This window comes from Sphaerotilus sp. FB-3 (genome assembly GCF_023706025.1).
Lineage (GTDB): Bacteria > Pseudomonadota > Gammaproteobacteria > Burkholderiales > Burkholderiaceae_C > Sphaerotilus > Sphaerotilus sulfidivorans.
In genome coordinates this window covers 111,003-165,247 of the sequence record NZ_BQWE01000011.1, presented here as the reverse complement: position 1 = coordinate 165,247, position 54,245 = coordinate 111,003, and the positions used below count along the sequence as shown (strand labels likewise).

The 54,245-nt window shown below is 71.6% G+C and carries 57 protein-coding genes (2 of these 57 cut by a window edge); 20 read left to right on the top strand and 37 right to left on the bottom strand.

Annotation, left to right across the window (positions count from 1 at the left end; translation table 11 throughout):
• The 3 genes from hprK to hpf form a co-directional block, all read right to left on the bottom strand.
• Window positions 1-420 carry the beginning of an HPr(Ser) kinase/phosphatase gene (gene hprK / locus NFT33_RS05835; protein WP_220784625.1) on the bottom strand. The gene continues 540 nt to the left of window position 1, outside the view, so only the first 420 of its 960 coding nucleotides appear in the window; it begins with the start codon at window positions 418-420; the stop codon falls past the left edge of the window.
• Between the two features lies 1 nt (window position 421).
• Window positions 422-892 carry a PTS sugar transporter subunit IIA gene (locus tag NFT33_RS05830; protein WP_037477254.1) on the bottom strand — a complete coding sequence of 157 codons (471 nt, stop codon included), beginning with the start codon at window positions 890-892 and terminating at the stop codon, window positions 422-424.
• Between the two features lie 303 nt (window positions 893-1,195).
• Window positions 1,196-1,543 carry a ribosome hibernation-promoting factor, HPF/YfiA family gene (hpf, locus tag NFT33_RS05825; RefSeq protein ID WP_149504807.1) on the bottom strand — a complete coding sequence of 116 codons (348 nt, stop codon included), beginning with the start codon at window positions 1,541-1,543 and terminating at the stop codon, window positions 1,196-1,198.
• 331 nt (window positions 1,544-1,874) lie between these two features.
• Here hpf and corA point away from each other — a divergent pair, with 331 nt between their 5' ends.
• Together corA and NFT33_RS05815 are read left to right on the top strand one after the other, a co-directional pair.
• Window positions 1,875-2,837, top strand: coding sequence for a magnesium/cobalt transporter CorA (gene corA / locus NFT33_RS05820; protein WP_149504808.1), 963 nt, complete (start codon window positions 1,875-1,877; stop codon window positions 2,835-2,837).
• 133 nt (window positions 2,838-2,970) lie between these two features.
• Window positions 2,971-3,504 carry a hypothetical protein gene (locus tag NFT33_RS05815; protein ID WP_251673839.1) on the top strand — a complete coding sequence of 178 codons (534 nt, stop codon included), beginning with the start codon at window positions 2,971-2,973 and terminating at the stop codon, window positions 3,502-3,504.
• 10 nt (window positions 3,505-3,514) lie between these two features.
• Here NFT33_RS05815 and NFT33_RS05810 read toward each other — a convergent pair whose 3' ends face one another.
• The 8 genes from NFT33_RS05810 to NFT33_RS05775 form a co-directional block, all read right to left on the bottom strand.
• Window positions 3,515-4,306 carry an SDR family NAD(P)-dependent oxidoreductase gene (locus tag NFT33_RS05810; RefSeq protein ID WP_251673837.1) on the bottom strand — a complete coding sequence of 264 codons (792 nt, stop codon included), beginning with the start codon at window positions 4,304-4,306 and terminating at the stop codon, window positions 3,515-3,517.
• A complete protein-coding gene (locus NFT33_RS05805; RefSeq protein ID WP_251673835.1) occupies window positions 4,303-4,860 on the bottom strand; it encodes a DUF3833 domain-containing protein in 558 nt (185 codons plus the stop codon). The genes NFT33_RS05810 and NFT33_RS05805 overlap by 4 nt, the downstream gene beginning before the upstream one ends.
• A complete protein-coding gene (locus NFT33_RS05800; protein ID WP_251673834.1) occupies window positions 4,857-6,134 on the bottom strand; it encodes an MFS transporter in 1,278 nt (425 codons plus the stop codon). Before NFT33_RS05800 ends, NFT33_RS05805 begins: the two co-directional genes overlap by 4 nt.
• Entirely contained in the window at window positions 6,131-6,691 is a 561-nt protein-coding gene (locus NFT33_RS05795; RefSeq protein ID WP_220784630.1) for a chalcone isomerase family protein, read from the bottom strand. The genes NFT33_RS05800 and NFT33_RS05795 overlap by 4 nt, the downstream gene beginning before the upstream one ends.
• Window positions 6,688-7,956 (bottom strand): SAM-dependent methyltransferase, encoded by a 1,269-nt coding sequence (locus NFT33_RS05790; RefSeq protein WP_251673832.1) that lies wholly within the window; start codon window positions 7,954-7,956, stop codon window positions 6,688-6,690. Before NFT33_RS05790 ends, NFT33_RS05795 begins: the two co-directional genes overlap by 4 nt.
• Before the next feature lie 22 nt (window positions 7,957-7,978).
• The gene (locus NFT33_RS05785; protein ID WP_251673830.1) at window positions 7,979-8,731 is read right to left on the bottom strand and encodes a DUF1365 domain-containing protein; all 753 of its coding nucleotides are present in this window, start codon (window positions 8,729-8,731) and stop codon (window positions 7,979-7,981) included.
• On the bottom strand, window positions 8,728-10,074 hold the full coding sequence (locus tag NFT33_RS05780; protein WP_251673827.1) for an NAD(P)/FAD-dependent oxidoreductase: 1,347 nt from the start codon (window positions 10,072-10,074) through the stop codon (window positions 8,728-8,730). Before NFT33_RS05780 ends, NFT33_RS05785 begins: the two co-directional genes overlap by 4 nt.
• A gap of 362 nt (window positions 10,075-10,436) precedes the next feature.
• Window positions 10,437-11,024, bottom strand: coding sequence for a glutathione peroxidase (locus tag NFT33_RS05775; protein WP_251673825.1), 588 nt, complete (start codon window positions 11,022-11,024; stop codon window positions 10,437-10,439).
• A gap of 152 nt (window positions 11,025-11,176) precedes the next feature.
• Here NFT33_RS05775 and NFT33_RS05770 point away from each other — a divergent pair, with 152 nt between their 5' ends.
• From NFT33_RS05770 to NFT33_RS05755, 4 genes are all read left to right on the top strand, one after another.
• Window positions 11,177-12,148 carry a MerR family transcriptional regulator gene (locus tag NFT33_RS05770; protein ID WP_251673822.1) on the top strand — a complete coding sequence of 324 codons (972 nt, stop codon included), beginning with the start codon at window positions 11,177-11,179 and terminating at the stop codon, window positions 12,146-12,148.
• A gap of 82 nt (window positions 12,149-12,230) precedes the next feature.
• The gene (locus tag NFT33_RS05765) at window positions 12,231-12,797 is read left to right on the top strand and encodes a cytochrome b (protein WP_220784638.1); all 567 of its coding nucleotides are present in this window, start codon (window positions 12,231-12,233) and stop codon (window positions 12,795-12,797) included.
• A gap of 56 nt (window positions 12,798-12,853) precedes the next feature.
• On the top strand, window positions 12,854-13,435 hold the full coding sequence (locus NFT33_RS05760) for a YceI family protein (protein WP_149504818.1): 582 nt from the start codon (window positions 12,854-12,856) through the stop codon (window positions 13,433-13,435).
• Window positions 13,436-13,490: 55 nt separating this feature from the next.
• A complete protein-coding gene (locus NFT33_RS05755; protein ID WP_220784639.1) occupies window positions 13,491-14,066 on the top strand; it encodes a YceI family protein in 576 nt (191 codons plus the stop codon).
• A 42-nt stretch (window positions 14,067-14,108) separates the two neighbouring features.
• Here NFT33_RS05755 and NFT33_RS05750 read toward each other — a convergent pair whose 3' ends face one another.
• Together NFT33_RS05750 and NFT33_RS05745 are read right to left on the bottom strand one after the other, a co-directional pair.
• Window positions 14,109-14,348, bottom strand: a complete 240-nt coding sequence (locus NFT33_RS05750) for a hypothetical protein (protein ID WP_220784641.1) — start codon at window positions 14,346-14,348, stop codon at window positions 14,109-14,111.
• Between the two features lie 153 nt (window positions 14,349-14,501).
• Window positions 14,502-14,666 (bottom strand): hypothetical protein, encoded by a 165-nt coding sequence (locus NFT33_RS05745; protein ID WP_156027794.1) that lies wholly within the window; start codon window positions 14,664-14,666, stop codon window positions 14,502-14,504.
• Between the two features lie 119 nt (window positions 14,667-14,785).
• Between NFT33_RS05745 and NFT33_RS05740 the strand changes: the two genes are divergently transcribed.
• Entirely contained in the window at window positions 14,786-15,844 is a 1,059-nt protein-coding gene (locus tag NFT33_RS05740; protein WP_251673820.1) for an alkene reductase, read from the top strand.
• Here the strand turns inward: NFT33_RS05740 and NFT33_RS05735 are convergent.
• The 10 genes from NFT33_RS05735 to NFT33_RS05690 form a co-directional block, all read right to left on the bottom strand.
• Complete coding sequence (locus tag NFT33_RS05735; protein WP_180692974.1) at window positions 15,826-15,993, bottom strand: hypothetical protein; 168 nt, start codon at window positions 15,991-15,993, stop codon at window positions 15,826-15,828. The two genes, NFT33_RS05740 and NFT33_RS05735, sit on opposite strands and share 19 nt — an antisense overlap.
• A 110-nt stretch (window positions 15,994-16,103) precedes the next feature.
• Window positions 16,104-16,739 (bottom strand): PqiC family protein, encoded by a 636-nt coding sequence (locus NFT33_RS05730; RefSeq protein WP_149504822.1) that lies wholly within the window; start codon window positions 16,737-16,739, stop codon window positions 16,104-16,106.
• The gene (locus NFT33_RS05725; RefSeq protein WP_220784644.1) at window positions 16,736-17,779 is read right to left on the bottom strand and encodes an MlaD family protein; all 1,044 of its coding nucleotides are present in this window, start codon (window positions 17,777-17,779) and stop codon (window positions 16,736-16,738) included. The genes NFT33_RS05730 and NFT33_RS05725 overlap by 4 nt, the downstream gene beginning before the upstream one ends.
• Window positions 17,779-18,564, bottom strand: coding sequence for an ABC transporter ATP-binding protein (locus tag NFT33_RS05720; protein ID WP_251673818.1), 786 nt, complete (start codon window positions 18,562-18,564; stop codon window positions 17,779-17,781). Before NFT33_RS05720 ends, NFT33_RS05725 begins: the two co-directional genes overlap by 1 nt.
• Window positions 18,564-19,640 (bottom strand): MlaE family ABC transporter permease, encoded by a 1,077-nt coding sequence (locus NFT33_RS05715; RefSeq protein ID WP_251673816.1) that lies wholly within the window; start codon window positions 19,638-19,640, stop codon window positions 18,564-18,566. Before NFT33_RS05715 ends, NFT33_RS05720 begins: the two co-directional genes overlap by 1 nt.
• A 61-nt stretch (window positions 19,641-19,701) precedes the next feature.
• The gene (locus NFT33_RS05710) at window positions 19,702-19,941 is read right to left on the bottom strand and encodes a hypothetical protein (RefSeq protein ID WP_149504825.1); all 240 of its coding nucleotides are present in this window, start codon (window positions 19,939-19,941) and stop codon (window positions 19,702-19,704) included.
• Window positions 19,942-19,975: 34 nt separating this feature from the next.
• On the bottom strand, window positions 19,976-20,407 hold the full coding sequence (locus NFT33_RS05705; RefSeq protein WP_251673814.1) for a hypothetical protein: 432 nt from the start codon (window positions 20,405-20,407) through the stop codon (window positions 19,976-19,978).
• Window positions 20,408-20,542: 135 nt separating this feature from the next.
• A complete protein-coding gene (locus NFT33_RS05700) occupies window positions 20,543-22,549 on the bottom strand; it encodes an AsmA family protein (protein WP_251673812.1) in 2,007 nt (668 codons plus the stop codon).
• An 83-nt stretch (window positions 22,550-22,632) separates the two neighbouring features.
• The gene (locus NFT33_RS05695) at window positions 22,633-22,944 is read right to left on the bottom strand and encodes a BON domain-containing protein (RefSeq protein WP_251673810.1); all 312 of its coding nucleotides are present in this window, start codon (window positions 22,942-22,944) and stop codon (window positions 22,633-22,635) included.
• Between the two features lie 70 nt (window positions 22,945-23,014).
• On the bottom strand, window positions 23,015-24,058 hold the full coding sequence (locus NFT33_RS05690) for a YihY/virulence factor BrkB family protein (protein WP_309296120.1): 1,044 nt from the start codon (window positions 24,056-24,058) through the stop codon (window positions 23,015-23,017).
• A gap of 83 nt (window positions 24,059-24,141) precedes the next feature.
• Between NFT33_RS05690 and NFT33_RS05685 the strand changes: the two genes are divergently transcribed.
• Window positions 24,142-25,311, top strand: a complete 1,170-nt coding sequence (locus tag NFT33_RS05685) for a zinc-binding metallopeptidase family protein (protein WP_251673808.1) — start codon at window positions 24,142-24,144, stop codon at window positions 25,309-25,311.
• Here NFT33_RS05685 and NFT33_RS05680 read toward each other — a convergent pair.
• Window positions 25,286-25,477, bottom strand: a complete 192-nt coding sequence (locus tag NFT33_RS05680; RefSeq protein ID WP_149504831.1) for a hypothetical protein — start codon at window positions 25,475-25,477, stop codon at window positions 25,286-25,288. The genes NFT33_RS05685 and NFT33_RS05680 overlap by 26 nt on opposite strands.
• Window positions 25,478-25,615: 138 nt before the next feature.
• Here NFT33_RS05680 and NFT33_RS05675 point away from each other — a divergent pair, with 138 nt between their 5' ends.
• Window positions 25,616-27,367 (top strand): ABC transporter ATP-binding protein/permease, encoded by a 1,752-nt coding sequence (locus NFT33_RS05675; protein ID WP_251673806.1) that lies wholly within the window; start codon window positions 25,616-25,618, stop codon window positions 27,365-27,367.
• On the opposite strand, the gene lipA is transcribed toward NFT33_RS05675, so the two are convergent.
• The 10 genes from lipA to NFT33_RS05625 form a co-directional block, all read right to left on the bottom strand.
• Window positions 27,368-28,360 carry a lipoyl synthase gene (lipA, locus tag NFT33_RS05670; protein ID WP_251673804.1) on the bottom strand — a complete coding sequence of 331 codons (993 nt, stop codon included), beginning with the start codon at window positions 28,358-28,360 and terminating at the stop codon, window positions 27,368-27,370.
• Between the two features lie 85 nt (window positions 28,361-28,445).
• Entirely contained in the window at window positions 28,446-29,102 is a 657-nt protein-coding gene (gene lipB, locus NFT33_RS05665) for a lipoyl(octanoyl) transferase LipB (protein ID WP_376744132.1), read from the bottom strand.
• Between the two features lie 103 nt (window positions 29,103-29,205).
• Window positions 29,206-29,748, bottom strand: a complete 543-nt coding sequence (locus NFT33_RS05660) for a hypothetical protein (RefSeq protein ID WP_220784658.1) — start codon at window positions 29,746-29,748, stop codon at window positions 29,206-29,208.
• A gap of 160 nt (window positions 29,749-29,908) precedes the next feature.
• On the bottom strand, window positions 29,909-31,129 hold the full coding sequence (locus tag NFT33_RS05655; RefSeq protein ID WP_251673800.1) for a hypothetical protein: 1,221 nt from the start codon (window positions 31,127-31,129) through the stop codon (window positions 29,909-29,911).
• Window positions 31,130-31,251: 122 nt separating this feature from the next.
• Complete coding sequence (locus NFT33_RS05650; RefSeq protein ID WP_251673798.1) at window positions 31,252-31,893, bottom strand: protein-methionine-sulfoxide reductase heme-binding subunit MsrQ; 642 nt, start codon at window positions 31,891-31,893, stop codon at window positions 31,252-31,254.
• A complete protein-coding gene (gene msrP, locus NFT33_RS05645) occupies window positions 31,893-32,915 on the bottom strand; it encodes a protein-methionine-sulfoxide reductase catalytic subunit MsrP (protein WP_251673796.1) in 1,023 nt (340 codons plus the stop codon). Before msrP ends, NFT33_RS05650 begins: the two co-directional genes overlap by 1 nt.
• Before the next feature lie 65 nt (window positions 32,916-32,980).
• A complete protein-coding gene (locus tag NFT33_RS05640; RefSeq protein WP_251673794.1) occupies window positions 32,981-33,382 on the bottom strand; it encodes a hypothetical protein in 402 nt (133 codons plus the stop codon).
• A 67-nt stretch (window positions 33,383-33,449) separates the two neighbouring features.
• Complete coding sequence (gene ccsB, locus NFT33_RS05635; RefSeq protein ID WP_251673791.1) at window positions 33,450-34,817, bottom strand: c-type cytochrome biogenesis protein CcsB; 1,368 nt, start codon at window positions 34,815-34,817, stop codon at window positions 33,450-33,452.
• 25 nt (window positions 34,818-34,842) lie between these two features.
• Window positions 34,843-36,966: a cytochrome c biogenesis protein ResB gene (locus tag NFT33_RS05630; RefSeq protein WP_251673789.1), complete on the bottom strand. Its 2,124-nt coding sequence runs from the start codon at window positions 36,964-36,966 to the stop codon at window positions 34,843-34,845.
• 126 nt (window positions 36,967-37,092) lie between these two features.
• Entirely contained in the window at window positions 37,093-37,674 is a 582-nt protein-coding gene (locus NFT33_RS05625; RefSeq protein WP_376744128.1) for a c-type cytochrome, read from the bottom strand.
• Window positions 37,675-37,791: 117 nt separating this feature from the next.
• Between NFT33_RS05625 and yihA the strand changes: the two genes are divergently transcribed.
• Both yihA and NFT33_RS05615 read left to right on the top strand, forming a co-directional pair.
• Window positions 37,792-38,541, top strand: a complete 750-nt coding sequence (yihA, locus tag NFT33_RS05620; protein ID WP_251673785.1) for a ribosome biogenesis GTP-binding protein YihA/YsxC — start codon at window positions 37,792-37,794, stop codon at window positions 38,539-38,541.
• Window positions 38,516-39,583 (top strand): LacI family DNA-binding transcriptional regulator, encoded by a 1,068-nt coding sequence (locus NFT33_RS05615; RefSeq protein WP_309296118.1) that lies wholly within the window; start codon window positions 38,516-38,518, stop codon window positions 39,581-39,583. Before yihA ends, NFT33_RS05615 begins: the two co-directional genes overlap by 26 nt.
• A 16-nt stretch (window positions 39,584-39,599) precedes the next feature.
• Here NFT33_RS05615 and NFT33_RS19215 read toward each other — a convergent pair whose 3' ends face one another.
• Window positions 39,600-41,948, bottom strand: a complete 2,349-nt coding sequence (locus NFT33_RS19215) for a patatin-like phospholipase family protein (RefSeq protein ID WP_309296117.1) — start codon at window positions 41,946-41,948, stop codon at window positions 39,600-39,602.
• Between the two features lie 82 nt (window positions 41,949-42,030).
• Entirely contained in the window at window positions 42,031-42,465 is a 435-nt protein-coding gene (locus tag NFT33_RS05595) for a TraR/DksA family transcriptional regulator (protein WP_251673782.1), read from the bottom strand.
• Between the two features lie 178 nt (window positions 42,466-42,643).
• Between NFT33_RS05595 and NFT33_RS05590 the strand changes: the two genes are divergently transcribed.
• Window positions 42,644-43,891, top strand: a complete 1,248-nt coding sequence (locus NFT33_RS05590; protein WP_251673780.1) for an NAD(P)/FAD-dependent oxidoreductase — start codon at window positions 42,644-42,646, stop codon at window positions 43,889-43,891.
• A 101-nt stretch (window positions 43,892-43,992) separates the two neighbouring features.
• Window positions 43,993-46,305 (top strand): putative bifunctional diguanylate cyclase/phosphodiesterase, encoded by a 2,313-nt coding sequence (locus tag NFT33_RS05585; protein WP_251673778.1) that lies wholly within the window; start codon window positions 43,993-43,995, stop codon window positions 46,303-46,305.
• On the opposite strand, the gene NFT33_RS05580 is transcribed toward NFT33_RS05585, so the two are convergent.
• On the bottom strand, window positions 46,277-47,467 hold the full coding sequence (locus NFT33_RS05580) for a zinc-binding metallopeptidase family protein (protein ID WP_251673776.1): 1,191 nt from the start codon (window positions 47,465-47,467) through the stop codon (window positions 46,277-46,279). The genes NFT33_RS05585 and NFT33_RS05580 overlap by 29 nt on opposite strands.
• 69 nt (window positions 47,468-47,536) lie before the next feature.
• Between NFT33_RS05580 and NFT33_RS05575 the strand changes: the two genes are divergently transcribed.
• The 7 genes from NFT33_RS05575 to rbsK form a co-directional block, all read left to right on the top strand.
• Entirely contained in the window at window positions 47,537-48,292 is a 756-nt protein-coding gene (locus NFT33_RS05575) for a class II glutamine amidotransferase (RefSeq protein ID WP_251673774.1), read from the top strand.
• A complete protein-coding gene (locus NFT33_RS05570; protein WP_251673771.1) occupies window positions 48,289-49,227 on the top strand; it encodes an ABC transporter permease in 939 nt (312 codons plus the stop codon). The genes NFT33_RS05575 and NFT33_RS05570 overlap by 4 nt, the downstream gene beginning before the upstream one ends.
• Before the next feature lie 14 nt (window positions 49,228-49,241).
• Entirely contained in the window at window positions 49,242-50,270 is a 1,029-nt protein-coding gene (locus NFT33_RS05565; protein ID WP_251673769.1) for an ABC transporter permease, read from the top strand.
• Window positions 50,271-50,274: 4 nt separating this feature from the next.
• Window positions 50,275-52,062: an ABC transporter ATP-binding protein gene (locus NFT33_RS05560; RefSeq protein WP_251673767.1), complete on the top strand. Its 1,788-nt coding sequence runs from the start codon at window positions 50,275-50,277 to the stop codon at window positions 52,060-52,062.
• Window positions 52,063-52,458: 396 nt separating this feature from the next.
• Window positions 52,459-52,602, top strand: a complete 144-nt coding sequence (locus tag NFT33_RS05555; RefSeq protein WP_220784685.1) for a hypothetical protein — start codon at window positions 52,459-52,461, stop codon at window positions 52,600-52,602.
• 293 nt (window positions 52,603-52,895) lie between these two features.
• On the top strand, window positions 52,896-53,843 hold the full coding sequence (locus tag NFT33_RS05550; RefSeq protein WP_309296116.1) for a carbohydrate kinase family protein: 948 nt from the start codon (window positions 52,896-52,898) through the stop codon (window positions 53,841-53,843).
• 67 nt (window positions 53,844-53,910) lie between these two features.
• Window positions 53,911-54,245, top strand: partial view of a ribokinase gene (rbsK, locus tag NFT33_RS05545; RefSeq protein ID WP_251673765.1) — the 5' end (the start) only. 628 nt of this gene lie beyond the right edge of the window; the window shows 335 of its 963 coding nt (coding positions 1-335); it begins with the start codon at window positions 53,911-53,913; the stop codon falls past the right edge of the window.

Sequence of the window (54,245 nt, the reverse complement as noted above, 5' to 3'; positions counted from 1 at the left end):
GGCGAAGTGCTGGCCGAGAAAGCCGCGCAGCACGTCGATGACATGGCCAGCCGAATCCTGGGTGCAGAACAGCGGAATGTCGGCGCGCTCGCACATCGCCACCAGGCGGTCGGGCGGGGTGCAGCCATCGGCCACCACCAGCACCGGCGGCTCGAGCGCCACGATGCGCGAGATGCGCCGCTCCTGCGTCTCGCTGTCGGACTCCTGCAGATAGCCGACCTCGCGACGGCCGACGATCTGCACCCGGTAGGGATGGATGTAGTTCAGATAGCCGACCAGGTCGGCCGCGGACTGGGCGTCGCGGACGGCGACCTCGTCGAAACGGCGCTCAGGATGCGCATGACCGGCGATCCACTCCCACTTCAGCGAGGAGCGATGCGCATCGAACAGCGCCTCGGCGCTGATGACGGTCGGTTTCAACTCAGGCCACCGAGCGCATCGGCTCCCAGCGGGAAATCAGCTCATGCAGCCGCGCCGGATCCTCTTCGGTCTTCAGGCGCTCGCGCAGGTCCCGGTCGGACAGCAGTTCGGCAATCTCGGACAGGATCTCGAGATGGCGCTGTGTCGCAGCCTCGGGCACCAGAAGGAAGATCAGCAGGCTGACCGGCTCGTCGTCAGGCGCCTCGAAGCCGATCGGCTGCGCCAGACGGATCACGGCCGCCAGCGGATTCTTCAGCCCCTTGATGCGGCCGTGAGGGATCGCGACGCCATGGCCAAGCCCGGTGGAGCCGAGCCGTTCGCGCGCGAACAGGTTGTCGGAGACGGTGGCCCTGGCAATGGCCTGCTGGTTCTCGAAGAGCAGGCCCGCCTGCTCGAACGCGCGCTTCTTGCTGGAAGCGTCCACGTTGACCAGCACATTGCCGGCGGGAAGGATCGCGGCGAGACGGTTCATCGGGATCGGGCGCCGACTCGGGCTGGAGGCCGTCGCAAACGCGCAGTCAGGTGTGTTCGGGGGACCGATTATAGGAAGTGCCGCACAGCTTGCGCGCACCCCGACGGGGCAGATGCAGGACCAAGGGCGTCATGTTGTATCGCGGACGCAGTCAGAGGGCAGTCAGAAGGCCGCAAGGATCGGCCAAATGAGCAGATTTCGCTTTTCAGGTCGATCGCAGAAGTGGCGACGGCCCCTTCGAGGGGCCGTCTTCCGTGCGACCCGGCAGGGGTCGCGATACCTGCCGCGGCAGGTGAACAGGCCTCAGACGGCCTCGGTGAAAGCAGTGCTTCGCTTCGGCGATACGTGGTGGTGGTTCTGAAGTTTGTCCTTGTGGCGGACGACCTGTCGGTCGAGCTTGTCCATCAATTGGTCGATCGCGGCATACAGATCCTCGTGCGAACTCTCAACAAAGATGTCGCGGCCCTTCACATGCAGCGTGACCTCGGCACGCTGACGACGCTCCTTCTCCTTGTTCTTCTCCACGGTGAGCAGCACGTTGACGTCCACCACCTGATCGAAGTGTCGGGTCACGCGGTCGAGCTTGGTGAGCACATACTCGCGCAGAGCCGGGGTGACTTCCAGATGATGACCGCTGATCGTCAGATTCATGTGGCCTCCTTTCGAGAGGTAGGGGTGGGAAGATGCTGTCGTTGTCGGGAAAACGGCCTGGAGAGAGCGCTGCACATGGCGGCGGGTTTCTCGCAGGCGGAAGGAATCCGTAGGTCTTTGCCTCTTGCTCTTGATGTCTGGCTTGGATTCAGTGTGACCCTTTCATGAAAGGCTGACAAGCCCGGGTCATCACACCCTGCAGGCACTGTGTGGAATTGCGCTGGTACCGCGAGAACGGGATTAATCTCCGGGTTTGCGCTCATTCAGGCCCGCATCCTGCGACGGTGCAATAATCGGTTCGCCCTGAACTCCCCTGCGCGCGCCGTTCCCGATGCTCAACGTCTTCACGCTGGCCAGCGGCCGTCTGTTCCAGGAAGAGGTCGACCAGCCGGACGCGCTGGCCCATGTGTCGCCGGTCTGGGTCGATCTGGAAGCCCCCACGCCCATCGAGAAAGGCTGGATCCTGGGGCGCTTCGGCCTGACGATTCCCGACGACATCGTCGACGACGACCTCGAGGAGTCCGCCCGCTTCTACGAGGAGGACAACGGCGAACTGCACATCCGCTCCGACTTCCTGATCGATGACGGCGAGACGCCGCGCAACGTGCGCGTGGCCTTCATCCTGAAGGACGGCGTGCTGTTCTCGGTCCATGCGGAGGATCTGCCGGTGTTCCGGCTGCTGCGACTGCGCGCACGGCGCATCCCGGCGATGATCGAGGACGCCAAGGATGTGCTGCTCAAGCTCTACGACGCCGACGCGGAATACTCGGCCGATGCGCTGGAGGGCATCTACGACGCGCTGGAAAAGGTCAGCGCGCGGGTGCTCAAGCAGGAGGTGGACGACCATGCCGCCGCCGAGGCGCTGTCGGCCATCGCGCACCAGGAGGATCTGAACGGCCGCATCCGCCGCAACGTGATGGACACCCGCCGCGCCGTCAGCTTCATGATGCGCAGCCGGCTCCTCAACGCGGAGCAGTTCGAGGAGGCACGCCAGATCATGCGCGACATCGACTCGCTCGACAGCCACACCGCGTTTCTCTTCGACAAGATCAACTTCCTGATGGATGCCACCGTCGGCTTCATCAACATCAACCAGAACAAGATCATCAAGATCTTCTCGGTGGCCTCGGTGGCGATGCTGCCGCCGACGCTGATCGCCAGCGTCTACGGCATGAACTTCCAGCACATGCCCGAGCTGAGCTCGCGCTGGGGCTATCCGCTGGCGCTCGGCCTGATGGCGCTGTCGATCGCCGCACCGCTGGTGTATTTCCGCCGCAAGGGCTGGATGCGCTGAGCGCGCCGCCGCCCTCGACGCTTCGCGCACTATGCACGCCAGAGCCCATCCTGCCCCCGCTAGACTGACCCCGCCGGACTCGGACCGAGGCCGGCGCCAGACCATCGAAAGCCCGGGCGAGCCCTCGTCACGGTTGCGGGGAAAGAAAGGCTGGCTGGCAGGGCTGCTGATCGGCATCACCCTGCCAGCCCTTGCCCAGTTCGACACGGCGCCGCCTTCGCGCACGCCCCGCCCTGCGCTGGCGACGATGGCCACCACCGAGGCGGCCTACCGGATCGACGGCGCCCGCCACATCTACCTGAATCACCCCGAGCGGATCCACGACGGCCTGCTGCCGCCCTTCCTGCATGCGATCGCCGGCGTGCGCACCACGATCGACACCCACGGGCGGGTCAGCCGCATCGAGATCACCCGCGAGCCCGCGGTCGCCCGCGAGGTCCTGCCGTGGATCGAGCGTCTGATCCGCGCCGCCGAGCCCTATCCCCGCCCCCCGGCCGGACTGGACACGGTGCGCTGGGACGAGATCTGGCTGATCGACCGCAGCGGCCGCTTCCAGCTGCACACCCTGTCGGAGGGCCAGCAGCAGGCGCCGGACAGCCCGGACGACGACACCGACGACGAGGACGAAAAAGGGGCTGCTGGCGCGCCCTCGGGCCCTGGCCGCTGACCGACCCGCCTCAAAGCCCGGTCGTGCGGCGCAGCAGCGCGAAGGCAGCCCGATCGCTGATCAGGCCGAGCCCGCCCAGCAGCTTCATCACCCGGCTGAAGCGCTTCGGGAAATGGATCTCGAACTCGCCGCGCGCCCAGCCGCGCAGGATCTGGCGCGCCGCCTCCTCCGGCGAGATGAGCGCCGGCATCGGGTGGGTGTTGCCCGCGGTCAGCGGCGTGGCCACGAAGCCGGGGCAGACCACCGACACGCCCAGCCCGCGCGGCCGCAGGTCCTGCCACAGGCTCTGCGCCAGGCTGGTCAGCGCCGCCTTGGTCGGCCCGTAGGCCAGCGCCATCGGCAGGCCGCGGTAGCCGGCCACGCTCGACACCAGGCTGACATGGCCGGTGCGCTGCACCAGCAGCACCGGCAGCACCGCGTCGAGCAGCCGCCAGGCGCCGCCGACATTGATGTCCTGATGGCGCAGCGCTTCCTCCAGATCGAGCCGGTCGGCGCGCATCGGCGTGTAGTGGCCGGCGCAGTACATCGCCAGATCGAGCCGGCCCAGATGCGCCTGCACTTGCGGCACGGCGCCCGCCAGCGCGCCCGGCGCACAGGCATCGAGCGGCAGCGCCAGCGCACCGGCGTGGCGCGCGGCGAAGTCCTGCAGCGGCCCGGCCTTGCGCGCCGACACCACCACGCGCGCGCCCGCCACCGCCAGCGCCTCGGCGGTCGCCAGGCCGATGCCCGACGAGGCGCCGACGATCCAGACGCCCTGCCCGTGCCAGTCGCGCAGGCGCGGATTGAGACCGGCGCTGCTCATGGCTTGTGGAAGGCCAGCGTGACCTCGCCCAGACGGATGCCGAACTTGCTCATCGTCGCCTTGTTCAGCATCACCTTGCGCTCGGCGTCCATCAGAAACATCCAGTCGTCGAACTGCACCTCCCAGACCCGGCCGTCGACCGGCAGCGCCAGCGTGTACTGCCAGCGCAGCGCGTTGCCGGCGGCCTGGCCGCGCGCCTCGCCGACCACATCGTCGGCGCGGCCGGTGTAGCGGCCGCCGCCGTGATCGGTCAGGCGCCAGACGCGGCGCTCGGTCTTGCCGTCGCTGTAGAAGAAATCTTCCTCCAGCACGCCTTCCGGGCCGTTCCAGCGCCCGACCAGCTTGACGGTGAAGCGGCGCACGACCTGGCCGGAGCGGTCGGTGAAGACGCCATGCGCGGTCATCGGGCCGTCGAAATACTCGCGCAGCAGCAGGCGCGGCTGCTCGGCGGCGTACTGCTCGACCGCGGGCGAGGCGCAGCCGGCCAGCATCAGCAGCGCGCCGAGCAGGCCGGCGCCGGCGGCGCGGCGCAGCGGAAGGGACTGGGGTGTCATCGCGGATCTCCTTGCAGGGATGTCGGAGCCAGCGCGCCGGCCAGCCGCCACAGCAGCGCCAGCGCCATCAGCTTGAAGACGCAGGGCAGCAGCGCGTAGGTCAGGCCGAGCATTTCCAGGCCCTGCGGATCGCGCGAGCCCGGCTGGTAGCCGGCCCACTGCAGCAGCGGCAGCGCCAGGCCGGCGGCCAGCGCCAGATTGAGCTTCGAGGCGGCCGTCCACCAGCCGAAGAAGCGCCCTTCCGCCCGGCCGCCCAGGCCGCTGCGCCGCACCACCGCCGCCAGCAGCGCACCCGGCAGCGCCAGATCGGCGCCGAGCGCCAGGCCGCTGGCCACGCAGACCAGCAGGAAGCCGCGCCCGTCGCCCTCGCCCAGCAGCACCGCGCCGCAGAAGGTCAGCACCGCCAGCACCATGCCGGCGCCCCAGGCGCGCACCAGGCCCAGGCGGCCGACCGAGCGCACCCACAGCGGCAGCGACAGCGCACCGGCCAGGAAATAGCTCGCCAGGAAGGCGCCCTCCCACTGCGGCAGCTGCAGCCGGTCGCGGATGAAGAACAGCACCAGCGTCGCCGGCACCGCGCTGGCGATGCCGTTGAGCATGAACACCGCCAGCAGCCGCCGGAAGGCCGGCAGCTGCCACGGTCCGGGCGAGGCCGCCTCGGTGTCCGGCAGATCGGGCTCGGGCACCGGTCGATCCGCCCGGGCCAGCGCCAGCACGCCCAGCGCCAGCATCACGATGAAGACCGTCAGGCTGACCGGCAGCCCGGCCAGCGAGGGCAGCACGCTGGCCAGCACCACGCCGACCAGCGCCGCGCCCTCGCGCCAGGCCACCCGGCGCGCCTGGGTGACGTCGTCGCCGCCCAGGCGCGCACCCCAGGCCTGGTGCAGCACGCTGGCCACGCTCCAGGCCAGACAGGTCGCCAGCAGCAGCGCCGCGCACCAGGCCAGCAGCGCCGGCAGCTCGCCGCGCAGCGCCGGCAGCGGGAAGAACAGCCCGGTCAGCCCGAGCATCAGCACCGCCGCCGCCAGCGCCAGCCAGCGCAGCGTACGCGAGAACGGCCCCGACAGCAGCCGGTCCACCCGCTGGCCGATCCACGGATCGAGCAGCGCGTCGAGCGATCGCACCGCCAGCAGCACCCCGCCCAGCGCCGCCAGCGGCACGCCGAACTGCTCGGCGTAATGGTTGGGCAGCACCACATAGAGCGGCAATGCGACGAAGGCCAGCGGCAGCCCGAGCGCGCCATAGCGCAGGCCGGCGCCGATCGCGGCGCTCATCCGCCTGTCCCCAGCAGCGCGGCGCGCAGCGCCGGCTCGGCCCCGCGCGGCGACAGCCAGATGCCGAAGAAGAGCCGTGCGAACTCGGCCTCGGCCACCTCGCCGGTCGGGCGGCCCTGATGCAGGAAGCGTGCGCCCCGGCCCGCCCGGTTCACGCCCACCAGGCGCTCGCCGGACTGCACATCGGGAAACGCGGCGCGCATCGCCGCGCGCCAGGCCTCGGCGCGGGCCTCGTCGAAGCGGTCGAGGCGACGCATCTCCTCGATCGAGCGGTCGGCGATGCCCTCGCCCGACAGGCGCCGGGCGTAGATCAGCTCGAGCGCGAAGTCGCGGCCGGCGTAGTCGTCGGCGCTCAGCGGCGCGGCCGCGCCAGGCCGCCACAGCCGGGCGTCATAGATCGACAGCCCGAGCCAGCGAAAGCGCATCGTGCCCTGCAGCCGCGGCTCGGGCAGCGCGGCACGCACCTCCGCCGGCGGTTCGGTCGCCCGGGCGACCGGCGCCAGCAGCCCCAGCGCGGCCGCCGGCGCGGCCCGCAGCCAGACTCGGCGCGTCGTCATGGCCGCCTCAGGGTGTACTGCACGACATTCGTGTTGCCGGTGTCGAAGGCCGCTTCGCAGTAGGCGAGATAGAAGTCCCAGGTGCGCATGAACGGCAGGTCGAAGCCCAGCGGGCGGATCTGCTCGGCCTGCGCATGGAAATCGGCGCGCCAGCGCCGCAGCGTCTCGGCGTAATCCGGCCCGAAGGCCAGCGTGCGCTCCACCTCCAGCCCGGCGCGCCCGGCGGCCAGGCGGAACTCATGGTCGCTCGGCAGCAGGCCGCCGGGAAAGATGTACTGCTGGATGAAGTCGGTCGAGCGCACATAGCGGTCGAACAGGTCGTCGCGGATGGTGATGGTCTGGATGCAGGCGCGCCCGCCCGGCTTCAGGCTGCGCGCCACCGTCTCGAAGTAGGACGGCCAGTAGGCGCGCCCGACCGCCTCGAACATCTCGATCGACACCAGCGCGTCGAAGGGCGCGTCGGCGATGTCGCGGTAGTCCTGCAGCCGCAGCTCGGCCTGCCCGCCCAGGCCCTGGCGCGCCAGGCGCTCCTGGGCCCAGGCGAGCTGCTCGGTCGACAGCGTCACGCCGGTCAGGTGCGCGCCGCGCCGCGCCGCCGCCTCGGCCACCGCACCCCAGCCGCAGCCGATCTCCAGCACCCGGCTGCCCGGCTGCACGCCGGCCTCGGCCAGCGCGCGAGCCACCTTGGCGTCCTGCGCCTCGGACAGCGCACGGCCGTGATCGCCGTCGAACCAGGCACTCGAGTAGTTCATCGTGGCATCGAGCCACAGACGGTAGAACGCGTTGCCGAGGTCGTAGTGCGCGTGGATGTTGCGGCGGCTGCCCTCGCGGCTGTTGCGGTTGCGCCAGTGCTGCAGCCGGTGCAGCAGCGAGCCCCACCAGCCGCCGAAGATCAGCCGCTCGATCGCCTCGCGGTTGAGCAGCAGCAGGCGCAGCAGCGCCGGCAGGTCGTCGGTGTCCCAGTCGCCGGCGATGAAGGCCTCGGCAAAGCCGATGTCGCCGGACTTCAGCGCGGCCGTGAACACCTTCTGGTCGTGCACCACCAGCGTGGCGCGCGGCTCCAGGCCCGAGCCCAGGCGCAGGTGCGAGCCGTCAGGCCAGCGCAGATCGAGCGTGCCGTGCTCGATGCGCTTGAGCAGGCCCAGCACGGTGCGGGTGGCGGCGCTGGCACCCCGGGGCAGCAGCATCTCGGTCGGGGTCGACGAGGACACGGACGGGCGCAGCGGCAGGCCGGGCAGCGCGGCGGAACGGACGGGCTGGTTCATCGAAGGTCTCGCTCGGTAGGTCTCATCGGCTCACCAGTGCCGCAGGCGGCACCGGCTTGTGGAAGAAGGGAACACGGCGCCACCACAGCTGCAGCGCCTGCCAGTGGATGCGCGCCATCACGCCCAGCGTCAGCAGCGGGTGGGCGGTCCAGGCGCGGTGCAGCGCCTCGGGCGTCAGCGGCTCCAGGTGGCCGCTGACGCTGGTGCTGATCAGCTCGCGGCCGTCGGCGTCGTCATGGTCGATGCGCACCACGGTGCGCTCGGGCGTGCGCAGGAAGCGGAAGCGGTAGGCGCCCTCGACGCGGCAGAACGGCGACACATGGAAGACCTTGTCGGCGCGCAGCTCGCGGCCCCAGGCCGGGCGGTCGAGCAGATAGCAGTGGCGCTCGCCGAAAGTGTTGTTGACCTCGGCGACGATGGCGCGCAGCGAGCCGTCGGCACGGTGCGCGTACCAGAAGCTCACCGGCTTGAAGGCGTAGCCCAGCACGCGCGGATAGGTGTGCAGCCAGATCTCGCCGTCGGCGTCCGCGATGCCCTCGGCCGCCAGCAGACGCTCGAACCAGGCCAGCGCGTCGTCGCCGCCGTCGCCGTGGTCGCGGTCATGGAAGCTGACCCGCGCGGCGCGGTTGCGCGCCAGCACCGGATCGGGCTGCTGGCGCAGCGTGCGCATCGGCAGCAGCAGGAACCAGGTGTCGTAGCGGAAGGCGCGGGCCACCGGCCGGCGCCGCGCATGGCGCACCGGGCCGCGGCCGATCAGCGCGCGCGGCGGGTTCATGCCGCCTCCGCCGCCGACACCGGCCGGACCAGCTTCAGATGCGGGCCGGCGTCGGCCGCGCGCTCGCGCAGCGCCGCGACCACCGCCAGGCCCGACTTCAACCCGTCCTCATGGAAGCCGTAGCCGGTCCAGGCACCGCAGAACCAGGTGTGGCGCCGGCCCTGGATCGCGGGCAGCCGGCGCTGCGCCTCGATCGCCGCCAGGTCGAAGACCGGATGGCTGTAGTCGTACTCGCCCAGGATGTGCTCGCGCCGGATCTGGCGCACCGGATTGAGCGAGACGATCACCGGCTGGGTCCACGGCATCGGCTGAAGCCGGTTGAGCAGATAGTGCAGGCACACGCCCGAGCGCTCGCGGCCCGCGTCGCCGGCGTGCTCGTAGTTCCAGGCGGCCCAGGCCTTGCGGCGCTGCGGCAGCTGGCCCTCGTCGGTGTGCAGCACCGCGCGGTTCGGGTGGTAGCGGATCGCGCCCAGCACCGCACGCTCGTCCGCGCTGGCATCGCTGCCCAGCAGCCGCAGCGACTGGTCGGAGTGGCAGGCCAGCACCACCTCGTCGTAGCGCGCCTCGCCGTCGGCGGCGGTGACGATCACGCCGCCCTCGGGCAGGCGCCTCACCGCATGCACCGGCGTCGACAGCCGCACGTCGGGCAGCCGCGCGGCGATGCGGTTCACGTAGTGGCGCGCCCCGCCCAGCACCGTGTGCCACTGCGGCCGGTCGCTGACCTGCAGCAGCCCGTGGTTGTGGCAGAAGCGGATCATCGTCGCGATCGGGAACTGCAGCATCTGCTCGGTCGGGCAGGACCAGATGCAGCCGATCATCGGCAGGAAGTACCAGCGCCGGAAGGTGTCGGAAAAGCGCTCCGCATCGAGAAAGTCGCCGATCGACTGCGCCAGCTGCGCCTCGCTGCCGCTGCGCGCCAGCGCGGTGGTGCGGCGGTTGAAGCGCAGCAGCTCGCGCAGCATGCCCAGAAAGCGCGGGCTCAACAGGTTGGCGCGCTGCGCGAACACCGTGTCGAGGTTGCAGCCGCTCCACTCCAGCCGCCCCTGTTCGGCCTGGACCGAGAAGGACATGTCCGACGGCGCGGTGTCGACGCGCAGCTCGGCGAAGAGCTTCAGCAGCTCCGGATAGGTGCGGTGGTTGAAGACCAGGAAGCCGGTGTCGACGCCCTGCGTGTGCGCCCGCCCGTCCGGGCCGGGTAGCGTCACGTCGACGGTGTGGGTGTGGCCGCCGAGGTAGTCGCCCGCCTCGTAGAGCGTGACCCGGCAGTCCGAACCCGGCGCCGACAGATGCCAGGCGCTCGACAGGCCGGCGATGCCCGAGCCGATGATCGCGATGCGTCGCATGGCTCAGGCCCTCCCGGCGGCAAAAGAGAGACCGAGAAGCTCGGCGCGGCCGGAAAGAAGAGACGCCGTGCAGCGCCCGAAGGGGAAGAAGGGAGGGAGGGAGGAGGAGATGAACCGCCTCCGGGGGTCTGCCGGAACGCGGGGTCCGGACAGGCTGCACGGCGTGAAAATCGTTGCCCGATCGGCGGGAGCGGCGTATTCGGTGTCCATGAGGACCGGATACGCAGGCCGAGGCCGATCGGATGCACTGGCTGTGAGCCGGCCCGCGCGCGGAAGTTCCCGGACGGCAGCGGCCGCGAGGGTCGAGATGTGAGCAGACATGTCCGGGCTCCGGTGGGCAGAAGGTGTGGGAAGAACGCCGCTCAGCGACGAGCCAGCTCGGCGCGGATGTCGCGCAGCAGCGCGCCGTCCTCCGGCGTGGTGAAACTGGTGTAGGCCTTGACGGTGCGCCCGTCGCGGCCGATCAGGTACTTGTGGAAGTTCCACTTCGGCGTGCTGCCCGAGAGCCGCGCCAGGTCGGCGTAGAAGGGATGCGCCTTGGCCCCCGTGACCGGCGTCTTCATGAACATCGGGAAGCGCACCGCGAACTGGTCCTCGCAGAAGGCGGCGATCTCCGCGTTCGAGCCCGGCTCCTGGCCGGCGAAGTCGTTCGACGGAAAGCCCAGCACCACCAGGCCATCGCCCTGGTGCTTGCGGTAGAGCGCCTCCAGCCCGCGGTACTGCGAGGTGAAGCCGCACTGGCTGGCGGTGTTGACCACCAGCACCACCCGGCCGGCGTACTGGCACAGCGACTGCGGCTTCTCGTCCTGCAGCCGCGGCACCGTGCGGTCGAGCAAGGCGGGACAGGCCGCAGCGCCGGAGGGCGTGGCCGTGGCAGGCGTGGCGGCCTGCGCCGGGGCCATGCCGATGAACAGTGCGCACAGCGCCGCAAGAAGAGTTGCCTTGAACATGATTTGTCTTGGGCAAACAGTGGATGTGGTTCTAATATTAGGCATGACAGACAAAAACCACAATGTTTGTCCAGGACAATTTATCGACGAAAGCGCGACATCGCCGGCCCGGCGTCACGGCCGGCGATGTGCGGCACACTCGGAGCCCCCTGATGAATGACCGGGCACCCACCGCACTGACCATGTTCACGATCGCCGCCGTCGAACGCGACACCCGCCTCGGCAAGGACACGCTGCGTGTCTGGGAGCGCCGCTATGGCTTTCCTCGCCCGCTGCGTGACGACAACGGCGAGCGCCTCTACCCGCCCGAGCAGGTCGAGCAGCTGCGCCACATCCGCCGCCTGCTCGATGCCGGCTGGCGCCCGGGGCGCATCGTCGGGCTGTCGATGGAGGAACTGCAGCGGGTGGGCCAGCTCTCGGGCAACGAGACGGTCGCGCCGGCCGAACCGGCCCTGAAGGCCGAGCCGAAGGCGCTGTACGAGCTGCTGCGCGCGCATGACGTGGCCGGCCTGCGCCGCGCGCTGATGCAGACGCTGCTGCGCCGCGGCCTGGCGCACTTCATCAGCGAGGTTGCGCAGCCGCTGCTGGTCGAGATCGGCGAGGCCTGGTCGCGCGGCCAGCTCGAGGTCTTCGAGGAGCATCTGTGCAGCGAGGCGATCGAGACGGTGCTGCGCACCGCGATCGCCACCGCGCCGGAAATGCGCTCCGACGGCACGCCGCGGGTGCTGCTGACCACCTTCCCCGGCGAGCTGCACGGCCTGGGCCTGCTGATGGCCGAGGCGCTGTTCACCCTCGAGGGCGCGAGCTGCATGAACCTGGGCTGCCAGACGCCGATGCCCGACATCGTCGCGGCCGCCCGCGCGCATCGGGCCGACATCGTCGCGCTCGGCTTCTCGATGGTCAGTCCGGCCGGCGCCTCGCTCGACCATCTGGCCGAGCTGCGCGCCCGGCTGCCGCAGCCGGTCGAGCTGTGGGCGGGCACGCCGCAGGCGGCGATGCTGCGTCGTGGCGTCGAAGGCGTGTTGATGCTGCCGACGCTGGGCGAGATCCATCAGGGCATCGGTCGCTGGCACGCGCGGGCCGGCAAGACCCGGCAGAGCGACGATCGTCATTCAAACGATTGATACGCACGCATCAAGACCCGTGAATCCGTCTGAACGGAGGGCCCTCTAAGCTGTGCACCAGCTGACCCGAGATCCCTCCGCCATGAGTTCCACCGCTTCCCCCTCGCGCTACGGCGCCACCGCGATCGCGCTGCACTGGCTGCTGGCCGTGGGCATCGGCGGCGCCTTTGGCGTCGGGGTCTACATGACCGGCCTGCCCTTCTCGCCGGCACGGCTCAAGCTCTACAACTGGCACAAGTGGGCCGGCGTGACGATCCTGGCGCTGTCGGCCGCGCGGCTGCTGTGGCGGCTGGCGAACCGCCCGCCCGCGCTGCCGGCCTCGATCGACCAGGCCATGCCGGGCTGGCAGCGCGCCGCCTTCCACGGCACGCACCACCTGATGTATCTGCTGTTCTTCGCCGTGCCGCTGACCGGCTGGGCCTACAGCTCGGCGGCGGGCTTCCCGATCGTCTGGTTCGGCGTGCTGCCGCTGCCCGACTTCATGCCGGTCGACAAGGCGCTGGCCGAATCGATCAAGCCGCTGCACGAGCTGAGCGCCTTCGGCCTGGCCGGCCTGGTGGTGCTGCATGTCGCCGCCGCGCTCAAGCACCAGTTCATCGACCGCGACCGCCTGCTCGGCCGCATGGGCCTGGGTCCGGCGCCGCGCTGAGCCGCGCCGATCGCCCCCCGCCGTCGCCCGTCCCACCTGATTTCCGGAGTTCTTCCATGACCGTCATCCTGCGCACCGCGGCCCTGGCCGCCGCCTCCTTCGCCGCCCTGGTCGTCGCACCGACGCCTGCGCTGGCCCAGCAGAAGCTCGACGCCGCCAAGAGCGAGATGCTCTTCGTCAGCAAGCAGATGGGCGTGCCGGTCGAGGGGCGCTTCCGCAAGTTCGACGCCCAGATCGCCTTCGACCCGAAGAAGCCGGAAGCCGGCAAGGTCGCCTTCACCATCGACATGGGCAGCGCCACCTTCGGCTCGCCGGAGGTGGATGTCGAGCTGCCCAAGGCCACCTGGTTCAACGTGCCGAAGTTCCCGCAGGCCACCTTCCAGTCCAGCGCGATCAAGGCGGTCGGCGCCGGCAGGTTCGAGGTGGCCGGCAAGCTGTCCATCAAGGGCAGCAGCCGCGACGTGGTCGTGCCGGTCGCGCTGACCCAGGCCGGCGGCAGCACCACCGCCACCGGCGCCTTCGCGATCAAGCGCCTCGAATTCAAGATCGGCGAAGGCGACTGGGCCGACACCTCGATGGTCGCCAACGACGTGCAGGTCAAGTTCAAGCTGAACCTGAGCGGCGTGCCGGCGCTCTGAACCCCTTTCCTTCCCTCTCTCACCCAACCCTGACCCCCTCCACGGAGACCCTGCCATGAAGAAGACCCTGCTCGCGCTGACCGCCGCCTCGGCCCTGTTCGCCACTGCCGCCCAGGCCCAGTCGGCCACCTACGCGATCGAGCCGACGCACACCTTCGTGACCTTCGAGATCGACCACTTCGGCACCTCGACCAACCGCGGCCGCTTCGACAAGAAGGAAGGCACGGTCCAGTTCGACCGCGCCGGCAAGACCGGCAAGGTCGACATCACCATCGACGTCGACTCGGTCAACACCGGCACCGGCCCGTTCAACAGCCACCTGAAGAGCGCCGAGATCCTGAACGTCGCGGCCTACCCGACCGCCCGCTTCGTCGGCGACAAGTTCGTGTTCGAAGGCGACAAGGTCAAGGAAGTGACCGGCCAGTTCACGCTGATGGGCAAGACCCACCCGGTCACGCTGAAGGCGACCAAGTTCAACTGCTACCAGAACCCGATGCTCAAGCGCGAGGTCTGCGGCGGCGACTTCGAGACCAGCATCAAGCGCAGCCAGTGGGGCGCCAGCTACGGCCTGAACTACGGTTTCGCCGACGACATGCGCCTGGTGATCCAGGTCGAGGCGGTCAAGCAGTAAGCGAGACGCGGCACACGGCCCGGCCCGGCGAACTGCGCCGGGTCAGCTGGCAGTCCGCCGCAGCAGCACCCGCAGCGCCACGCCGGCCCGGTGCCAGGGCGCACGCGGCTGGCGGTGGGTCAGACCCACCGTCGACAGCAGCCCGGCCAGCACCGCGACCAGCCCGCCGGCCAGCACGGCCAGCAGGATCGCGGGCATCGCCAGGCAGAAGAGCACCAGCTGGGCGCACGCAACCAGCACGCGCTCGAACAGGCTGCGGGGAGAGGAGCGATGAACGTTCATGGTGCGGGGCCTCCTGCGGTCTGCAGACATGACAAGCCGCTTCCACGCACTTGCCACGCTTCACGAAACCGACACGGATATTCATTTCAGTGAATTACATCACGAACTGAAGGCTTGTGTCGGCCATGGTCTGGCCCCGGTTTTTTCAGCGCGTCAGCGCTTGCGGTCCATGCGCAGCGCGAAGGCCAGACCACGCGAGTGGCTGTCGATGCGGCCGTAGTCGAAGGTTTCCTGCTTGCGGCCCTTGTCGGTCTGGCGCTCCTGCACCGGCAGACGGCGCGGGGCTTGATGTTCGATGGTGCGAAGGAAATGCTTCATGGCGGTGGGACGGTGCTTGTGATCGCTGTCGGAGCCCCCACAACGGCTGAAGGCTGACGCGCGATGACGCGCGCACCGCCCGCCTTCAGCTTTCCTAAACAAATCAGCAACACGGCATCATGACCCGACCCCTTCTCGCCCCGCTGCAGCTCGGTGATCTGCATCTGCCCAACCGCATCGTGATGGCGCCGCTGACGCGGGCCCGTGCGGTCGGCGCCGACCGGGTGCCCAATGCGCTGATGGCGCGCCACTATGCGCAGCGCGCCGGCTTCGGCCTGATCCTGAGCGAGGCCACCGCGGTCACGCCGCAGGGCGTGGGCTATGCCGACACGCCGGGGCTGTGGAGCGAGGCGCAGGTCGAGGGCTGGCGCGGCGTGACCGAGGCGGTGCATGCCGCCGGCGGGCGCATCGTCGCGCAGCTCTGGCATGTCGGCCGCATCTCCGACCCGGTCTTTCTCGAGGGCGGGCTTCCGGTCGCGCCCAGCGCGGTCGCGCCGGCCGGCGAGGTCAGCCTGGTGCGCCCGAAGCGCCCCTACGTGACGCCGCGTGCGCTGGCCCTGGACGAGCTGCCCGGCATCGTCGCCGCCTACCGCCAGGGCGCCGAGAACGCCCGGCGCGCCGGCTTCGACGGCGTGGAGATCCACGCGGCCAACGGCTACCTGATCGACCAGTTCCTGCAGGACCGCAGCAATCAGCGCACCGACGCCTACGGCGGCCCGATCGAGAACCGCATGCGGCTGCTGCTGGAGATCGTCGACGCGGCGATCGAGGTCTGGGGCGCGGGGCGGGTCGGCGTGCATCTGGCGCCGCGCGGCGACGCGCACGACATGGGCGACTCCGATCCGCAGGCGCTGTTCACGCAGGTGGCGCGCGAGCTCGGCCGGCGCGGCGTGGCCTTCCTGTGCCTGCGCGAGCATCTGGGCGCCGGCCGGCTGCTGCCGGTGATCCGCGAGGCCTTCGGCGGCGCGGTCATCGCCAATGAAGGCCTCGATCCGGACAGCGCCGAGGCCCTGCTCGGGCGCGGCGAGGCCGAGGCGGTCGCCTTCGGCCGGCTGGCGATCGCCAACCCCGATCTGGTCGAGCGCATCCGCCAGGGCGCCGCACTCAACCGGCCCGATCCGTCCACCTTCTACGGCGGCGGCGAGACGGGCTACACCGACTATCCGGCGCTGGGCTGAGCGGCCAGCGTCTGCAGCATCGTGCCCACCTGCCCGACGGCACTGCCGTCCGGGTAGGCCCCCTGATGGTCGATCGCGGCGGTGGCGATCACCAGCAGCAGGCTCAGCAGGCAGATGAGCGGATAGATCCAGCGGGCAAGAGCGTCCATGGCGGACTCCAGGTACAGGGGCAAGAACAGGGCATGGGCCTCACTGTGCCGTGGCGCCCGCTGGCCGGCTGCCATCCGGTAGCGCAGGTGCGTGCAGGACAATTCCTACGTCAAGGTCCGCGGAGGGCCGAGGCCGCAACCGCCTGGGCCAGCCGCTGCAGCGCGCGGCGATGGGCGGCGACCAGCGCCTCGGCCGATGTCTCGCCGGCCAGCGGTTCGGCCAGTTCGAGCTGGCCGGAGCGGGCCGTCTGCCGTCCGGCCGGATCGGACACCACCCAGATCGCGGCCAGCCGCACTCGGCCGGCGGCCAGATCGGCCTCGAGCCGCTCGATGTCGATGCGCAGGCGCAGCGCGGCGCTCAGCCCGGCCGGCAGCGCGGCGCCCCAGACCTGGACCGGCTGGCCGGCCTCGGTCGCCGCACGCGCCAGGTCGCGGCGCAGCAGGCGCGGCACCGCCTCGGCCAGCGGTTCGGCCCAGCGCACCTCCGGCAGCGCCTGCAGCGAGCCCGCCCCCTGACCGGCCAGCACCAGCTCGCGGTCGAGATAGGCCGGCAGCTGGACGCGCTGCAGATGCCAGACCGGTGCGGCCGACAGGTCGGTCGCGCCCCCTGGCTCGGGCCGGGGCTCGGCCTCCAGTCGCAGCAGGCGCGGCACCCGGGTCGGCGCGGCGGCGCAGCCGGCCAGCGTCAGCACAAGGGGCAGGCTCAGGCCCAGGCCGGAGAGCATCCGGCGGCGCGAAGTCGTCATGGCAGCTCCTGGGGTCGACCGGTCAGCAGCGAGCGAGGCTGCTGCTCCAGCGTGTCGGACAGCGCGCGCAGCGAGCGAGCGGCACGCGAGAGGTCATCCAGCGTCTGCTCGAGCTTCTGCTGCAGCGCGCTGTCGGGGCCGGCGGCCTCGGCCGTCTCGCGCAAGGCTGCGGCGGTGCGGGCCAGTTCGTCGGCGCTGCGGCCCAGGCTGCGCATCAGCGGCGCATCGGGCTGCAGCAGCGCCTCGGCGCCCGAGGCCGCCGCGCCGACCCGCGCCGCAGCCGCCGACACATCGTCCATCGAGCGCCGGGTGTCGCCCAGCGCCCGGTCAGCGGCATCGAGCAGCGGGCCGCTGCGCCGGTCCAGCCGCTCGGCCAGCCGGTTCAGGCTGGCAGCGGTCTGCTCGACCTGGGCCAGCGTCGACTCGATGCGCGGCGAGCCCACCGTCTGGCGCACCGAGCGCGCGATCGAGGCCAGATCGTCGACCATGCGGCGCAGGTCCATGCCGTCGACCTGGTTCTTGATGTCCTGGATCGCGGTGGTCACCGTCGGGATCTCGATCATGCCGCTGCGAGCGCCCAGCCGCGAGGCCTGCCGGTCGGCGCGGAAATCCAGGTCGACATAGAGCTGGCCGGTCAGCAGGCTCTGCATCTGCAGCTGCGCGCGCAGGCCGCGCTCGACCAGCGTCTCCAGCCGCAGTCCGTCGCGGGGCGTGCCGCCGGCGCCGACCTGGTCGATCAGCTCCGGGTCGAGCTCGGCCACCACCGGGATGGAGAATCGGTCCTGGCCGGCGTCGTAGCTCAGGCCGATCGAGGTCACGCTGCCCAGACGCACGCCGCGGAAGACCACCGGCGCGCCCACCTGCAGCCCGAAGATCGAGCCGCTGAAATGCATCACCACGCTGTCCTTGCGCGCGAAGAGCCGGCCGTCGGCGCTGGCCAGCACCGCCGCGACGATCAGCACCAGCGCGCCGAGCACGAAGGCGCCGATCAGCACCGGACGTGAGGCGCGGGAGGGTCGGGAAGGCGGGCCGTCGTTCATCAGGAATCGCTCCGGTCGCGGCGCAGGAAGGCCCGGACCTCGTCGGGGCCGTGCTCGCGCAGCTGGTGGGGGTTGTCGAGCGCGGTCATCGTGCGTTGGCGCGCGTCGAGGAAGAGCGCCCGGTCGGCGACCGCAAACAGGCTGTCGAGCTCGTGCGTCACCATCACCACGGTCATGCCGAGCGCCGCGCGCAGCTGCAGGATCAGCGCATCGAGCCGGGCCGAGGCCAGCGGGTCCAGCCCGGCCGAGGGCTCGTCGAGAAAGAGCAGCGGCGCGTCGGCGCACAGCGCGCGCGCGATGGCGGCGCGCTTGCGCATGCCGCCGCTGAGCTCGGCGGGCAGACGCTCGAAGCTGCCGTCCAGCCCGACCAGCGCGAGCCGGAAGCGCGCCTGCAGCGCCAGCGCCTCGTCGTCGACGCGCTGGCGCAGCCGGCCGTCGTCGTCGCGCAGGCTCTCGCGCTGCGCGAACATCAGGTTCTCGCCGACGCTCATCGAGCTCCACAGCGCACCGGCCTGGAACATCACGCCCAGGCGGCGGCGCAGGCGCCGGCGCACCCGCTCGTCGGCATCGTTCAGGTCCGCGCCCTCGAGCAGGATGCGCCCGGCCGCCGGCGCCTGCAGCCCGATCATGTGGCGCAGCAGCGTGCTCTTGCCACAGCCGCTGCCGCCCATGATCGCCAGGATCTCGCCGCGGCGCACCGCGAAGTCCAGACCCTGCTGGATGACGCGCTCGCCGTGCGCCATCGTCAGGCCCTCGACCCGCATGATGTCGGCATCCGTCGCCATCACCACCCCAGCCTCTGGAAGACGATGGTCGTCACCGACGCGGCCACGACGATCCAGACGATGGCCTGCACCACCGAGGCGGTCACCGCCCGGCCGACGCCCTCGGCGCTGCGCTGCGCGTTCAGGCCCTGGCGGCAGCCCGCCAGCCCGACCAGGCCGGCGTAGAGCGTGCCCTTGAACAGGCCGATGCCCAGATGCGCGGGCGTCAGCGCCTCGCCGGCGCGCTGCAGGTACTGGAAGGAATCGACGCCCTGCACCCCGACCGCAACCACCCAGCCGCCGACCATGCCCAGCAGCGCCGCGTAGAGCGTCAGCAGCGGCGCCACCAGCAGCAGCGCCAGCAGCCGCGGCAGCACCAGGTGCTCGACCGGATCGAGGCCGAGCGTGCGCAGCGCGTCGATCTCCTCGCTGGCGTTCATGCTGGCGAGCTCGGCGGCGAAGGCCGCGCCGACCCGCCCGGCCAGCAGGATGGCCATCATCAGCGCGGCGATCTCGCGCACGCTGCCGATGGTCACCAGATCGGCGATGAAGACCTGCGCGCCGAAGCGGCGCAGCTGCTCGGCACCCATGTACGCCAGGATCATGCCGACCAGCACGCTGACCAGCGAGACGATCGGCAGGCTGCGCGGGCCGGTCTGCTCGACCTGCCAGACCAGGTCGCGCCAGCGCAGGCCGCTGCCGCCGCGCGGCACGCGCGCCAGCGCCAGCAGCGTCTGGCCGAAGAAGCCGAGGCTGACCGCGAACTGGCCGTGGCCGTCGAGCACGCGCCGGCCGAGGCGCTCCAGCCCTCGCCACCACACGGCCGGCTTCGGCGCGGGAGCGGCCGCGGGCGCGGGCGCGGCCGTCGCGCCCGCCTGCGCGATGACCGCGCGCAGGCCCTCGGGCAGCGAATCGTCGAGCTGCACCTCCATGCCGGACGAGGCCGAGCGCAGCAGCCCCCAGAGGCGCGCGGCCAGGCGCGCGTCCCAGCCCTGCAGCGCCTCGGCGCGCAGCCTCAGGCCGGCCGCGGCCGACCGCGGCGGCCAGTCCGGCAGCGCCGCGGCGCGCCAGTCGCCCGACAGCGTCCAGACGGTCATGCCGCCGGGTTCGCCGGCGGCATGGACATGGGGCGCGGACCCCGGCGAAGGAGACGGGGCCTCATCCACTCGAGCGGGATCCGGTGGTCTTCATGATGCGCGGATCATACCCGGCGCCGCTGCGGCGCAGCAACGCACCCGCCTCGCTGGCCTGCAGAGCAGGCGCCGCCAGCTCCGGCGGCGGGTCGCCGTCGAAGAACCAGTGCATCAGGCGCGCCAGATCGGCATCACTGGCCATCACGGCGCCGTGCCGCAGCGGGACCGGCGGCAGGCTCGTCGAGGCCATCAGCACATCGCACATCACAGGCTCCGGCGGACGGGTGGGCGCAGGGGCGTCAGACCGCGTCGCGGCGGCGGCGGCTCGACATGGCGCCGATCAGTCCGACCAGCGCGGCACCGGCCGCCGCGGCCATCAGCACCGACTTGCCCGGCTCGCTGCGGATGTAGCCGACCGCCTGGTCGCGCTTCACGCAGGCCTGCTCGCGCACCTTGGCGCCGGTGTCGCGGCATGCGGCCACGCCGCGCGTGTGCATCGACTCGATCCTGTCGGCCGCGCGGTGCAGCGCCGAGCCGCTTTCGGTGCGTGCGGTCTCGACCTTGTCAGCCAGCGTGTCCAGCGCCGAGGCAGCGCCGTCGCGGGTCTTCTCGATCAGCGTCGAGGCGCTGTCGGCGGCCTTCTGGCCGGCGGCGTCGATGCGGTCGGCCACATCGTGCAGCTTGGCCGAGGCGGTGGTGTCGGGGGTCAGGGGAAGCTTGTCGTTGAACATCTGGATCTCCTTGAGTGAGGGGGGCTGAACTGCGATGGAGTCACTTTAGGAGCCGCCCGGGCCGCTGCCCATGAGCCGTCGCCGCGTCGGCGTGTGGGCCGGATCCGGCATCGCTGTAGGACGATGCCGGCGGGATCAGCGGCCGGCGCCGCGGCGGTCGCTGGCCGTGCCCAGCCGCGAGGCCAGGTCGCGGCAGCCGGCATCGCTGCCGCCGTCGCCCGGGTCGAGCAGCGGCAGCAACGCCGCCGCCGGCGTCACCAGCGCCAGCAGCGCCGAGGGCAGCAGCCGCTGCACCAGGCCGCGGGTGTCCAGCGAGACCTTCGGCCGGGCCAGCGTGCCGCGCACATCGATGGGCGTGCGCAGCGACAGCGGACTGAAGTCGTGCGGCCGCACCCGCGCGCGCAGCATCAGCTGCTCGGTGGCCAGCGACAGCGCACCGTCCACCACCACCAGCGAGTCCGGCGTGTCCACCAGCATCACGCGCGGCGTCGCGGTGCCGTCGCGCACCTGCAGGTCGGCCACCGCGCAGCGCAGCGGCAGCCCCCGGTCGCCGACCAGCAGCAGGCCCAGCGCCTGCGCGACGTCGATGCCGGCGGCCTCCAGCGCCAGCTGCGACATGCGCCCCTGCGTGATGCCCAGGCGAAGCCGCCCGTCGGCGCTGGCCAGCAGCTCGGCCGTCGAGCGGCCCTGCCCCTGCATGAGCAGATCGCCCGACAGGCGCCCGCTGATCCAGGGCCCGGCGCCGGAGGCGCGGGTCTGGCGCAGCCAGTCCTCCAGCGGCACGCCAGTGGCGCGCAGCGCGGTGGTCCACCGCGCCTGCGCGCCGCGCGCGTCCAGGCCGATCGAGCCGGTGATCTGGCCGCCCGAGCCCACGCGCGCGGCCAGCTCGTCGATCGACAGCACCGCCTGCTGCAGCCGCAGCCGCGCCTGCAGCGGCGCGATCGGCCGCGCAAAGGCCTCGCCCAGCTCGAGCCGGTCGAGCGAGACGGTCAGCGCCGCGTCCATGCGGTCCAGCGAAGGCAGATCGAAGCGGCGGTCCGGCAGGATGCGGCCGTCGGCGGCCGCGGCCTGGCGCTCGACCGCCTGCGCCGGCACGCCGATGGCCGGGCCGAGATCGGCCAGCCACAGCGCGCGCCCGCGCAGCGTGCCGCCGAGCTGCGGGCGTGCAGCAGCGGTGTCGAGCACGAAGTCGCCGCTCAGCTCGGAGCGGCCGATGCGGGCCTGCGCCAGCTGCAGCCGCCACGGCGAGGCCTCGGCCGGCTCGCGCAGGAGGCGGCCCTGCGCCCGGAACGACGCGGTGGTCGGCAGCGTCAGGCCGAGCGGTTCGCCCACCCGCGCCAGCGACGGCCCCGACAGCGTGAAGCCGGTGTCGAGCCCGCGCAGGCCCAGCAGGTCGCGCACGCGGCCTTGCGCGCGCAGCAGCGTCGCGCCCGCCTCGAGCGACAGCGCGAAGCCGACCGGCGCCGCCGCACCGGCCGCGATCCAGGGCAGCGGCGAGCCGGTCTCGAGCGCCAGCGACAGCGGCTGCTGGCGCCAGCGCCCGCCCGAGCGCAGCTTCACGCCGCGCTCGTCGAGCGAGAACACCGCGTCGGCCTGCAGCGCCAGCGGCCGGTCGTCGATCGCCAACCGGCCCTCGCGCAGCCACAGCGTGCCGATCTGCACCGCCGGCCGCGGCCGTGCCGGCGCGTCGGCGGCGCGCTCGAGCAGCCAGTTCGCGCGGCCGTCGGCCTCGCGCTGCAGCCGCGCGGCGATGTGGCCGATGCCGACCTGCTCGATGCGCAGCGGCTCGCCGCGGCGCCAGGCCAGCAGGTCGCGCCAGCGCAGCCGCAGGTCCAGATCGCGGGCATGCAGCGTCCAGCCCGCCGGCAGGCCTGCCGGCGCCGACGGCCGCGCGGCGGCCGCACCGGCCGGATCGGCCACCGCCAGGTCGGCCGCCTGCAGTCGCAGCGGGCCGATCAGCGACAGCCGCCAGCCGGGCGCGCTGCCGGACGGTGCCTCGGGTGGGCGCCAGCGCAGCTCGCGGCCGAGCTGGCCCGACAGCCAGCCCTCGCTCCAGCCCGCCAGCCAGGGCCAGCCGCGCCATTCGCCCCAGGCCAGCGCGGCCGCAGCCGCCACCAGCAGCGCGGCGCCCCCGGCCGCCATCCGACGCACAAGCAAAAACCGCCGCGAAGGCGCGGCGGTCGGCGTGCGGACGGCGGGATCGGCGGCGATCCCGTCGTTCATCATCACATCCGGACGACGATCTCGTTGCGGACTTCCTTCACCCCGTTGACCGAGCGGGCCAGCGATTCGGCCGCGCCCTTTTCGGTCGCGTTCTTGGCGAAGCCCGAGAGCATCACCGTGCCGTTGAGCGTCTCGACGCTGATGGCCGTGGCATCGACACTCTTGGCCTCCACGAAGCGGGCCTTCACCGCGGTGGTGATCGCGGTGTCGTCGACATACTGGCCGACGGTGGACTGGCCGCGGCTGACGGCGCAGCCCGGCAGGACGACGAGGGCGGACACGGCGGCAAGGGCAGCGACGGTGGCACGGAACATGGTGTATCTCCTTGGAAGTGGTAGCGATCGGGATCGATCCGCTGGTCATCGGGTTCGATTCCCGATGACTTCATTCTGGGAGGCCGTGCAGGGCCTTTCGATCGGAGAAGCCCGCCGCCCGCTGTAGGACGCCGCCGATGGGCCCGGCCGGACGCCGCGAGCCGCGTGCATGCGCCCAGACCCAGGTGAACTCCGCGCCCAGCAGGAAGATCTGCGCCGACCAGTAGACCCAGACCAGCACCACCACCAGCGAGCCCGCCGCGCCGAAGCCGCTGCTCACGCCGCTGCGGCCGATGTACAGGCCGATCAGCGTGCGCCCGGCGCTGAACAGCAGCGCGGTGACCGCCGCCCCGACCCAGACATCGCGCCAGGCGATCCGCACCCGCGGCATGATCTTGTAGATCATCGCGAAGCCCAGCGTCGCCAGGCCGAAGCCGGCCAGCGCGTTGACCCCCTGCAGCAGCAGCGACCAGGCCGGCAGCCGGGTGTTCCACCAGTTCGTCCACGCCGCCAGCGCCGCGCTGGTCACCAGCGAGACCATCAGCAGGAAGCCGATCGCCATCACCATGCCGAAGGACAGCACCCGCGCGCGCACCCAGGCCAGCAGGCCGGCGGCGGGCGGCTGCGGCGCCTGCCAGATGCGGTCGAGCGCGCCCTGGAGCTGCGCGAAGACGGTGGTGGCGCCGATGAAGAGCGTGCCCAGGCCGGTCAGCATCGCCAGGCCGCCGGTCTCGGGCAGGCGCAGGCTCGCCAGCAGCGCCTGCACGGTGGCGGCGCCCTCCTCGCCCATCAGGCCGCGCAGCTGCCCCAGGATCTCGCCGCGCGCCGCCTCCTCGCCGAAGGCCAGCCCGGCCACCGCGATGGCGATCAGCAGCGTCGGCGCGATCGAGAACAGCGTGTAGTAGGCCAGCGCCGCGCCCTGGGTCGGCGCGTCGTCGTCGATCCAGGACGACAGCGTGCGGCGCAGCATCGCCGACCAGGCCGGCGAAAACGCAGTGGCGGCGGGAGCGGGAGCGGGAGCTTGGGGAGGGAGGGGCGCATTCATCCGCCCTTTGTCGCCGCCGGCCGAGCCTGCGGCCAGCAGCCGGCGGCGCAGCCGGTCGTAGGACGGCACCGACGCGCGCTCACGCCCTCGGACGACGGCCGCGCGCCCGGGCCAAGACCACACTGGCGACGCGCCTCCTCTTTCGACCCGTCATGAACACCTATCACTGCAGCCACTGCGGCCAGACCGTCTTCTTCGAGAACACCCGCTGCGAGGGCTGCGGCCATGCACTGGCCTTCGATCCGGCCACGATGAGCCTGCTGGCCTGGCAGCCCGGACCGGACGGCACGCTGCAGCCCTCGACCGCCGCGCTGGCGCCCGAGGCCGCGCAGGCGCTGCAGCAGCGTGCGGCCGGCGGCCGGCTGCGGCCGTGCGCCCACCACGCGCTGCCGCACGGGGCGGACGCCGCGCCGGCCCCGCAGGGCGTCTGCAACTGGCTGAGCGACGCGGACGACGCCGACGGCGAGCCGCTGTGCCTGAGCTGCCGCTGCACCGAGGTGCTGCCGGCGCTGGACCGGCCGGGCAATCTCGAGGCCTGGAGCCGGCTCGAGACCGCCAAGCGCCGGCTGCTGCACGGCCTGCTGGCGGCCGGCCTGCCGATCCCGCGTCGCCCGGTCGATCCGCAGGGCCTGGCCTTCCGCTTCCTGGAGGAGCTGCCCGACGCGCCCGAACCGGTGCTCACCGGCCATGACCACGGCCTGATCACCGTCAGCATCGCCGAGGCCGACGACGCCACCCGCGAGGCCCGGCGCGCCGCGATGCACGAGCCCTACCGCACGCTGCTGGGCCACTTCCGCCACGAGATCGGCCATTTCTACTGGGACCAGCTGATCGCGAAGGACGAGCGGCGCCTGGCGGCCTTCCGCGCGCTGTTCGGCGACGAGCGCGCCGACTACGGCCAGGCGCTGGAGCGCCACTACCGCGAGGGCGCGCCGGCCGACTGGCCGCAGCGCCACATCAGCGCCTACGCGACCATGCACCCGTGGGAGGACTGGGCCGAGACCTGGGCGCACTGGATGCACATCTCGGACTCGCTCGACACCGCCAGCCACTGGGGCGTGCGGCTGCAGGGCGATCCGGTCGCCGGCCCGGCGGTCGAGCCCGACACCGCGCTGGCCGCGCTGCCTGGCACGCGCGACTTCCGCCGGGTGCTGGTCGACGAGTGGCTGCCGCTGTCGCGCTTCCTCAACAGCATGGGCCGCAGCCTCGGCCAGGGCGACGCCTGGCCCTTCGTGGTCGCCGATCCGGTGCTGGACCGGCTCGCCTTCGTGCACCAGACGGTGCGCGAGGCCGCGCTCAGCCGCAGCACGCCTGCAGGCTGATGCCATGCAGCCGCTCGTTCCACCGGCAGTGCACGATCGTGCCCGCACCGGCCGGCACCGGGCTGCGCCCCTGGCGGCGCAGTCGCGAGGAGCAGCCGGCCCGGCAGGCGATCAGCGCCCCCGGGCGCACACGGTGGACGGACAGGCAGCGGACAGAAAGATCCATGATGAACACTCCAGGGCAAATGATGATCAGCCCCAAAACCACACGGGACCACTGACTTCAGGATAGGCATCGCGCCTGTGCCGGCCTGTGAGTCCGGACCGCGACGGCCTGTCGGTCCTGTCCTGCACCCGCTTCCCGATGAACCGAGCCGAACCCATCGACCATCCTCCCGTCGACCGCCGCCTGTGGTGGCGCTTCGTCGCGATGGCCCGTCCGTACTGGAGCGGCGCCGAGCGCACGCGCGCCATCGGCCTGCTGGCGCTGCTGATCGTGCTGCTGCTGGGCCAGACCAGCTTCAACGTGCTGTTCAACCAGCAGAGCGGCGAGTTCACCTCGGCGCTGGCCGCCGGCGACGCCGAGCGCTTCTGGCGCGCGATCCGCCATTTCAGCCTGCTGCTGGTGGTGGCCGTGCCGCTGTGGGCCTGCTACTACTTCGTGCGCGACACGCTGGGGCTGCACTGGCGGCGCTGGCTCACCGCGCACCTGCTCGGGCGCTACCTCGGCCACCGCGCCTTCTACCGGCTGACACAGCAGTCCGGCGCGGCGATCGACAACCCCGACCAGCGCATCGCCGAGGACGTCAACAGCTTCACCGGCCAGTCGCTGTACTTCCTGATGGTGCTGCTCGGCGCGCTCATCGAGCTGGTGGCCTTCACCGGCGTGCTGTGGTCGATCTCGCGCCTGCTCGTCGCCTTCCTGATCGTCTACGCGGTGGCCGGCACCTGGATCACGATCGCGGTGTTCGGGCGGCCGCTGATCGGGCTGAACTTCCGCCAGCTTCGCCGCGAGGCCGACTTCCGCTTCGGCCTGGTGCGGCTGCGCGAGCATGCCGAGCCGATCGCCTTCCACGAGGGCGAGCGCGAGGAGCTCGGCCGGCTGCGCGGCCTGTTCGCCAGCCTGTACGGCAATGCACGCCAGGTGCTGCGCTGGCAGTTCGGCCTGAACCTGTTCCAGTACGGCCACAGCTTCCTGACGATGGCGCTGCCCAGCATCATCATCGCCGACCAGGTGCTGTCGGGCGAGATGGAGGTCGGCCGCGCGATCCAGGCCGCCGGCGCCTTCTCGGCCATCCTGGGCGCGCTGACGCTGATCGTGCAGCACTTCGAGAGCCTGAGCCGCTTCGGCGCCGGGGTGAACCGGCTGCACGAGTTCAGCCGCGCGCTCGACCGGCTCGAGGCCGGCGGCGGCCGCAGCGACAGCCGCATCGAGACGCTGCCCGGGCGCGACTTCGCGCTCGAGCATGTCGCGGTGATGACGCCGCAGCGCGAGCACCTGCTGATCCGCGACCTGTCGCTGACGATCAGCGACGGCCACGGCCTGCTGATCGAGGGCCCGAGCGGCTGCGGCAAGAGCTCGCTGCTGCGTGCGATCGCCGGGCTGTGGACCACCGGCTCGGGCCGCATCGTGCGGCCCGACGGCGACGAGGTGATGTTCCTGCCGCAGCACCCCTACCTGGGCACCGGCACGCTGCGCGACGAGCTGCTCTACCCGCATCCGGAGCGGTCGCTGCCCGACGAGGCGCTGCGCGCGCTGCTGCGCGAGGTCAACCTGCCCGACCTGGCCGACCGCGTCGGCGGGCTCGACGCGGTGCGCGACTGGGCCAAGGTGCTGTCGACCGGCGAGCAGCAGCGCCTGGCCTTCGCGCGGGCCCTGCGCTCGCGGGCTCGCTTCGTCATCCTGGACGAGGCCTCCAGCGCGCTGGACGCGGCCAACGAGGCGCTGCTGTACGCGCGGCTGGTGGCCGCCGGCAGCACGCCGGTCAGCATCAGCCACCGGCCGGCGCTGCTGGCCTATCACCAGCAGGTGCTGCGGCTGCATGGCGACGGCGGCTGGTCGCTGCACCCGGCGCGCAGCCACCGCTTCGGCGAGGGCGGCGCCGATGCGGCCTGATCAGGCTGCCGGCGTGACGCCCGCGTGCGCCGCCTGCTGGTCGGCGTGGTAGCTCGAGCGCACCATGGCGCCCACCGCCGCGTGCGTGAAGCCCATCTTGTAGGCCTCGGCCTCGAACATCTTGAAGGTGTCCGGGTGCACATAGCGGCGCACCGGCAGGTGGTGGCCGCTCGGCGCCAGGTACTGGCCGATGGTCAGCATGTCGATGTCGTGCGCGCGCATGTCGCGCATGACCTCGAGAATCTCCTCGTCCGTCTCGCCCAGGCCGACCATCAGGCCGCTCTTGGTCGGCACGTTCGGCACCTCTTCCTTGAAGCGCTTGAGCAGCGTCAGGCTGAACTGGTAGTCGGCGCCCGGGCGCGCTTCCTTGTACAGGCGCGGCACGGTCTCCATGTTGTGGTTCATGACGTCGGGCGGCGCGTCCTTCAGGATCGCCAGCGCCTTGTCCAGGCGGCCGCGGAAGTCGGGCACCAGCACCTCGATCTGCGTCTGCGGCGAGGCCTCGCGGGTGGCGCGGATGCACTCGGCATAGTGGCCGGCGCCGCCGTCGCGCAGGTCGTCGCGGTCGACCGAGGTGATGACGACGTACTTCAGCTTGAGTGCCGCGATCGTCTTGGCCAGGTTGGCCGGCTCGTCCACGTCCAGCGGATCCGGGCGGCCGTGGCCGACGTCGCAGAACGGGCAGCGCCGGGTGCACTTGTCACCCATGATCATGAAGGTCGCGGTGCCCTTGCCGAAGCATTCGCCGATGTTCGGGCAGCTCGCCTCCTCGCAGACGGTGTGCAGCTTGTGCTCGCGCAGGATCTGCTTGATCTCGTAGAAGCGCGTGGTCGGGCTGCCGGCCTTGACGCGGATCCAGTCGGGCTTCTTCAGCGTCTCGGCCGGCACGATCTTGATCGGGATGCGCGCGGTCTTGGCCTCGGCCTTCTGCTTGGCGGTCGGGTCGTAGTTCGCGCCGGTCTGCGCGGTGTGGGTGACGTTGTCGGTCGGCATGGTGCGTCCAGGATCCCGGTGGGGATGGAGAGGCGGCGGAGAGCGGGTGGGCGGAAGGCGTCGTAGCCGGCGGGCGGCGTCGCCCTCAGCGGCTCAGCAGACGGGCGAGGTAGCGGGCCAGCAGGTCGGCGGCCGTCGCCCAGTCGGTCGAGACGCCGAGTGTAGCCAAGTCGACCGTGCGCAGCCCCGGATAGCCGCAGGGATTGATGCGCTCGAAGGGTTCCAGATCCATCGCCACGTTCAGCGCCACGCCGTGATAGGTGCAGTGGTTGCTGACCTTGATGCCGAGCGCCGAGATCTTGCCCAGGCCGCGGAACGGATCGCGCGGATCGGCCGGGCCGGTGAGCGCGCCGTGCGCGAACGGATCGTCCAGCCGCACGTAGATGCCGGGCGCGCCGGCGACGCGGTGGCCGGTCACGCCGAACTCGCCCAGCGTGCGGATTGCCGCCTCCTCGACGCGGTAGACGTATTCCTTGACGAAGATGCCCAGCCGGCGCAGGTCGATCAGCGGGTAGGCCACCACCTGGCCGGGGCCGTGAAAGGTCACCTGGCCGCCGCGGTTGGTCGCCACCACCGGGATGCTGCCGGCGCCCAGCACATGCTCGGGCCGCCCGGCCACGCCCTGCGTGAAGACCGGCGGATGCTCGCACAGCCAGAGTTCGTCGGGCGTGTCGGGGGTGCGTGCCTCGGTGAAGGCACGCATCGCATCGAAGGTGGGCCCGTGCTCGACCCGACCGAGCATGCGCAGCAGCGGGCCGGACAGGTCAGCGTGGGCAGGGATCGTGGCGGCAGTCATGCGACATTGTCACACCGCCCTGCCCCGCCACGGCCAGCCCGGCCGGACTTCAGGCGGCCAGCGCGATGTCGACCCCGCCCAGCGCGCTGCCGAGCCGGTGGAAGGCACGCGCGCGCAGCGACTGCGCGTCCACCGCATCGCCGATGCGCTCGAGCACATCGGCGGTGCGCAGCAGCAGGGTGCAGCGCAGGCCCAGATCCTCGCTGCGCTCGACGCGGCGCGCCAGGTCGAAGGCGGTGTCGCGCACCTGCTCGATGGCCAGCCGCGCGGCGGCCGGACGATCGCGCTCGACCCACATCCGCAGCAGCCGATCCATCGCCTCGAGCAGTTCGGCCGTCGCCCGGATGCCCTCGGCATGGCTGCCGGTGGCGCTGACCGAGCGCTGCGTGCGCGCCAGCAGCCACTGCGCGTGCTCGAGCGTCTCGTCGTCCGGCCCGGCCTCGGCCATCGCCTGGTCGGCCGCCGCCAGCAGCAGCCGCGCCATCTCGAGATGGTCGCGCCGCTGGCGGGCCTGCTCCAGCCGCTGGATCCAGCCGTCCTGACGCGCTTCCTGTTCCAGCCGGCCGCTCGCCTTCTCGTGATGCATGTTCATCGACATCGCTTCTTTCCCCCGCTTGCCGGCAACGCTGAAACCGGTCGCTCGACAGGCCTCGATCCTAGGCAGGCCGGCGCGCGATGACTCCCCCTCGCCTCAGGGTGGGCCGGAAAAGCGGCAGGATCGCCGTGCAATCAGCACGATCGATGCACGACGCTCAGAGCGTCGGATAGGACAGCGTCGCCAGTGTCAGCGCGATGCCGGTCCACAGGATCGCGGCCTGCAGCAGCGACTCGCGCAGTGCCGGACGGCGTGCGCCCCAGCGCAGCAGCCGCATCAGCAGCAGGGGCCAGAAGAAGAAGTCCACATCCTTCAGATAGAGCGAGCCCTGGCCGGCGCAGGCCAGCGCCGCCGCACAGATCAGGATCTGCGCGCTGGCCAGCCGGTCGCTGCGCAGCGCGTTCCAGCTCCAGGCCAGCACCAGGGCGATCAGCGCCGGACTGGCCAGATGCACCGCCAGCAGCGCACCCTCGATGCGGTCCAGCCGCGAGAACACGAAGCCCCCGCCGACCAGCGCGGGCGACAGCGCATACAGCACCACCACCCCCGGCCACAGCAGCAGGAAGCGATGCAGCAGCACGGCGGGCCGGACCCGCCGGTTGATGCGGTCGCCCGCCTGCAGGCCCAGCACCAGCAGCGCCAGCGCGATCAGGAAGGCACGGGCATGCGGCAGCGGCAGCGCATCCGACAGACCCCGCGCCGGCATCTCGCGCCAGGTCAGATGGATCGTCAGCAAGGCCAGCAGCGCCACGCCCGCCTTGGGCAGCAGCGCCAGCCAGCGACGACGGCGCCAGTCATCCAGACAGGAAGCGGCCACCGCCGCTGCGCCGGACGGCTCGACCGTGACCGTCAGCGGCAGCAGCACGACCGGCGCATGCCGCGACAGGCCACGGGTCAGGCGCGGCACTGCCAGGCCCAGCACCAGCAGCAGCATGGCCAGCGCCTCGGGATGCCCCCACAGCGCCGGCCCGAACTGGAAGGGCGAAGCGAAGAAGGCGCTCGCCAGCAGTGCCGCCTTCTGCCAGTCCGTGCCCAGGCGCAGGGCGATCTGCAGCAGCAGCAGCGTCGAGGTCAGATGCATCACCAGCCCGGCCGCACGCATGCCCTCGAGCGACAGGCCCAGCGCACTGACCAGCGCATAGAAGGCCGGGCCGTGGCGGCTGTGCATCTCGGTCAGGAAACTGCGCCAGGGCAGCGTCTGGTACTGGTGCAGCACCACGCTGTGCAGGCTCTCGAAGGTGTGCTGCGCGCCCCGGCTCGGGTTGTAGGACACCGCCAGCGCCATCCAGCCCAGCACGATGAAGGCCAGCACCAGGAGCGCGATCAGATCCCAGGGCGGCTGGGTCTCGATGTCCGTCTCTGTCGTGTTGGCATTCACGATCCCCTCCCAGACAATTTGTTACATCAATCCTAAGGATGCCTGAAAATTGTGTCAACAAATTTGCCAACTTTGTCACAACCGGAGCGGATCGGGTGTGATCTGGAAGGCACTCCGGCGCGTCAATCCAGGGAACGCGGGGCCGGACGACGCCACCATCTCAGTCCGAGAAGCAACAGCAGTGCCAGCACCTCGGGAGCGATCTCGGCCAGCCGACCCTTCGAGGCCCGCATCCAGGCCAGATGCAGCAGACCGAGCGGCGCGATCAGATAGACCAGCCGGTGCAGCCGCTGCCAGCGCCGGCCGCCGAGCGCGCGCATCGCGCGGTCGGTCGAGGTCAGCGCCAGCGGCAGCAGCAGCACGAAGGCCAGGAAGCCGATCAGCGCGAACGGCCGCTTGCCCAGATCCCTGACGATCGCGGTCGGGTCCAGCCCCATGTCCAGCCAGGCATAGGCCAGCGCATGCAGCAGCGCATAGGCAAAGGCCCACAGCCCGACGGTGCGGCGCCAGCGCATCGGGCCGTTCAGGCCGGAGAGGCGCCGCAGCGGCGTCAGCGCCAGGCCGGCCAGCAGCAGGTTCAGGGTCCAGTCGCCGGTGCCGCGCAGCAGCGTCTCGGCCGGATTGACGCCCAGACCGCCAGCCCAGCCGGTGCTGCCGCGCACGACCCAGCCCAGCAGCGGCAGCAGGCACAGCAGCCAGACGACCCGCCTGGCCCCCGGCCGGCGCAGCACCGCGTCGAGGCGGGCGAGCGCAGGCGCGGTCATCAGAAGAACTTCTTCAGATCCATGCCCGCGTACAGCGAGGCCACCTGCGCGCCATAGCCGTTGAAGGGCAGCGTCGGGCGCTTGCGCGCGAACAGGCCGTCCTCGCCGATGCGCCGCTCGGTCGCCTGACTCCAGCGCGGGTGGTCGACCTCCGGGTTGACGTTGGAATAGAAGCCGTACTCCTGCGGCGCCGAGCGGTTCCAGGCGGTCAGCGGCTGGCGCTCGGTGAAGCGGATCCTCACGATCGACTTGGCGCTCTTGAAGCCGTATTTCCACGGCACCACCAGCCGCACCGGCGCGCCGTTCTGGTTCGGCAGCACCTCGCCGTAGAGGCCGAAGGCCAGCAGCGTCAGCGGATGCATCGCCTCGTCCAGGCGCAGGCCCTCGACATAGGGCCAGTCGAGCACCCGCGAGCTGACGCCGGGCATCTGCTTCGGATCGGCCAGCGTGTGGAACTCGACATACCTGGCATTGCCGGTCGGCTCGACGCGGCGGATCAGCTCGGCCAGCGACCAGCCGACCCACGGGATCACCATCGACCAGCCCTCGACGCAGCGCAGGCGGTAGATGCGCTCCTCCATCGGCGCCAGGCGCAGCAGCGCGTCGAGGTCGAGCGTCTGCGGCCGCTTCACCTCGCCCTCGACGACGACGCTCCACGGCCGGGTCTGCAGCCGTCCGGCCAGCCGCGCCGGATCGGCCTTGTCGGTGCCGAACTCGTAGAAGTTGTTGTAGGCGGTGATGTCGGCGTAGGCGGTCGAACGCTCCATCGTCGTGGCGCCGGCCACCGCGCTGCGCGCGCCGGGCAGCGCGGCCAGACGTCCCGGCCGGACGGGTGCGGAGGCCGACTGCGGCTGCGCCAGCGCCTCGCGCCCGGCCCAGCCCGCCAGCGCCAGGCCACCCGCGCCGGCGGCGAGCTGGCGCAGCCAGTCGCGGCGGCGCTCGTGGATCTCGCGCGGCGTGATCTCGCTCGAGCGCGGATGAATGAAGCCGTGATCGGGATGGGCGTGGGGTCGGACAGGCATCGGGCGCTCCAGGGCGGACAGCAGGGCAGCAGGACAGCCCTTCTGTCGGGGAAGACGCCCGATTCTTACAGCGGCCGGCGACGCGGACGGGCAGGCACCGGCTCGTCCCCGCCGATCGTGGGGATCAGCGTGTCGCCGCCAAAGGCGGTCGAGGGCCCGTCCCCCCAGAGCTGCAGCGCATTGCGCTGGAAGCGGTCGCGGAAGTTCTTGCGGGTGAAGAGCTTGTGCTGCGCCTCGGGCGGCAGGTCGGTGATGCAGATGATGTTGCGCGCCACCAGCACATCGACCAGATCCTCGAGCACCCGGATCAGCCCGGCGTCCAGGCTGGCGAAGGCCGCTTCGGTGGCGGACTCGCCCAGCAGCTCGGCCAGCTCCGGGTGATCGGCCGGCACCGCCTCGCTGCCGGGTTGCGGATCGCGGTGCACGCTGACGATGCGACCGCTGGCGTCGCGCAGGATGTGGGGCATGGCAGGGAACCTCTCTGCCCCGCGCTATCGGCCGGGCGCCGCCCGGGCTGAAGCGCCGCTCAGGCGCTCACAGCTCGCCGTAGGAGTGCAGGCCCGACAGGAACATGTTGACGCCGAGGAAGGCGAAGGTCGTCACCACCAGGCCGACCAGCGACCACCAGGCCGCGACCTGGCCGCGCAGGCCCTTGACCAGGCGCATGTGCAGCCACGAGGCATAGTTCAGCCAGACGATCAGCGCCCAGGTTTCCTTGGGGTCCCAGCTCCAGTAGCCGCCCCAGGCTTCCGCAGCCCAGAACGCACCCAGGATGGTGGCGATGGTGAAGAAGGCAAAGCCCAGCGCGATGGCGCGGTACATCACGTCGTCGAGCACCTCGGGCGCCGGGGTGCGGGCGCCGATCACGCCGCGGGCGACGATGGTGAAGGCGAACAGCGCCAGGCAGCCGCCCAGCATGCGCATCGTCTTGAGCAGCGCCTGCGAGATCTCCGGCGACACGCCGCCGAAGGCCCAGAAGCCCGCCAGCACCAGCAGCACCGCACCCGGCACGCCCACCAGGCCGAGCCACAGCGAGCGCGGCGGCGCGGTCTTGACCAGATAGGCCAGCGCGACCATCGCCGCCAGCGCGAAGGTGCCGTAGCCGACGAAGTTGGCCGGCACATGGATCTTCATCCACCAGCTCTGCAGCGCCGGTACCAGCGGCTGGATCTCGTGCGCACCGCGCGAAACGGTGTACCAGAGCAGGAAGCCGACCGCCGCGCTGACGATCAGCATCACGAAGCCGCCCAGCGAGCGGGTGGCGTAGTGGCGCTCGTAGTAGAGGTAGATCAGCGTCGTCATCCAGACGAACAGCACGAACACCTCGTACAGATTGCTGACCGGGATGTGGCCGATGTCCGGGCCGATCTGATGGCTCTCGAACCAGCGCACGAAGGTGCCGATCAGCGCCATCACCACCGAACCCCAGGCCAGCCAGGAGCCGATGCGCTGCGCCGCGTCGCTGCCCGAGAGCAGGCCGGCCCAGTAGGCGATCGTGCTCATGAAGACCAGCACGCTCATCCAGAGAATCGCGCTCTGGCTGGAGAGCATGTACTTCAGCAGGAAGACCTGCTCGGCGGCGGCCAGGTCGGCGCCGAAGGCGTCGGTCTGGCGCAGATAGAGCGAGATCGCCATCAGCGAGGCGGCGCCCACGCCCAGGCTGAGCGTGCGCAGCGGCCCCCAGAACCAGCCCAGCGCGATCAGGCTGGGCACCGCACCGATCAGGATGCCCTCCTCGTAGCCGTTCATCGCCGCGCCGTAGCGCTGCCAGACGAAGACCGCGCCGCCCAGCAGCAGCAGCGCGAACAGCCAGTCGTAGAGGCTGCGCGAACCGAAGTAGGACGCACGGCCGAGCTGCAGCGTCGTCGTCGTGGTCGTCGGGGACGCGGTGGTGGTGTTCATGGCGGCGGCGGGGGAGGCAGAGGGATCAGGGCTTCAGCATCCTCGACGCCAGCGCGTCGAAGTCCTTGTCGTTGTCCAGCGACTGGCGGGTGGCCGACAGCGCCATCGTCACCGTGGTGCGCGTCGCGTCGGCCGGTCCTTCGATCCAGATCCACAGCCGGCGTTCCCGGATGTAGAGCATCGCGAACACGCCGATGATCAGCAGCACGCAGCCGGCATAGACCAGGGTCTTGCCCGGCGCGCGGGTGAGCTGGAAGACGCTGGCCTGGATCTGCTCGAAGCCGGTCAGGCTCAGCACCACCGGCGCCGGGTAGGCGAAGGAGTCCGACAGCGACAGCACCGCCTGGCCCATGAAGCGCTGGGTGGCGTTGCCGGGCTGCAGCGGCGCGTGGCCGGCGCGCTCGCGCACCAGATTGGTCAGCTCGAACAGGCCGCCGTTGAGGATGCGGATCAGCACCTCGGAGGTGCGGGCGCGGTCGGCCTCGGGCACCGAGTCCTCGATGAAGTCCTGCAGCGCCTGCAGGCCGGCGCTGGGTGCCGCCTGGCGCACCACCTCGTCGCCGGCATAGAGCGTCAGCGCCCGCAGCACCGAGGTCTCGAGCTGGCTGGCCAGCTCGGGCTTGCCGTCCGGTGCGGCCTGGCGCACATAGCGGCGCGCCGCCTCGGCCCGGCTGGCCGGATCGGCCAGCGCGGCGCGCAGGCCCATCCAGTCGTCCATCGTGCCGCGTTCGTCGGCCGGAATGCGCAGATAGCGGAAGGGCTGGTCGGGCGTGTCGCGCACGCCGACCAGGAAGACGGACAGACCGTCCAGATCGACCGGCAGCATGTAGTTGCTGTACTCGCGGGCCTGGCCGGCGGCATCGCGCAGCTTGTAGACCACCGAAGGGCCGACATTGCGCAGCTGCTTGTCGCCCGACGGCCGCGCGCCCGAGCCGAGATGCTGGCCGAGCGAGTCGACCAGGTCCACCTTGCGCACATCGGCACCGGAGGCCGAGGGCGCCTCGGCGGCCATGTTCTCGACGTTGATGACCCGCAGGCCGGTGAACTCGAGCTGGAAGCTGTTCTTCGCGTCGGCACCGCTGCTCAGCGTGGTCACGCCGCCGACCTCGCCCTTGACCTCGAAGGGCGCACCGGGGCGGCCCATCGGCCGGCCCAGCAGCGTCAGCTTCGAGCCGCCGTCCTCGAAGCTGGACTGGTAGATCGCGATGCCCTTGTGGATGAAGGGCTCGTTGACCTTGATCTTGGCCTCGGTCTTCGTGCCGTCGGCATCGTGCACCACGATGTCGCTGGCGAAGAGCTTGGGCATGCCGGTGTCGTAGTACTCGACCACGAACTTCTTCAGCTCGATGCTGAAGGGCAGATCCTGCAGCACGATGCCGCGGCTCAGGTTGATGACCGCGGTGCCGGCGGTGGCGCCCTCGGGCACGTAGAGATTGCCGCGGAAGGTCGGATTGGACGGCGACAGGCGGTGCTCGGCCGGCACGTCGCGGATCATGCCGCCGCCCTCGAACGGCGTCTTGCCCAGCAGCGCCATCTGCGCGCGCACGATCAGGTCGCCGTCGAACAGGCCGCCGATGCAGATCAGCACGATCGCGCCATGCGCGGCGATGTAGCCCAGCTTGTTGGTCGCGCCCTGACGGGCCGCCACCATCACGCCGCGCTCGCGCATCTGCGCCTTGCCGCTCCAGCCTGCGCCCGACAGCAGCTCCTGCACCCGGGCCAGCGCCTGATCGCGGTTGAGCGACAGCTCACCTCGCGCCTTGTGCGGAAAGGCCTGCAGCGCGCTCTCGCGGATGCCCTCCTTCGTCGTGCGCAGGTCGGCGAGGATCTTCGGCGTGTTGCGCGCGATGCACAGGCTGGTCGACAGCACCAGGAAGGCCAGGATCACCAGGAACCAGCCGGCGCTGTAGACCGCGTACAGCCCGAGCCGGCCGAACACGTCGGCCCAGAACGGCCCGAACTGGTTCACATAGTTGACCGGCGGCTGGTGCTGCTGGATGACGGTGCCGATCACCGAGGCGATGCAGATGATCGTGAGCAGCGCGATGGCGAAGCGCATCGACGACAGCAGCTCGACGCTCTCCCGCAGCCAGCGCGAGCCGCGACCGATCTCGAGGCCGGCGGTGGAGGAGGAGGATGAGGCGGACATGGCGGACCGGATTATGCGAACAGGGACTGAAGACAGTGTAAAGATGCACAAAGGCCGGTCTGGGACCGGCCTTTTTGATCTTTGTCAATCGGCGCCGGAGATGGAATCTCCGGCAAGCCGCCCGCCTCAGTGCAGGCCGGAGATGTAGTCGGCAACCGCCTTGATCTCGCGGTCGTTCATCTTCGCGGCCACGCCGGTCATCACCGCGTTGTTCTTGCGCACGCCGTCGCGGAAGCCCTTGAGCTGCAGCTCGGTGTAGTCCGAGTGCTGGCCCGACAGGCGCGGGTACTGGGCCGGGATGCCGGCGCCGCTCGGGCTGTGGCAGCCGGCGCAGGCGGGCACCTGACGGTCGGCGATGCCGCCGCGGTAGATCTTCTCGCCCAGCGCGACCAGCTCCTTGTTGCGCGCCGCGCCCGGCTTGGGCTGCTTGCTGGCGTAGAAGGCGGCGACGTTCTTCATGTCCTCGTCGCTCAGCGGCGTGGCCATGCCCTTCATGATCGCGTTGTCGCGCTTGCCGGACTTGAACTCCTGCAGCTGCTTGACCAGGTACTCGGGGTGCTGGCCCTGGATGATCGGGTTGGCGGCCGAGCCGCGCGAGCCGTCCGCGGTATGGCAGGCGCTGCACACTTGGGTGGCGATGGCCTCGCCCTTCACCAGATCGGCCTTCGCGGCAGGCTTGGACTCGGAAGCGGCAAGCGGGGTGGCCATGGCGGCTGCCGCAAGCAGAGCAAGAAGCGACTTGAAGTGCGATTTCATGATGAAGCGGCCCCGTGGGCTGGCGGGAGGGTGACAGACGTGAAACCGGACGATTTTACAATGCCGGCGATGAGCCTCACCACCACACCACCCCCGGGTGGCGCCGACGCCACGCGCGCGGCACTCGCCTGGACCCACACGGCCCGTTTCCTGACGACGGCCAGCCGTCTGGACCAGCTGCCGGCCCATGAACTGCCCGAGATCGCCTTCGTCGGACGCTCCAACGCCGGCAAGTCGACCGCGATCAACACCCTGGCGCAGCAGCGCCAGCTCGCCTTCGCGTCCAAGACGCCCGGACGCACCCAGCACATCAACCTGTTCGAGGTCGGACCGCGCGAGATGCCGCAGGCGCTGTGGGCCGACCTGCCCGGCTACGGCTACGCGGCGGTGGCCCGCGCCTCCAAGCTGCGCTGGCAGGAGGTGATGGCCGACTATCTGCGGGTGCGGCGCAACCTCGCCGGCGTGGTGCAGATGGTGGACTCGCGCCACGGCTTCACCGATCTGGACCGGCAGCTGCTGAGCTTCGTGGCCCCCCGGGTGGTCAACGGCGAGGTCAAGCTGCTGGTGCTGCTGACCAAGGCCGACAAGCTCAACCGCAAGGAGCAGGCCGAATCGCTGCGCCGCGCGCAGGAGGTGCTGGGCGAGGTCTCGACCGAGGAATCCGACATCGGCATCACGCTGTTCTCCGCGCTGAAGCGCCAGGGCGTCGGCGACGCCGCCGAGATCCTGCAGCACTGGGCGCTCGGTGCGATGGTGCTGCCGGACTTCACTCCGCCCCCCGCCGAGCCCGACGATGAGCCTGCCGCCGGCCCCGCCTGAGTCCGATCCGCCCGGCCCGGGCACGCCGACGCGCCCGGGCCGGCTGCAGATGGCCGACATCGCCCGCATCGCGGGCGTGTCGGTGGCCACCGTGTCGCGCGCGCTCAACGGCAGCACCGAGGTCGGCGCCGCCACCCGCCAGCGCATCACCGAGCTGGCGCGCTCGCTGAACTACACCATCAACATCAGCGCGAAGAACCTGCGGCTGCGCCACAACCGCACCGTCGCGGTCGTCATCCCGTACGACCGGCAGACGCGGCTGCATGTCTCCGACCCCTTCTTCCTGTCGATGCTGGGCAGCCTGGCCGATGCGCTGACCGATCGCGGCTACGACATGCTGGTGTCGCGCATCGACGCCGACCAGCTCGAGAACGCCTCGCTGTCCTACGACAGCGGCACCGCGCTGGGCATCATCCTGATCGGCCAGTGGCACAGCCACGATCAGCTCAACCGCCTGGCCGACCAGGGCGTGCCGCTGGTGGTCTGGGGCGCGCAGCTGCCGCAGCAGCGCTACTGCTCGGTCGGCGGCGACAACCTCGGCGGCGGCCGCCTGGCCACCCGGCACCTGATCGAACGCGGCTTCCGGCGCTTCGTCTTCCTGGGCGATCCGACCACGCCGGAGTCGGCGCTGCGCCTGCGCGGCCACCAGCAGGAACTGGCCGAGGCCGGACTGGGACCGCAGGCCTGCCGGGTGCTGGCGGTCGGCTTCGACGCGGCGCGCGCGCGCACCGAGGTCGGCCGGCTGCTCGAGCAGGGCGTCGACTTCGATGCGGTGGTGGCCTGCTCCGACGTGCTGGCCACCGCGGTGGTGCCGGTGCTGCGGCTGCACGGCCGCGAGGTGCCGCGCGACGTCGCGGTGGTCGGCTACGACGACATCGAGTGGGCCAGCCACGCCGACCCGCCGCTGACGACGGTGCGCCAGCCGGTGCCGCGCGCCGGCGTCGAGATGGTCGAGGCGCTGCTCGAGCGGGTCGCCGGGCGCGACGCGCCGCCGCGCACGCTGCCGGTCGAGCTGGTGGTGCGCCAGAGCTCGATGCGCTGAACCGGCCACTGCCCGCTCAGGGCCGGCCCAGCCTCAGCGTGATGCCGGCACGCCCCTGCGGCGCCCAGGTCAGACCCAGGTAGAGCGGCCCGATGCCGGTGTCGGCCGCCAGGAAGGCGCTGGTGCCCCAGCGCAGCGGCGTCAGCTGCATCTCGCGCGGCAGGGCCCAGGCATTGCCGGCCTCCAGCGTCATGCCGGCGAAGACGCCGCGGGTCAGCACCGGCCGGCCGGTCAGTCGCACCTGCCAGGTCAGCCGGCCCAGCAGCACCCCGTCGCCGGAGAGCTGGTCGGTCTCGTAGCCGGAGAGCTGGTGGAAGCCGCCGAGCGTGTAGTGCCCCGGCGCGCCGTCGACCTGCGACTGGCGGGCCGCCCGCAGCTTCAGCGTCAGATCGACGGTGTGGCGGCCGCGGCTGGCCACCTCCGCCAGATCGAGCTCGACCCGGTGGAAGCGCCGCTGCGCCTCTTGCAGCACCAGCTCGTCGAGGCGGCGCCGGCCGGTCTGCGCCTCCAGCCGCAGCCGCCAGCCGCTGCGCGGGAAGACCGCATGGTCGAGCTGGTCCATCACCAGGGTGCTGCGCAGCGCCTCCTCGCGGGCATGAAGCGACTGCAGCGCCAGGCTGCCGGTCTCGGTCCGCACGGTGTAGGCGCTTTCCGGCTGGATGCGGAACATCTGCCGCACCAGGCCGATGCGCCATTCGCCCAGCTCGCCCAGCGGCTGGCCCAGATCGATGCCCACGCCCAGGCTGCTGCGCACAGGGTCGCCGAGCACTTCGGGGTCGCGGCCGTCCTCGTCCGGGCCGATCGAGCGGTAGGTGGTCTGCCGGCGCCGGGACAGATCGGTCGAGAGCGCGACGAACCAGTCGCTCGCCGGGCCGCTGCCCGCGCCCAGCGGCACATAGAGTTCGCTGAACCAGCGCGGCACCGAGCCGAGCTGCACCCGGTTGCGCCACTCGCTGCCCGCCTCGTCGAGCCAGTGGCGGTTGTGGCTGAGCTGGATGTTGAACTCGCCCTGGCCGGCGAAGTCGCTCTGCAGCGCCAGACCGAGCCGGAAATAGTTCGGCCCCCAGGGCTTCTCGGCCAGCCGGTAGACCAGGCCGGCGCCGGCGGGCAGGTCCTCGACCCGGTAGTCGACCTGCATGTAGTCGCCGCTGGCGGCCAGCACCCGGCTGTCGCGCTCGGCCTGCTCGACCGAGAAGTCCTGGCCCGGACGCAGCGCCAGCACCGGGGCCAGGCGCTGCGGCTGCGTCAGGTCCTGGCCCTCGAAGCGCACCGAGGCGACCGGCTCGGGCGGATCCTGCGGTCGCGCCTGGGCGCGGCGGTGCGCCTGCCAGTCGGTCTCGTTCAGGCGCAGCGCGGCCAGCTGCGGCAGCATGCGCTCGGCATGCTCGCGTCCGGCCGCCACCAGATCGGCGGCGCGGTCGAAGCTGGCCGAGGTCAGACGGCCCAGCGGCGGCGCGATCAGCAGATCCTGGCGCGGATCGAGCCGCGCCAGCGAGCGCTGCACGTTCTGCTCGGTCAGGATGTTGATCATCTGCGTGGTCACGCCGATGACCGTGCCCAGCGTCTCGCGCCCGGCCAGCGGCGTGCCGATGTTGACCGCGATGATGCGGTCGACCCCCATCGCGCGGGCCACGTCGACCGGCAGGTTGTCGACCAGCCCGCCGTCGCCCAGGATGCGCCCGTCGACCTCGATCGGCGCGAACAGGCCCGGCACCGACATGCTCGCGCGCAGCGCCTGCGCCAGGTCGCCATCGCGGAAGACCACCGCCTCGCCGCTCTCCATGTCGGTGGCGACCGCGCGGAAGGGAATCGGCAGGCCGTCGAAGCTCGGCGCCCGGCGCACCGCCAGCGTGTGGCGGCGCAGCAGCAGCTCGAGCTCGCGGCTCGACACCGAGCCGATCGGCAGCATCGGCTGTCCGCCCAGGCGCTCCAGGCCGACCTCGATCGCCGGGGAGATCTCGAAGTCCTCCTCCTTGCGGCGCTGGCCGAGGCTCTCGCGCGGCAGCCGGGTGGCGAACATCGCGCCCCAGTCGATCGCGCCGAGCTCGCGGCGCATGTCATCGGCGCCCATGCCGCTGGCGTAGAGGCCGCCGATGATCGCGCCCATCGAGGTGCCGGCGATCGCGTCGACCGGGATGCGCTCGCGCTCGAGCACCTCCAGCACGCCCACATGCGCCAGGCCGCGCGCGCCGCCGCCCGACAGCACCAGGCCGATGCGCGCACGCCCGAGCGCCGGCCCGACCAGGGTGTCGACCTCGGGGTCGCCGCCGGGCACGCCCGCTGGCATCTGCGCGTGCACGGCGGAGCTCAGCAGGGCCAGCACGACGCCCAGCAGGCGCGCGCACCAGAATCTTGATCCGCTCATGGGCGCCGATTGTGCCAGCGCCCGAGCCCCCTCGATCAGAGGGAATCGGCGCGAATCCGAGGCATCAGAGGGGTCAGAGGGGTCAGAGCGTGCCGGCGGCGCTGCGGCCGCCACGCCGCTCGCGCAAGGTCTCGCAGCCGATGCAGCGCAGCGCCTGCGGCTGCACCTGCAGCCGCTCGAAGGCGATCGCGGCGCCGCAGTCATCGCACAGGCCGTAGTCGCCCGCCGCGCCGGCCTCCAGGCGCTGCAGCGCCTGGCCGATCGCGGCCAGCTCGAGCCGCTCCTGATCGGTGAAGGCCAGATCGACCTCGCGGTCGGCCGCATGCTCGCGCAGGTCGTCGCTGCCCTGCTGCAGCAGCTCATGCGCATGCTGGGCGCGGCTGGCCCCGCCGGTGTGCAGCGCCAGCGAGTCCAGCAGCGCCTGGCGACGCGCCAGCAGCACCTCGCGCAGCGAACCGCGCTGCGCGGCATCCAGCGCGGCAGCGGCGGAAACGGGGGAAGGGGCAAGCGTGGTCATGGCGTCGGATCTCCTGGACTGCGGCGAGGAACACCCGCCTCGCGACCATCGTCGCACCGTCGCGGTGCGGCCGGACTGATCCCGCTCAAGACCGACGATCTGGCCGACGACGGCACGGTGATCGCCGACATCACGCTCGACACGCTGCGCGCGATCGGCGCTGCCTAGAATCGGGCTCATGCTGAGCCTGCCCGAACCCGCCCCCGCCGGCACGCTGCCGGATGCCTGCGACGTGCTGATCATCGGCGCCGGACCCTCCGGCAGCGCCTGCGCCACGGTGCTGGCCGGCGCGGGGCTGCAGGTCTGCCTGGTCGATCAGCATGACTTCCCGCGCGAGAAGGTCTGCGGCGACGGCCTGATCCCGGACGCGCACGCGGCGCTGGCGCGCCTGGGCCTGCTCGACGAGGTGATGCGCCCTGCGACGCGGGTCAGCCATGTGCGCTGCGTGGCGCCGCGCGGCGGGCAGGTCGACGTGCCCGGCACGCTGGCGGTACTGCCGCGCCGGCAGCTCGATTTCCTGCTGGTGCGGCATGCCGAGCGCGCCGGCGCGCGGCGGGTCACGCCGGTGCGCTTCGATGCGGTGATCGAGCACGGCGGCCGGGTCGTCGGCGCGCGGCTGCGCCAGGGCGACCTGATGCACGAGGTTCGCGCGCGCTGGGTGGTGCTGGCCACCGGCGCCAGCGTCGGGCCGATGCTCGCCACCGGCCTGTGCACCCGGCGCACGCCCAGCGGCATCGCGCTGCGCGGCTATGTGCGCAATCCGGCGCTGGCCGGGCAGCTCGCGACGATGGACGTGGTCTGGGACCGCGCGCTGCGCCCGGGCTACGGCTGGATCTTTCCCTGCGGCGAGGCGACCTGGAACATCGGCGTGGGCGCCTTCTTCCGCCGCGGCGACGACGGCCGCGACCGCGCCGCCGACGCCAACCTGCGCCAGATGTTCGACGACTTCACCCGGGTCTACGCCCCGGCGCGCCGGCTGATGGACGGCGGCGAGCTGCAGGGCGGCCTGAAGGGCGCGCCGCTGCGCTGCACGCTCGAGGGCGCCCGGCACGAGGGCCGCGCCGGCCTGATCGCCACCGGCGAGGCGCTCGGCTCGACCTACGACTTCACCGGCGAGGGCATCGGCAAGGCGCTCGAGACCGGCCTCCTGGCCGCCGACACGCTGCTGGCGGGCGAGCGCGCCGGCCGGGACGAGGCGACGATCCGGCAGGACTACGCGACCCGGCTGGCGGCGCTGAAGCCGAAGTTCGCGCTCTACGAGCGCGCCAACAGCGTCAACCGCCACCCCTGGCTGGCGGATCTGGTGATCTGGCGCGCCCGCCGCAGCCCGCGGCTGCTGCGGCGCATGAGCGGCGTGCTCGACGAGACCGCCAACCCGGGCCATCTGGTGTCGCTGCGCGGCATGCTGAGGCTGCTGACCCGCTGAGCGGATCGCCGGCCCGCACCGCCCCGCCCGATCGCGGGCTCCAGTTTCCGGCGCCACGGCCGATGTCCCGCCAGGGACAGACGGGCCTCGGCCCCGGCATCATGAGCAGCACACCGCACCCGCCCCAGGCCGACGACGCCTGGGAGCGCAGCCTGATCGACATGCACTACGAGGAGTCGCCGCTGACGCTCGGCTCCGGCATGGTCGTGGCCGCGGCCGTCGGTCTGGTGATCCGCGACTCGGTGCCGGGTCTGGCCCTGCCGGCCTGGGTGCTGATGACCGAGCTGGTGATGGCCTCGCGCCTGGCGCTGACCTGGTTCTATCTGCGCGGCGGCGGCCGGCTGCGCTGGCGCAGCCCCATCTGGCGCCGCATCGCGCTGGGGCAGACGGTCTTCAGCGGTCTGGCCTGGGGCGCGCTGGGCCTGTTCTTCGGCCAGAGCGCGGACCCGCTGCACCAGATCGTCATCCTGTTCACGCTGATGGGCGTGTGTGCCGGCAGCGCCGCGCTGACCGGCATGGTCAAGGGCACGCTGCCCATCTTCGGCACGCTCGCGCTCGGGCCGCTGTCGGTGCTGCTGGTGCTGCGCGGCGACGCCGCCCACCTCTTCCTGGGCCTGGCGCTGCTGTGGTACCTGCACCTGGTGATGTTCAAGGGCCCGGGGCGCACCGGTCGGGCGATGCAGGCGCTGCATGACGGCCGGCGCGACCGCGAGCTGCTGGTCAGCCGGCTCGAGGACGCCGAGCGGGTCGGCCGCATGGGCCATGTGCTGTGGGACCACCGCGCGCGCACCGCGACGCTGTCGGCCCATGCACGACGCCAGTTCGGCATCGACAGCGAGACAGTCGGCGACCTGTCGCCGCTGTGGGCACGCGTCGTCGCCAGCGACCGCGGCCGGGTGCAGGCGCTGACCCGCGAAGCCATGCAGCGCGGCGAGGCCGAGCTGCACTTCGACACCCGCATCGACGGCCCCGACGGCCTGCGCGACCTGCGCGTCGTGCACCGCTTCGAGTACGGAGCGGACGGGCGCGCACGCTTCACGATGACGACGACGCAGGACATCACCGAGCTGAAGACCACCCAGCGCGACCTGCACGACCTGGCCTTCCGCGACACGCTGACCGGCCTGATCAACCGCGCCGGCTTCCAGGCGCGGCTGCGCGAGCAGCCGGTCAGCTCGGTGCTGATGCTGGACCTGGACCATTTCAAGAACGTCAACGACACGCTCGGCCATGCCGCCGGCGACCGGCTGCTGGTCGCCGCGGCGCAGCGCCTGCTGCGCTGCCTGCGCGAGCGCGACACGGTGGCGCGCCTGGGCGGCGACGAGTTCGCGGTGCTGACGCACAACGCGCTCGAGCGCGAGACGCTCGAGCGCATCGCCCGGCGCATCGTCGAGGCGCTGTCGCAGCCCTACGAGATCGACGGCCAGCAGGTCTTCGTGTCGGCCAGCATCGGCATCGCCACCGTGGGCGAGGGCCAGACCCTGTCGGAGCCGGAGCTGCTGATGCGCCAGGCCGACACCGCGCTGTTCGAGGCCAAGGCACGCGGCCGCGCACGCCACGAGTTCCACTCGGAATCGCTGTCGGAGCGCGCACGCGAGCGTCTTGCGCTCGAGGCCGACCTGCGCCGCGCGATCGCCGAGGGCCAGTTCGAGATCCACTACCAGCCCAAGGTCGGCCTGGACGACGCGCAAATCGTCGGCGCCGAGGCGCTGCTGCGCTGGAAGCATCCGGAGCGCGGCATGGTGCCGCCCGACCGCTTCATCCCGGTGGCCGAGGACTGCGGCCTGATCGTGCCGATCGGCACCTGGGTGCTGCAGCAGGCCTGCGCCGCCGCGGCCGCCTGGAACCGCGAGCGCCCGCCGGGCGAGCCGCTGCGCATCGCGATCAACCTGTCGCCGCGCCAGTTCATGAACCATGACCTGGTGCAGACGGTGCGCGACGCGCTCGACGCCAGCGCCTGCCGCCCGGAGTGGATCGAGCTGGAGATCACCGAGCGGCTGCTGCTCGACGAGCGCAACCAGGCCGAGGACATTCTCAACGGCCTGCGCGCGCTGGGCCTGACGCTGGCGATCGACGATTTCGGCACCGGCTACTCGGCGCTCGGCTACCTGACGCGCTACCCGATCGGCACGCTGAAGATCGACAAGTCCTTCATGCGCGACATCACCACCCGGCCGGACCGCGCCGGCATCGTGCGCGCGATCATCCTGATGGGCCACAGCCTGAAGCTCGGCCTGGTCGCCGAGGGCGTCGAGACCGAGGAGCAGGCCGCCTTCCTGCGCGAGCAGGGCTGCGAGCTGGCGCAGGGCTGGCTCTACGGCCGCCCGATGCCGCCGCAGGCCTTCGGCGAGCATGTGGCGGCGCAGCGCGAGCCGGTCGTCCCGCTCAGTGCGGCGCCGCTGCAGGCCGCGTGACGATGCGATGCACCAGGTGGAGCTTGCGCACCACCGCCGGCACCAGCACGAAGGGGTAGAAGTCCGGCACGCCCATGCTGCGCGACATCTCGTTGAGCAGCGCGGTCAGCTCGACCCAGGCGTTGACCAGGCGCAGGAACTCCGGGTCCGGCGTCTCCAGCACCTCCGCGCCGAACATCGCGACATCGACCTCGACATCGTCGGCGTCCAGCCCGAAGCTCAGGCCGGTGTCGAGCGCGTCGACCATGTGCAGGTAGTGCGCCCAGGTCTCCGCCCAGTCCTCCCACGGGTGGCTGGCGGCATAGGCGCTGACATGCCACTGCGCCCAGTCCGGTGCCGGACCGAGCCGGTAATGCCGCTCCAGCGCCGCGCCATAGTCGGCGCGCTCGTCGCCGAAGACGGTGCGGAAGGGCCCGATCCAGTCGCTGCCGGCCACCAGCCGGTCCCAGTAGTAATGCCCGACCTCATGGCGCAGATGGCCCAGCAGCGTGCGGTAGGGCTCGCGCAGGCGGGCGCGGATCTGCTCGCGCACCGGGTCGTCGGCCTCGTCGACATTGAGCGTGACGATGCCGCCGGCATGTCCGGTCATGACCGGCTGGCCGTCGACCGGGCGCAGGAAGTCGAAGGCCAGGCCGCGCGCGCCGTCCTCGCCGCCAGCGCCCGCCAGACGTGACTGCACCGGCAGCCCCAGCGCCAGCAGCTGCGACACCAGCCGGCGCTTGGCCAGCTCGATCCGGCCCCAGTCGCGCTGGTTGGCCTCGAAGGTCTGGTCCGGAATGATGCGGTTGAGCCGGCAGGCGATGCAGAAGGCCGGCCGCTCGCCCGCGCCGGTGCGCTCCTCGTCGGGCACCAGCCAGTTGCAGCCGGCCGCCGACACCGCGTTGGCGCAGCGCCGCCAGCGCCGCGCCGCGCGCAGATGCAGCGCCGAGGCCGGCCGCGCCTCCAGCCACAGGCTGGCGTCCTCGCGGTCGGGCTCCAGCGCCAGCAGCGTGCGCCCGGCCGGATCGAAGCCCAGAGCGCGGCCGCAGCTCAGGCAGCCGCTGTTGCGGAAGAACACCGCCGCGCCGCACAGGCAGCGGTAGGCGCGCGGCGTGCGCGGCTGGCGTGGCGTGTGCCAGCGGTCGGCGATCTGCCGTCCCAGCCGGGACAGGAATCCGTCCATCCATCCGTCCATCATCCGCAGGCTCCCCCGGCACTGGAAATCATGTCCGGCATGTTAGTGTCTCGGGCCATGTGTCAGCTGCTCGGCCTCAACGCGAACACCCCGACCGATCTGGTCTTCAGCTTCACCGGCTTCGCCCATCGGGCCGTCGAGCACCGGGACGGTTTCGGCATCGCCTTCTTCGAGGGCGCGGGCCTGCGCCTGTTCGTCGACCACCAGAGCGCGGCCGAGTCGCCGGTGGCGGCGATGATCCGCCACTACCCGATCCGCAGCCGCCACATCGTCACGCACATCCGCAAGGCCACGCAGGGCCGGGTTGCGCTGGAGAACACCCATCCCTTCGTGCGCGAGCTGTGGGGCCGCTACTGGGTCTTCGCGCACAACGGCAACCTGGTCGACTACCGCCCGAAGCTGCACGCCGGCTTCCACCCGGTCGGCGACACCGACAGCGAGCGCGCCTTCTGCTGGCTGATGCAGGAGCTGGCGAAGAACCATGCGCGCATGCCGAGCATTCCCGATCTGACGCAGACGCTGGCGGAACTGGCACCGCAGATCGCCCGCCACGGCACCTTCAACTTCCTGCTCAGCCAGGGCGAGGCGCTGTGGGCGCACTGCACCACCCGGCTGCACTACGTGCTGCGCCGCCACCCCTTCGCCGACGCCCAGCTCCAGGACGCCGACCTGACGGTCGACTTCGCCGAGCACACCACGCCGCAGGACCGCGTCGCCGTCGTGGTGACCGAGCCGCTGACCACCAACGAGGCCTGGGTGGCACTGGCGCCGGGCGAGCTGGCGGTGTTCGTTGACGGAGACCGGCTCCCATGAGCGCCTACCTGCTGCGCCGCCTCTGGCAGATGGTGCCGACGCTCGCCGGCGTGGTGCTGGGCGTGTTCTTCCTGTTCAAGGGCTTCGGCGGCGACCCGGCCGAGATCCTCGCCGGCCTGAACGCCTCGCCCGAGCAGGTCGCGCAGATCCGCGAGCAGCTTGGCCTGAACCGCCCGGTCGTCGAGCAGCTCTGGATCTTCGTCAACCAGATCCTGCACTTCGACTGGGGCCGCAGCTGGGCCACCAACGAGCCGGTCGCGCAGCTCTTCGCCACCCGGCTGCCGGCCACGCTGACGGTGATGACGCCGATCCTGGTGCTCGACGCGCTGCTGGCGATTCCCTTCGCGCTGGCGGTGGCGGCGGTGCGCGGCTCGCTGACCGACCGGGCGATCATGGTGGTCACCACCGTGGCGCTGTCCGTCAGCTTCCTGGTCTACGTCATCGTCGGCCAGTGGCTGTTCGCCTTCCAGCTCGGCTGGTTCCCGGTGCAGGGCTGGACCGACAGCGTCTGGACCAACCTGACGACCTACGCGCCGCTGCCGGTGCTGCTGGCGGTGATGGTGGGCATCTCGCCGCAGATGCGGCTGTACCGCAGCTTCTTCCTCGACGAGATCGGCCAGGACTATGTGCGCACCGCGCGCGCCAAGGGCCTGGGCGAGCGTGCGGTGCTGATGAAGCATGTGCTGCGCAACGCGCTGATCCCGATCCTGACCAATGTGTCGATGCAGCTGCCCGGCATCTTCGTCGGCTCCTTCCTGATCGAGGTCTTCTTCTCGATTCCCGGCATCGGCCGCGAGGTGATGCTGGCGGTCAACCGCAGCGACTACCCCGTCATCCAGGCGGTGACGATCTATCTGGCGGTCATCACGATGCTGATCAACCTGCTCACCGACCTGCTCTACAAGGCGGTCGATCCCCGGGTGACGCTGAAATGAGCGCCCTTCCCGGCATGGGTACGACTTCCGAGGGCGTCTGGGCGCTGGCCGCACGGCGGCTGCGCGGCGACCGCGTCGGCATGACCGCGATCGCGGTGGTGCTGCTGTATGCGCTGCTGGTGCTGGCGGCCGTCACCGGCCTGGCCGGCGCGCACTGGCAGCAGGAGCGCGGCGTGTCCTACGCGCCGCCGACGCTGCTGGGCCCGGCGCCGCAGGCGCTGCCGATGCCGGGGCTGCCGGCGCCTGCGGCCAGCGCGCCGCTGCTCGACCTCTCCAGCGTCGATCCGCTGGCGCCACGCTACCGCGAGTGGGACGAGGCCACCGCGCGCCAGTCGGTCGAGACCACCCAGCTGGCCGAGACGCTGCCGCTGGGCGGCGACCGGCTCGGCCGCAGCGTGCTCGACAAGGCGATCAAGGGCTCGCAGATCTCGATCCTGGTCGGCGTGCTGGCCGCGGTGGTCGCCGCGGCGATCGGCACGGTGCTGGGCGCGCTGGCCGGCTTCCTGGGCGGGCGCGTCGGCGATCTGCTCGAGTGGGTCTACAACGTCTTCACGTCCATTCCCGGCATCCTGCTGATCTTCGCCTTCGCGGCGGTGGCCGGGCGCGGCGTGACCAGCGTGGTGCTGATCCTCGGGCTGACCGGCTGGACCGGCATCTACCGGCTGGTGCGCGCCGAGTTCATGAAGCACGCTGCGCGCGACTATGTGCGCGCCGCCGAGGCGATCGGCGCCAGCCCCGGGCAGCGCATGTTCCGCCACATCCTGCCCAACGTCAGCCATGTGGTGCTGGTGCAGCTCTCGATCCATGTCGTGGGCTTCATCAAGTACGAGGTCATCCTGTCCTACCTGGGCCTGGGCGTGAGCGTCGACCAGGTGAGCTGGGGCACGATGCTGGCCGAGGCGCAGAGCGAGCTGATCCTGGGCTACTGGTGGCAGATCGCCACCGCGACCACCTTCATGGCGGTGTTCGTCACCGCCTTCTCGCTGATGACCGACGCGCTGCGCGACGCGCTCGATCCGAAGCTGCGCGGGCTGGAGGGCTGACGCGATGGACCTGCCGATCCCGAACATCGCCCTGCCCGCCGGCCTGCTGCCCCCGGACGCACCGCTGCTGCGCATAGAGGACCTGCGGGTGCGCTTCCGCCTCGGCCGGGAAAGCGGCCAGGGCCGCCAGCCGCGCTGGGGCCGCGCGGTCGGCGGCGAGGCGCCCGGCAGCGGCGTCCATCTCGACATCCCGGCCGAGACCACCGTCGCGCTGGTCGGCGAGTCCGGCTCGGGCAAGAGCGTGACGGCGATGTCGATCCTGAACCTGCTGCCCGACAACGCCGAGCGCAGCGGGCGCATCCTCTGGGACGGCCGCGACCTGCTCGGTGCGACGCCGGCCGAGCTGCGGGCCCTGCGCGGCCGCCAGATCGCCTGCGTGTTCCAGGACCCGATGGGCTCGCTGAACCCGGTCTTCACCATCGGCGAGCAGATCGTCGAGCCGCTGCGCCTGCACCTGGGCCTGGGCCGGGGCGCGGCGCTTGTGCGGGCGGAGGAGCTGCTCGCCGAGGTCGGCCTGCCCGAGCCGCGCCGGCGCCTGTCGGCCTATCCGCACGAGCTGTCGGGCGGCCAGCAGCAGCGGGTGATGATCGCCATCGCGCTGGCCTGCGAGCCGCGCCTGCTGATCGCCGACGAGCCGACCACCGCGCTCGACGTGACCATCCAGCGCCAGATCCTGGAGCTGCTCGAGCGGGTGCAGCGCGAGCGGCGCATGAGCCTGCTGTTCATCAGCCACGACCTCGGCGTGGTCGGCGAGATCGCCGACCGGGTGGTGGTGATGCGCCACGGCCAGGTGCGCGAGCAGGGCCCGGTCGAGGCGATCTTCACCGCGCCGCAGGACGCCTACACCCGCGCGCTGCTGGCCTGCCGGCCGGCGCTCGACAGCGACGCGCCGCGGCTGGCGGTCATCGACGACCACATCGCCGGCCGCGCGCCCGCGCCGGCCCGCCGCCCGCGCCTCGAATCGGCCGACGACGCGCCGGTGCTGATCGAGGCCCGCGGCCTGGGCAAGACCTTCAGCTTCCGCGAGGGCCTGTTCCGGCGCCGCGAGTTCCAGGCGGTGCAGGAGGTGAGCTTCCGCCTGCGGCGCGGGCGCACGCTGGGCGTGGTCGGCGAATCGGGTTCGGGCAAGACGACGATGGGCCTGACGCTGCTGCGCCTGCACGAGGCCACGGCCGGGCAGGTGCTGTTCGACGGCGAGGACCTGTTCACGCTGCAGGGCCCGGCGCGGCAGGCGCTGCGCCGGCGCATCCAGATCGTGTTCCAGAACCCGTACGCGTCGCTGAACCCGCGCTTCACCATCGGCCAGACCCTGCTGGAGCCGATGCGGATCCACGCCCTCGGCGCCGACGACCGCGAGCGCGAGGGCCGCGCGCTGGCCCTGCTCGAACGCGTCGGGCTGGACGGCACGGCGTTCGGCAAGTACCCGCACGAGTTCTCCGGCGGCCAGCGCCAGCGCATCGCCATCGCGCGGGCGCTGACGCTCTCGCCCGAGGTGCTGGTGCTCGACGAGGCGGTCTCGGCGCTGGACGTCTCGGTGCAGGCCCAGGTGCTCAATCTGCTGAAGGACCTGCAGGACGAGCTGGGCCTGGCCTATGTCTTCATCAGCCACGACCTGGCCGTCGTGCGCTTCATGGCCGACGAGCTGCTGGTGATGAAGGACGGCCGCGTCGTCGAGCAGGGCGAGACGCGCGCGCTGCTGGCCGCGCCGCGTCAGGACTACACGCGGCGGCTGCTGGCCGCCGTGCCGCGCGGCCTGGCGGGACGCGCCGAACGCACCGGACCCATGAACTGAGCGGTTTCCCGCATCGACTTTTCTGGGTCCGGTTGGCCGCATTCATCCGCCGATGCGGACCGGCCCCGCCTTGCGACCATTGGCCGTCCGCCATCTCGCAAGGATCTTTCCATGAAACCCCGCTGGACCGACTGGCTTGCCGCCGCTGCCCTGGCCCTGGCCCTGAGCGCCGGGGCCGCCGTCTCGCCACCGGACGATGCGCCGGTGCTCGCCCGCGCCCGCTGATGCCCTGCTGACGCCCTGCGGAAACCTGTCGGAAACATCGCAAGCGCAAGCAGTCGCAAGAATGCGTGAACTTCTGCCGCACAGCGCGGTCACCGTTGCAACCTGACGCAGCAGACCATCGCGTCCGGGCGTACGCTGCGCTGGCGATTAAGGCTTCAAACGGAGTCCGACATGAAGTTCCGCTGGTCCGAATGGCTCACCGCAGCCGCCCTCATCTTCGCCTTCAGCGCCTTTGCCGGTGCCGACATCGCCCATGATGCCGCGCCCGAGCCCACCGTCTCGCAGGCACCTGCGCCTGCGCTGCCTGCGCGCTGAAGGTCCGCGTCCGAGCAACTCCTCCTCAGAGAAGCCTTGGGGACTGGGTCCAGTCCCAGGGAGGCGGGCGATCCGGGCCTGAGAGAGCGAGCACCCGGTTTCCCCGTCCCGCCTCCCTTCTTTTTTGGGCATGCCCCGCGCCACCGGCATCGATGCCGGCGCCCGAAGAACACCCCTCCCCCTGACCGCCGTTTCAGCCGACCGTCCGGCAGGCGCTGCGGTATTCTCGCGGCCACTTCCGCGCCCGGCCTGCGCCGCGCCGGCCCTCCCTCCCCTGCCGCTGACCGCGACCCATGAGCATGAGCACCCGCGCCGCCATCGCCGCCTCGATCGCCTACGACACCATCATGGTGTTCGAGGGCCAGTTCACCGACCACATCCTTCCGGACCAGATCCACAAGATCAACCTGTCCTTCCTGTCGCCGCGCATGCGCCGCGAGTACGGCGGCTGTGCCGGCAACATCGCCTACAACTACGCGCTGCTCGGCGGCGAGGCGGTGCCGATGGGCATGGTCGGCGACGACTTCGCCCCCTACCGCGAGCACTACCAGCGCTGCGGCATCGACCAGCGCGCGATCCGCGTCGCCGCCGACAGCTACACCGCGCAGTGCTTCATCGTCACCGACCTGTCGAACAACCAGCTCGCCGGCTTCCACCCCGGCGCGATGGGCCGCTCGGCCGAGATCGCGCTGGCCGAGGCCGGCGAGGTCGCGGTCGGCCTGGTCGGCCCGGACGCGCCCGACGCGATGCAGCAGCACAGCCGCGAGATGGCCGAGGCCGGACTGCCCTTCATCCTCGACCCCGGCCAGAACATCGTGCTGTTCAGCGGCGAGCAGCTGCTGGAGATGATCGACCGCGCGCCGGTGCTGGTCTGCAACGACTACGAGGCCGAGCTGATCTGCGACAAGACCGGCCTGACGCTGGCGCAGCTGGCCGCGCGGGTCGACACGCTGATCGTCACCCGCGGCGCCGAGGGCTCGATCGTCTGGCAAAAGGGTACCGAGCAGACCATCGCGCCGGTGCCGGCCACTGCCGTCAAGGATCCGACCGGCTGCGGCGACGCCTACCGCGCCGGCCTGCTGCTGGCGATGGCCACCGGACGCTCGCTGCTCGACGGCGCGCGCCTGGGCAGCGTGCTGGGCTCGATCAAGATCGCGGTGCAGGGCTGTCAGAATCACCGTCCGACGCGCGAGGAGATCCGCGCGCAGTTCGAGCAGCATTACGGCGCCTGGCCGTTCTGAGGTCGGCCGCTGCCGCGCGGGGACCGCAGCAGCCCGGCGCCCTGATCCCGCGATCCAGGAGACGCCGATGAGTGAGCCTTTCGCTGCGCCCCCCGCCGATGTGCTGGTGGTCGGCAGCCTGAACATGGACCTGCGCATCCGCACGCCGCGCCTGCCCGCGCCCGGCGAGACGCTGACCGGCAGCGGCTTCGACACCGACGGCGGCGGCAAGGGCGCCAACCAGGCGGTGGCGGCCGCTCGCCAGGGCGCCCGGGTGGCGATGCTCGGCGCGGTCGGGCAGGACGCCCACGGCGCGGCGCTGCTCGCGGCACTGCAGGCCGACGGCATCGACACCCATGCGGTCGAGCACATCGCGGGCACGCCCAGCGGCACCGCCGCCATCCTGCTCATGCCCGACGGCGA

Bases quoted from the DNA above. Each gene is read 5' to 3' on its own strand.
- NFT33_RS05735 (WP_180692974.1), bottom strand. From the start codon at position 15,993: ATGGACGCTCTTGCCCGCTGGATCTATCCGCTCATCTGCCTGCTGAGC.
- msrP (WP_251673796.1), bottom strand. From the start codon at position 32,915: ATGCCTGTCCGACCCCACGCCCATCCCGATCACGGCTTCATTCATCCG.
- NFT33_RS05580 (WP_251673776.1), bottom strand. From the start codon at position 47,467: ATGGACGGATTCCTGTCCCGGCTGGGACGGCAGATCGCCGACCGCTGG.
- NFT33_RS05830 (WP_037477254.1), bottom strand. From the start codon at position 892: ATGAACCGTCTCGCCGCGATCCTTCCCGCCGGCAATGTGCTGGTCAAC.
- NFT33_RS05740 (WP_251673820.1), top strand. From the start codon at position 14,786: ATGACCCGACCCCTTCTCGCCCCGCTGCAGCTCGGTGATCTGCATCTG.
- NFT33_RS05595 (WP_251673782.1), bottom strand. From the start codon at position 42,465: ATGACCACGCTTGCCCCTTCCCCCGTTTCCGCCGCTGCCGCGCTGGAT.
- NFT33_RS05770 (WP_251673822.1), top strand. From the start codon at position 11,177: ATGAATGACCGGGCACCCACCGCACTGACCATGTTCACGATCGCCGCC.
- NFT33_RS05685 (WP_251673808.1), top strand. From the start codon at position 24,142: ATGAACACCTATCACTGCAGCCACTGCGGCCAGACCGTCTTCTTCGAG.
- NFT33_RS05725 (WP_220784644.1), bottom strand. From the start codon at position 17,779: ATGAACGACGGCCCGCCTTCCCGACCCTCCCGCGCCTCACGTCCGGTG.
- NFT33_RS05755 (WP_220784639.1), top strand. From the start codon at position 13,491: ATGAAGAAGACCCTGCTCGCGCTGACCGCCGCCTCGGCCCTGTTCGCC.
- NFT33_RS19215 (WP_309296117.1), bottom strand. From the start codon at position 41,948: ATGAGCGGATCAAGATTCTGGTGCGCGCGCCTGCTGGGCGTCGTGCTG.
- NFT33_RS05550 (WP_309296116.1), top strand. From the start codon at position 52,896: ATGAGCATGAGCACCCGCGCCGCCATCGCCGCCTCGATCGCCTACGAC.
- NFT33_RS05555 (WP_220784685.1), top strand. From the start codon at position 52,459: ATGAAGTTCCGCTGGTCCGAATGGCTCACCGCAGCCGCCCTCATCTTC.
- NFT33_RS05715 (WP_251673816.1), bottom strand. From the start codon at position 19,640: ATGACCGTCTGGACGCTGTCGGGCGACTGGCGCGCCGCGGCGCTGCCG.
- NFT33_RS05585 (WP_251673778.1), top strand. From the start codon at position 43,993: ATGAGCAGCACACCGCACCCGCCCCAGGCCGACGACGCCTGGGAGCGC.
- NFT33_RS05760 (WP_149504818.1), top strand. From the start codon at position 12,854: ATGACCGTCATCCTGCGCACCGCGGCCCTGGCCGCCGCCTCCTTCGCC.
- NFT33_RS05630 (WP_251673789.1), bottom strand. From the start codon at position 36,966: ATGTCCGCCTCATCCTCCTCCTCCACCGCCGGCCTCGAGATCGGTCGC.
- NFT33_RS05780 (WP_251673827.1), bottom strand. From the start codon at position 10,074: ATGCGACGCATCGCGATCATCGGCTCGGGCATCGCCGGCCTGTCGAGC.
- NFT33_RS05785 (WP_251673830.1), bottom strand. From the start codon at position 8,731: ATGAACCCGCCGCGCGCGCTGATCGGCCGCGGCCCGGTGCGCCATGCG.
- NFT33_RS05615 (WP_309296118.1), top strand. From the start codon at position 38,516: ATGAGCCTGCCGCCGGCCCCGCCTGAGTCCGATCCGCCCGGCCCGGGC.
- NFT33_RS05810 (WP_251673837.1), bottom strand. From the start codon at position 4,306: ATGAGCAGCGCCGGTCTCAATCCGCGCCTGCGCGACTGGCACGGGCAG.
- NFT33_RS05695 (WP_251673810.1), bottom strand. From the start codon at position 22,944: ATGTTCCGTGCCACCGTCGCTGCCCTTGCCGCCGTGTCCGCCCTCGTC.
- NFT33_RS05775 (WP_251673825.1), bottom strand. From the start codon at position 11,024: ATGTTCAAGGCAACTCTTCTTGCGGCGCTGTGCGCACTGTTCATCGGC.
- corA (WP_149504808.1), top strand. From the start codon at position 1,875: ATGCTCAACGTCTTCACGCTGGCCAGCGGCCGTCTGTTCCAGGAAGAG.
- NFT33_RS05800 (WP_251673834.1), bottom strand. From the start codon at position 6,134: ATGAGCGCCGCGATCGGCGCCGGCCTGCGCTATGGCGCGCTCGGGCTG.
- NFT33_RS05650 (WP_251673798.1), bottom strand. From the start codon at position 31,893: ATGACCGCGCCTGCGCTCGCCCGCCTCGACGCGGTGCTGCGCCGGCCG.
- NFT33_RS05660 (WP_220784658.1), bottom strand. From the start codon at position 29,748: ATGAACATGCATCACGAGAAGGCGAGCGGCCGGCTGGAACAGGAAGCG.
- NFT33_RS05625 (WP_376744128.1), bottom strand. From the start codon at position 37,674: ATGGCCACCCCGCTTGCCGCTTCCGAGTCCAAGCCTGCCGCGAAGGCC.
- NFT33_RS05730 (WP_149504822.1), bottom strand. From the start codon at position 16,739: ATGACGACTTCGCGCCGCCGGATGCTCTCCGGCCTGGGCCTGAGCCTG.
- NFT33_RS05675 (WP_251673806.1), top strand. From the start codon at position 25,616: ATGAACCGAGCCGAACCCATCGACCATCCTCCCGTCGACCGCCGCCTG.
- NFT33_RS05805 (WP_251673835.1), bottom strand. From the start codon at position 4,860: ATGACACCCCAGTCCCTTCCGCTGCGCCGCGCCGCCGGCGCCGGCCTG.
- ccsB (WP_251673791.1), bottom strand. From the start codon at position 34,817: ATGAACACCACCACCGCGTCCCCGACGACCACGACGACGACGCTGCAG.
- NFT33_RS05560 (WP_251673767.1), top strand. From the start codon at position 50,275: ATGGACCTGCCGATCCCGAACATCGCCCTGCCCGCCGGCCTGCTGCCC.
- NFT33_RS05745 (WP_156027794.1), bottom strand. From the start codon at position 14,666: ATGAAGCATTTCCTTCGCACCATCGAACATCAAGCCCCGCGCCGTCTG.
- NFT33_RS05570 (WP_251673771.1), top strand. From the start codon at position 48,289: ATGAGCGCCTACCTGCTGCGCCGCCTCTGGCAGATGGTGCCGACGCTC.
- NFT33_RS05575 (WP_251673774.1), top strand. From the start codon at position 47,537: ATGTGTCAGCTGCTCGGCCTCAACGCGAACACCCCGACCGATCTGGTC.
- yihA (WP_251673785.1), top strand. From the start codon at position 37,792: ATGAGCCTCACCACCACACCACCCCCGGGTGGCGCCGACGCCACGCGC.
- NFT33_RS05590 (WP_251673780.1), top strand. From the start codon at position 42,644: ATGCTGAGCCTGCCCGAACCCGCCCCCGCCGGCACGCTGCCGGATGCC.
- NFT33_RS05680 (WP_149504831.1), bottom strand. From the start codon at position 25,477: ATGGATCTTTCTGTCCGCTGCCTGTCCGTCCACCGTGTGCGCCCGGGG.
- lipB (WP_376744132.1), bottom strand. From the start codon at position 29,102: ATGCTCGGTCGGGTCGAGCACGGGCCCACCTTCGATGCGATGCGTGCC.
- NFT33_RS05700 (WP_251673812.1), bottom strand. From the start codon at position 22,549: ATGGCGGCCGGGGGCGCCGCGCTGCTGGTGGCGGCTGCGGCCGCGCTG.
- NFT33_RS05750 (WP_220784641.1), bottom strand. From the start codon at position 14,348: ATGAACGTTCATCGCTCCTCTCCCCGCAGCCTGTTCGAGCGCGTGCTG.
- hpf (WP_149504807.1), bottom strand. From the start codon at position 1,543: ATGAATCTGACGATCAGCGGTCATCATCTGGAAGTCACCCCGGCTCTG.
- lipA (WP_251673804.1), bottom strand. From the start codon at position 28,360: ATGCCGACCGACAACGTCACCCACACCGCGCAGACCGGCGCGAACTAC.
- NFT33_RS05795 (WP_220784630.1), bottom strand. From the start codon at position 6,691: ATGACGACGCGCCGAGTCTGGCTGCGGGCCGCGCCGGCGGCCGCGCTG.
- NFT33_RS05640 (WP_251673794.1), bottom strand. From the start codon at position 33,382: ATGCCCCACATCCTGCGCGACGCCAGCGGTCGCATCGTCAGCGTGCAC.
- NFT33_RS05765 (WP_220784638.1), top strand. From the start codon at position 12,231: ATGAGTTCCACCGCTTCCCCCTCGCGCTACGGCGCCACCGCGATCGCG.
- NFT33_RS05790 (WP_251673832.1), bottom strand. From the start codon at position 7,956: ATGAACCAGCCCGTCCGTTCCGCCGCGCTGCCCGGCCTGCCGCTGCGC.
- NFT33_RS05565 (WP_251673769.1), top strand. From the start codon at position 49,242: ATGGGTACGACTTCCGAGGGCGTCTGGGCGCTGGCCGCACGGCGGCTG.
- NFT33_RS05705 (WP_251673814.1), bottom strand. From the start codon at position 20,407: ATGTTCAACGACAAGCTTCCCCTGACCCCCGACACCACCGCCTCGGCC.
- NFT33_RS05720 (WP_251673818.1), bottom strand. From the start codon at position 18,564: ATGGCGACGGATGCCGACATCATGCGGGTCGAGGGCCTGACGATGGCG.
- NFT33_RS05710 (WP_149504825.1), bottom strand. From the start codon at position 19,941: ATGTGCGATGTGCTGATGGCCTCGACGAGCCTGCCGCCGGTCCCGCTG.